This is a genomic window from Acinetobacter sp. P1(2023), assembly GCF_028367635.1.
GTDB lineage: Bacteria > Pseudomonadota > Gammaproteobacteria > Pseudomonadales > Moraxellaceae > Acinetobacter > Acinetobacter pittii_E.
Map to the genome: position 1 here is coordinate 1 of NZ_JAQNDD010000013.1, position 57,671 is coordinate 57,671.

The 57,671-nt window shown below is 40.5% G+C and carries 56 protein-coding genes, 4 tRNA genes and 1 riboswitch (1 of these 61 running past the window's edge); of the genes, 21 read left to right on the forward strand and 39 right to left on the reverse strand.

Annotated features, from left to right (window positions below):
- The 19 genes from POD11_RS16075 to POD11_RS16165 all read right to left on the reverse strand — a co-directional run.
- The coding region (locus tag POD11_RS16075) for a GTP-binding protein (RefSeq protein WP_072292276.1) at positions 1-89 on the reverse strand (89 nt) is incomplete at its 3' end.
- Between the two features lie 147 nt (positions 90-236).
- Positions 237-311: transfer RNA gene (locus POD11_RS16080), tRNA-Thr, on the reverse strand.
- 13 nt (positions 312-324) lie between these two features.
- Positions 325-400 (reverse strand) — tRNA-Gly (locus tag POD11_RS16085).
- A 37-nt stretch (positions 401-437) separates the two neighbouring features.
- Positions 438-521: transfer RNA gene (locus POD11_RS16090), tRNA-Tyr, on the reverse strand.
- 54 nt (positions 522-575) lie between these two features.
- A tRNA-Thr gene (locus tag POD11_RS16095) sits at positions 576-651 on the reverse strand.
- Positions 652-749: 98 nt separating this feature from the next.
- Positions 750-2,243: an anthranilate synthase component I gene (gene trpE / locus POD11_RS16100; protein WP_262457909.1), complete on the reverse strand. Its 1,494-nt coding sequence runs from the start codon at positions 2,241-2,243 to the stop codon at positions 750-752.
- A gap of 109 nt (positions 2,244-2,352) precedes the next feature.
- The gene (locus POD11_RS16105; protein WP_239968161.1) at positions 2,353-3,021 is read right to left on the reverse strand and encodes a phosphoglycolate phosphatase; all 669 of its coding nucleotides are present in this window, start codon (positions 3,019-3,021) and stop codon (positions 2,353-2,355) included.
- A gap of 65 nt (positions 3,022-3,086) precedes the next feature.
- Positions 3,087-3,713, reverse strand: coding sequence for an FHA domain-containing protein (locus POD11_RS16110; protein WP_239968159.1), 627 nt, complete (start codon positions 3,711-3,713; stop codon positions 3,087-3,089).
- A gap of 40 nt (positions 3,714-3,753) precedes the next feature.
- Positions 3,754-6,030 (reverse strand): type II secretion system secretin GspD, encoded by a 2,277-nt coding sequence (gspD, locus tag POD11_RS16115; protein ID WP_262457910.1) that lies wholly within the window; start codon positions 6,028-6,030, stop codon positions 3,754-3,756.
- Positions 6,031-6,071: 41 nt separating this feature from the next.
- Positions 6,072-6,908, reverse strand: coding sequence for a type II secretion system protein N (locus tag POD11_RS16120; protein ID WP_239975929.1), 837 nt, complete (start codon positions 6,906-6,908; stop codon positions 6,072-6,074).
- Positions 6,908-7,651, reverse strand: coding sequence for a type II secretion system protein N (gene gspN, locus POD11_RS16125; protein WP_239968156.1), 744 nt, complete (start codon positions 7,649-7,651; stop codon positions 6,908-6,910). The genes POD11_RS16120 and gspN overlap by 1 nt, the downstream gene beginning before the upstream one ends.
- 332 nt (positions 7,652-7,983) lie before the next feature.
- Positions 7,984-8,310 carry an H-NS histone family protein gene (locus tag POD11_RS16130; RefSeq protein ID WP_000801427.1) on the reverse strand — a complete coding sequence of 109 codons (327 nt, stop codon included), beginning with the start codon at positions 8,308-8,310 and terminating at the stop codon, positions 7,984-7,986.
- Positions 8,311-8,504: 194 nt separating this feature from the next.
- Positions 8,505-8,945, reverse strand: a complete 441-nt coding sequence (locus tag POD11_RS16135; protein ID WP_016142425.1) for an acyl-CoA thioesterase — start codon at positions 8,943-8,945, stop codon at positions 8,505-8,507.
- 7 nt (positions 8,946-8,952) lie between these two features.
- Positions 8,953-10,146, reverse strand: a complete 1,194-nt coding sequence (locus POD11_RS16140; protein ID WP_262457913.1) for a heme biosynthesis protein HemY — start codon at positions 10,144-10,146, stop codon at positions 8,953-8,955.
- Positions 10,147-10,155: 9 nt separating this feature from the next.
- The gene (locus POD11_RS16145; RefSeq protein ID WP_239968154.1) at positions 10,156-10,998 is read right to left on the reverse strand and encodes a hypothetical protein; all 843 of its coding nucleotides are present in this window, start codon (positions 10,996-10,998) and stop codon (positions 10,156-10,158) included.
- 8 nt (positions 10,999-11,006) lie between these two features.
- Positions 11,007-11,774 carry a uroporphyrinogen-III synthase gene (locus POD11_RS16150; protein ID WP_262457915.1) on the reverse strand — a complete coding sequence of 256 codons (768 nt, stop codon included), beginning with the start codon at positions 11,772-11,774 and terminating at the stop codon, positions 11,007-11,009.
- Positions 11,775-11,777: 3 nt separating this feature from the next.
- Positions 11,778-12,695: a hydroxymethylbilane synthase gene (gene hemC / locus POD11_RS16155; protein WP_239975926.1), complete on the reverse strand. Its 918-nt coding sequence runs from the start codon at positions 12,693-12,695 to the stop codon at positions 11,778-11,780.
- 100 nt (positions 12,696-12,795) lie between these two features.
- Positions 12,796-13,536, reverse strand: coding sequence for a LytR/AlgR family response regulator transcription factor (locus POD11_RS16160; protein ID WP_262457916.1), 741 nt, complete (start codon positions 13,534-13,536; stop codon positions 12,796-12,798).
- Between the two features lie 60 nt (positions 13,537-13,596).
- On the reverse strand, positions 13,597-14,736 hold the full coding sequence (locus tag POD11_RS16165) for a sensor histidine kinase (RefSeq protein WP_224993529.1): 1,140 nt from the start codon (positions 14,734-14,736) through the stop codon (positions 13,597-13,599).
- On the opposite strand from POD11_RS16165, the gene argH reads away from it, so the two are divergent.
- Together argH and POD11_RS16175 are read left to right on the forward strand one after the other, a co-directional pair.
- Positions 14,727-16,160 (forward strand): argininosuccinate lyase, encoded by a 1,434-nt coding sequence (gene argH / locus POD11_RS16170; RefSeq protein WP_002121138.1) that lies wholly within the window; start codon positions 14,727-14,729, stop codon positions 16,158-16,160. The two genes, POD11_RS16165 and argH, sit on opposite strands and share 10 nt — an antisense overlap.
- 9 nt (positions 16,161-16,169) lie before the next feature.
- Positions 16,170-16,439 carry an oxidative damage protection protein gene (locus tag POD11_RS16175; protein WP_000089995.1) on the forward strand — a complete coding sequence of 90 codons (270 nt, stop codon included), beginning with the start codon at positions 16,170-16,172 and terminating at the stop codon, positions 16,437-16,439.
- 305 nt (positions 16,440-16,744) lie between these two features.
- On the opposite strand, the gene phoU is transcribed toward POD11_RS16175, so the two are convergent.
- The 4 genes from phoU to POD11_RS16200 form a co-directional block, all read right to left on the reverse strand.
- Positions 16,745-17,467 (reverse strand): phosphate signaling complex protein PhoU, encoded by a 723-nt coding sequence (gene phoU, locus POD11_RS16180; protein ID WP_262457917.1) that lies wholly within the window; start codon positions 17,465-17,467, stop codon positions 16,745-16,747.
- Positions 17,468-17,572: 105 nt separating this feature from the next.
- Positions 17,573-18,904: a TolC family outer membrane protein gene (locus POD11_RS16185; RefSeq protein WP_262457918.1), complete on the reverse strand. Its 1,332-nt coding sequence runs from the start codon at positions 18,902-18,904 to the stop codon at positions 17,573-17,575.
- A gap of 95 nt (positions 18,905-18,999) precedes the next feature.
- The gene (locus POD11_RS16195) at positions 19,000-19,905 is read right to left on the reverse strand and encodes a DMT family transporter (protein WP_262457920.1); all 906 of its coding nucleotides are present in this window, start codon (positions 19,903-19,905) and stop codon (positions 19,000-19,002) included.
- A complete protein-coding gene (locus POD11_RS16200) occupies positions 19,898-20,479 on the reverse strand; it encodes a TetR/AcrR family transcriptional regulator (protein WP_262457921.1) in 582 nt (193 codons plus the stop codon). The genes POD11_RS16195 and POD11_RS16200 overlap by 8 nt, the downstream gene beginning before the upstream one ends.
- A gap of 107 nt (positions 20,480-20,586) precedes the next feature.
- Between POD11_RS16200 and POD11_RS16205 the strand changes: the two genes are divergently transcribed.
- From POD11_RS16205 to gluQRS, 6 genes are all read left to right on the forward strand, one after another.
- Positions 20,587-21,672, forward strand: coding sequence for a hypothetical protein (locus POD11_RS16205; protein ID WP_262457923.1), 1,086 nt, complete (start codon positions 20,587-20,589; stop codon positions 21,670-21,672).
- Between the two features lie 34 nt (positions 21,673-21,706).
- Positions 21,707-21,841, forward strand: a riboswitch (TPP riboswitch).
- A gap of 89 nt (positions 21,842-21,930) precedes the next feature.
- Positions 21,931-23,808: a phosphomethylpyrimidine synthase ThiC gene (gene thiC / locus POD11_RS16210; RefSeq protein ID WP_086375835.1), complete on the forward strand. Its 1,878-nt coding sequence runs from the start codon at positions 21,931-21,933 to the stop codon at positions 23,806-23,808.
- Positions 23,809-23,883: 75 nt separating this feature from the next.
- The gene (locus tag POD11_RS16215; RefSeq protein WP_262457926.1) at positions 23,884-24,519 is read left to right on the forward strand and encodes an NUDIX domain-containing protein; all 636 of its coding nucleotides are present in this window, start codon (positions 23,884-23,886) and stop codon (positions 24,517-24,519) included.
- Positions 24,516-25,328: a 3',5'-cyclic-AMP phosphodiesterase gene (gene cpdA / locus POD11_RS16220; protein ID WP_016142439.1), complete on the forward strand. Its 813-nt coding sequence runs from the start codon at positions 24,516-24,518 to the stop codon at positions 25,326-25,328. The genes POD11_RS16215 and cpdA overlap by 4 nt, the downstream gene beginning before the upstream one ends.
- Positions 25,329-25,539: 211 nt before the next feature.
- Positions 25,540-26,076 carry an RNA polymerase-binding protein DksA gene (gene dksA, locus POD11_RS16225; RefSeq protein ID WP_002121205.1) on the forward strand — a complete coding sequence of 179 codons (537 nt, stop codon included), beginning with the start codon at positions 25,540-25,542 and terminating at the stop codon, positions 26,074-26,076.
- Positions 26,077-26,078: 2 nt separating this feature from the next.
- Complete coding sequence (gluQRS, locus tag POD11_RS16230) at positions 26,079-27,062, forward strand: tRNA glutamyl-Q(34) synthetase GluQRS (RefSeq protein ID WP_262457928.1); 984 nt, start codon at positions 26,079-26,081, stop codon at positions 27,060-27,062.
- Positions 27,063-27,117: 55 nt separating this feature from the next.
- Here the strand turns inward: gluQRS and ftsW are convergent, their stop codons facing one another.
- The 5 genes from ftsW to POD11_RS16255 form a co-directional block, all read right to left on the reverse strand.
- Entirely contained in the window at positions 27,118-28,314 is a 1,197-nt protein-coding gene (ftsW, locus tag POD11_RS16235; protein WP_016142441.1) for a putative lipid II flippase FtsW, read from the reverse strand.
- Between the two features lie 24 nt (positions 28,315-28,338).
- Complete coding sequence (gene murD / locus POD11_RS16240; RefSeq protein WP_262457930.1) at positions 28,339-29,685, reverse strand: UDP-N-acetylmuramoyl-L-alanine--D-glutamate ligase; 1,347 nt, start codon at positions 29,683-29,685, stop codon at positions 28,339-28,341.
- Between the two features lie 160 nt (positions 29,686-29,845).
- A complete protein-coding gene (locus POD11_RS16245; protein WP_239968132.1) occupies positions 29,846-30,097 on the reverse strand; it encodes a DUF6587 family protein in 252 nt (83 codons plus the stop codon).
- A 20-nt stretch (positions 30,098-30,117) separates the two neighbouring features.
- On the reverse strand, positions 30,118-31,971 hold the full coding sequence (feoB, locus tag POD11_RS16250) for a ferrous iron transporter B (RefSeq protein WP_239968130.1): 1,854 nt from the start codon (positions 31,969-31,971) through the stop codon (positions 30,118-30,120).
- Positions 31,968-32,231 carry a FeoA family protein gene (locus POD11_RS16255; RefSeq protein ID WP_001991212.1) on the reverse strand — a complete coding sequence of 88 codons (264 nt, stop codon included), beginning with the start codon at positions 32,229-32,231 and terminating at the stop codon, positions 31,968-31,970. The genes feoB and POD11_RS16255 overlap by 4 nt, the downstream gene beginning before the upstream one ends.
- A 143-nt stretch (positions 32,232-32,374) precedes the next feature.
- Here POD11_RS16255 and xerD point away from each other — a divergent pair, with 143 nt between their 5' ends.
- The 4 genes from xerD to thrC all read left to right on the forward strand — a co-directional run bounded on the left by xerD (position 32,375) and on the right by thrC (position 36,994).
- On the forward strand, positions 32,375-33,295 hold the full coding sequence (xerD, locus tag POD11_RS16260) for a site-specific tyrosine recombinase XerD (protein WP_262457933.1): 921 nt from the start codon (positions 32,375-32,377) through the stop codon (positions 33,293-33,295).
- A gap of 146 nt (positions 33,296-33,441) precedes the next feature.
- On the forward strand, positions 33,442-34,254 hold the full coding sequence (locus POD11_RS16265; protein WP_016142447.1) for a DsbC family protein: 813 nt from the start codon (positions 33,442-33,444) through the stop codon (positions 34,252-34,254).
- Positions 34,255-34,498: 244 nt separating this feature from the next.
- Complete coding sequence (locus POD11_RS16270) at positions 34,499-35,800, forward strand: homoserine dehydrogenase (protein WP_016142448.1); 1,302 nt, start codon at positions 34,499-34,501, stop codon at positions 35,798-35,800.
- A gap of 54 nt (positions 35,801-35,854) precedes the next feature.
- Entirely contained in the window at positions 35,855-36,994 is a 1,140-nt protein-coding gene (thrC, locus tag POD11_RS16275; protein WP_016142449.1) for a threonine synthase, read from the forward strand.
- 106 nt (positions 36,995-37,100) lie between these two features.
- Here thrC and pbpG read toward each other — a convergent pair whose 3' ends face one another.
- The gene (pbpG, locus tag POD11_RS16280) at positions 37,101-38,147 is read right to left on the reverse strand and encodes a D-alanyl-D-alanine endopeptidase PBP7/8 (RefSeq protein ID WP_262457935.1); all 1,047 of its coding nucleotides are present in this window, start codon (positions 38,145-38,147) and stop codon (positions 37,101-37,103) included.
- A 212-nt stretch (positions 38,148-38,359) separates the two neighbouring features.
- Between pbpG and gacA the strand changes: the two genes are divergently transcribed.
- The 3 genes from gacA to POD11_RS16295 are packed head-to-tail and all read left to right on the forward strand — an operon-like array spanning position 38,360 to position 42,014.
- Positions 38,360-38,995 carry a response regulator transcription factor GacA gene (gacA, locus tag POD11_RS16285; RefSeq protein WP_002121174.1) on the forward strand — a complete coding sequence of 212 codons (636 nt, stop codon included), beginning with the start codon at positions 38,360-38,362 and terminating at the stop codon, positions 38,993-38,995.
- Between the two features lie 10 nt (positions 38,996-39,005).
- Positions 39,006-40,574, forward strand: coding sequence for a sensor histidine kinase (locus POD11_RS16290; RefSeq protein WP_262457937.1), 1,569 nt, complete (start codon positions 39,006-39,008; stop codon positions 40,572-40,574).
- Positions 40,575-40,598: 24 nt separating this feature from the next.
- Complete coding sequence (locus POD11_RS16295; RefSeq protein WP_262457939.1) at positions 40,599-42,014, forward strand: sigma-54-dependent transcriptional regulator; 1,416 nt, start codon at positions 40,599-40,601, stop codon at positions 42,012-42,014.
- Between the two features lie 3 nt (positions 42,015-42,017).
- Here the strand turns inward: POD11_RS16295 and POD11_RS16300 are convergent, their stop codons facing one another.
- From POD11_RS16300 to lptF, 4 genes are all read right to left on the reverse strand, one after another.
- Positions 42,018-43,202 (reverse strand): S41 family peptidase, encoded by a 1,185-nt coding sequence (locus POD11_RS16300; protein WP_016142453.1) that lies wholly within the window; start codon positions 43,200-43,202, stop codon positions 42,018-42,020.
- 15 nt (positions 43,203-43,217) lie between these two features.
- A complete protein-coding gene (gene gpmI, locus POD11_RS16305) occupies positions 43,218-44,765 on the reverse strand; it encodes a 2,3-bisphosphoglycerate-independent phosphoglycerate mutase (protein ID WP_262457942.1) in 1,548 nt (515 codons plus the stop codon).
- A 126-nt stretch (positions 44,766-44,891) separates the two neighbouring features.
- Complete coding sequence (gene lptG / locus POD11_RS16310) at positions 44,892-45,962, reverse strand: LPS export ABC transporter permease LptG (protein ID WP_239975909.1); 1,071 nt, start codon at positions 45,960-45,962, stop codon at positions 44,892-44,894.
- Entirely contained in the window at positions 45,962-47,062 is a 1,101-nt protein-coding gene (gene lptF / locus POD11_RS16315; RefSeq protein ID WP_002121169.1) for an LPS export ABC transporter permease LptF, read from the reverse strand. Before lptF ends, lptG begins: the two co-directional genes overlap by 1 nt.
- Before the next feature lie 143 nt (positions 47,063-47,205).
- On the opposite strand from lptF, the gene POD11_RS16320 reads away from it, so the two are divergent.
- The 4 genes from POD11_RS16320 to POD11_RS16335 all read left to right on the forward strand — a co-directional run bounded on the left by POD11_RS16320 (position 47,206) and on the right by POD11_RS16335 (position 50,080).
- The gene (locus tag POD11_RS16320; RefSeq protein ID WP_262457944.1) at positions 47,206-48,654 is read left to right on the forward strand and encodes a leucyl aminopeptidase; all 1,449 of its coding nucleotides are present in this window, start codon (positions 47,206-47,208) and stop codon (positions 48,652-48,654) included.
- A complete protein-coding gene (locus tag POD11_RS16325; RefSeq protein ID WP_239968122.1) occupies positions 48,647-49,054 on the forward strand; it encodes a DNA polymerase III subunit chi in 408 nt (135 codons plus the stop codon). Before POD11_RS16320 ends, POD11_RS16325 begins: the two co-directional genes overlap by 8 nt.
- Before the next feature lie 38 nt (positions 49,055-49,092).
- Positions 49,093-49,731: a cell division protein BlhA gene (gene blhA / locus POD11_RS16330; RefSeq protein WP_262457946.1), complete on the forward strand. Its 639-nt coding sequence runs from the start codon at positions 49,093-49,095 to the stop codon at positions 49,729-49,731.
- Positions 49,732-49,861: 130 nt separating this feature from the next.
- Complete coding sequence (locus POD11_RS16335; protein WP_262457947.1) at positions 49,862-50,080, forward strand: hypothetical protein; 219 nt, start codon at positions 49,862-49,864, stop codon at positions 50,078-50,080.
- A 58-nt stretch (positions 50,081-50,138) separates the two neighbouring features.
- Here the strand turns inward: POD11_RS16335 and POD11_RS16340 are convergent, their stop codons facing one another.
- The 6 genes from POD11_RS16340 to glnK form a co-directional block, all read right to left on the reverse strand.
- Positions 50,139-50,798, reverse strand: coding sequence for a riboflavin synthase (locus tag POD11_RS16340; protein WP_262457949.1), 660 nt, complete (start codon positions 50,796-50,798; stop codon positions 50,139-50,141).
- Between the two features lie 43 nt (positions 50,799-50,841).
- Positions 50,842-52,134, reverse strand: a complete 1,293-nt coding sequence (locus POD11_RS16345) for a DNA adenine methylase (protein ID WP_002121221.1) — start codon at positions 52,132-52,134, stop codon at positions 50,842-50,844.
- Positions 52,131-53,216: a bifunctional diaminohydroxyphosphoribosylaminopyrimidine deaminase/5-amino-6-(5-phosphoribosylamino)uracil reductase RibD gene (gene ribD / locus POD11_RS16350; protein ID WP_262457951.1), complete on the reverse strand. Its 1,086-nt coding sequence runs from the start codon at positions 53,214-53,216 to the stop codon at positions 52,131-52,133. The genes POD11_RS16345 and ribD overlap by 4 nt, the downstream gene beginning before the upstream one ends.
- A 15-nt stretch (positions 53,217-53,231) precedes the next feature.
- Complete coding sequence (nrdR, locus tag POD11_RS16355; RefSeq protein ID WP_000543541.1) at positions 53,232-53,690, reverse strand: transcriptional regulator NrdR; 459 nt, start codon at positions 53,688-53,690, stop codon at positions 53,232-53,234.
- A 163-nt stretch (positions 53,691-53,853) separates the two neighbouring features.
- The gene (locus tag POD11_RS16360) at positions 53,854-55,248 is read right to left on the reverse strand and encodes an ammonium transporter (protein WP_224993556.1); all 1,395 of its coding nucleotides are present in this window, start codon (positions 55,246-55,248) and stop codon (positions 53,854-53,856) included.
- Between the two features lie 57 nt (positions 55,249-55,305).
- Positions 55,306-55,644, reverse strand: coding sequence for a P-II family nitrogen regulator (glnK, locus tag POD11_RS16365; RefSeq protein ID WP_000780326.1), 339 nt, complete (start codon positions 55,642-55,644; stop codon positions 55,306-55,308).
- A 278-nt stretch (positions 55,645-55,922) separates the two neighbouring features.
- Between glnK and POD11_RS16370 the strand changes: the two genes are divergently transcribed.
- Together POD11_RS16370 and POD11_RS16375 are read left to right on the forward strand one after the other, a co-directional pair.
- Entirely contained in the window at positions 55,923-56,150 is a 228-nt protein-coding gene (locus tag POD11_RS16370; RefSeq protein WP_239968116.1) for an accessory factor UbiK family protein, read from the forward strand.
- Positions 56,151-56,215: 65 nt separating this feature from the next.
- A protein-coding gene (locus POD11_RS16375) for a YifB family Mg chelatase-like AAA ATPase (protein ID WP_262457956.1) crosses the window boundary here: on the forward strand, positions 56,216-57,671 show its 5' portion. 32 nt of this gene lie beyond the right edge of the window; the window shows 1,456 of its 1,488 coding nt (coding positions 1-1,456); the start codon lies at positions 56,216-56,218; the stop codon falls past the right edge of the window.

Consider the following 57,671-nt stretch of genomic DNA (forward strand, 5'->3'; position numbering starts at 1 on the left):
GCAGTTAAAGTTGTTTTACCATGGTCAACGTGACCGATTGTGCCCACGTTTACGTGTGGCTTATTACGTTCAAACTTAGCCTTAGCCATGTTTATAGTCCTCGTTTACGTCGAACACAATTCTGAGCAAAAACCCAGCATCGACATATCGCCAAAAAAATCAAACACCCAATACTTGAAAAGCAGACTAATAAGCCTGCTTTTTAAATCTTTGTAGAAAATCTACTAAACTGTATCTGGAGCTCTTATCGAGATTTGAACTCGAGACCTCTCCCTTACCAAGGGAGTGCTCTACCACTGAGCTATAAGAGCGATTATCCTTCGATGGAGCGGGAGACGAGGATCGAACTCGCGACATGCAGCTTGGAAGGCTGCCGCTCTACCAACTGAGCTACTCCCGCACTGTGTTGGTATATATACCACTTCAATCGAAGTTAATGGTGGTGAGAGAAGGATTCGAACCTTCGAAACTTTCGTAGCGGAGTTACAGTCCGCCCCCTTTGACCGCTCGGGAATCTCACCATATCACACTTATTTCAGTGTTGTTCTTTACTTCACAACTACACACCTTTAAGATGGTGCCGGCACACGGATTCGAACTGTGGACCTACTGATTACAAGTCAGTTGCTCTACCAACTGAGCTATGCCGGCTCTTCTTAGTGTTTCGTACGTTTCGTATCGGAACGGTGTGCAGTTTAGCAAAACTTCCAAACGATGCAAGCGGTTTTTTTAAAAAAACCGCTAAAAACTCATAAAATCAATCCGTTTGACGATAATTCAACCGCTTTGATCACTGCGCGAGCTTTTATTTGCGTTTCATTCCATTCAGATTCAGGATTTGAGTCCGCAACCAGACCTGCTCCAGCCTGTACATAAACCTTTTTATCTCGAATAACACAAGTACGGATTGCAATGGACATATCCATTTCACCGTGCCATCCTAAATATCCTACCGCCCCACCGAAGACACCTCTTTTTACAGGCTCAACTTCATCAATAATTTCCATTGCACGAATTTTTGGTGCACCTGACAAAGTACCTGCAGGGAAAGTCGCCTTAAATACATCTAGCGCATCAATATCATCACGAACTTCGCCTTGTACATTTGAAACAATGTGCATGACATGCGAATAGCGCTCAATCACCATTTGATCAGTCACTTGGACCTTTCCAATTTTAGAAACTCGCCCGACATCATTTCGACCAAGGTCAATCAGCATTAAATGCTCTGCGATTTCTTTTTCATCAGAAAGTAAATCTTTTTCTAAAGCAATATCTTCTTCTTTAGTTTTTCCACGAGGTCTGGTACCTGCAAGCGGACGTACTGTCGCAATACCATTTTCAAGGCGAGAAAGAATTTCTGGTGATGACCCTACAATATGAAATGGCTTTTTATCTGTAATGGTTTGTCCTTGTACCAAAAATAAATAAGGCGAAGGATTTAAATGACGCAAAGCACGATAGACCTGTAAAGCTTCACCATCAAAATCAGAAACCATACGCTGGCCCGGAACAACCTGCATCACATCCCCCGCACGGATGTATTCTTTAACCTTTTCTATGGTCTCAAGGAATTTTTCTTTGCCGGTAATTGATTCAAAATGTGGAGGTGTATGTGGCTTAGCTTGCAAACTTACTGGTGTAGCCAACAATTGCTCTAACTGATCTAACTTTTCTTGAGCATATTCATAGGCATTTGGCTGGGTAGTGTCGGCATGAACAATTAAGAATAAAGTATCTTTAAGGTTGTCAAAAACAACAACCGTCTTCGATAGCATCAACCATAAATCTGGCAATGTAATTGGATCAGCCGCAGGAACATTTTTTAAACGTGGTTCTATGTAACGAACCGCATCATAGCCCAAATACCCCACTAATCCGCCTGTAAAGCTCGGTAAGTTTGGCAACAGTTCAGCAGAAGGCACTTTAAACTGCTTCTGGAATTCACGAATATATTGAAATGGATCTTGGCAATCTTGTTGTGTGACCGAACCATCAGCGTGCTGTATAGATAGAATACCAGCATTACATGAGAATACCGTCGACTCGCCTAATCCAATCATAGAATAGCGCGCCCAATTTTCACCGCCTTCGACGGACTCAAATAAATAAGCCTGTGTCTGGTCTTTAAAACGAGCAAAAACAGATAAAGGGGTTTCTGTGTCTGCTAAGCGTTGGCGATAGACCGGAATCGTGTTGTAGCCTGAAGCCTTAAGTTGTTCAAATTGCGCTAATGTAGTCATGAATTCTTCTCTAATATGGTTTCGATTTAAAAGGGTGTTTTTCTAGATTCGATTTAGACACGCCATCGAAAAACCATACGCTTATTCATGCTGATCTCCATTTCATTCATTAGATAATTAACTCAGCCAAACTATCAACAACTTGCTGAGGTTGGCAATCATAGATATTTTCTCCATGATTATAGCCATAGCTAACTACAATACAATCAATTCCCGCGCGACGTGCAGCCTCAATATCATTACTTGAATCACCAATCATTAATGATTGTGAAGCCGATATTTTTAAGCTTTGCATACAATGTAATAATGGCAATGGATGGGGCTTTCTCTCAGGTAAGCTATCCCCACCAAGTACGACTTGGAAATATGGAGAGAGCTCCAAAGCATCAAGCAACCCTTGGGCAAGTTGTACAGGCTTATTGGTCACGCATGCCATTTGTATATTTAAAGTTTTACAATGTTTTAAAAACTCGGTTACCCCAGGATAAATTTGAGTATTTACACAAAGCTCTACACTATATATATCAATAAACTTCTGTAATAAAACTTTATGTTGTTCAGGATCTAATTTTCCAAAAATATGAATTAGAACGCTTTCACAGAGTTTTGAAGCTCCTTTGCCTACCCATTCTCGTATTTGGGCTTCTGTTACCTTTGGCCAACTTAGCGCCTCTAAACTTAAATTCATCGCCCGATACAAATCAGCAGCAGAATCAACTAGCGTTCCATCTAGATCAAATAAAATTAAATCGCGCTTACTTAGTTGTGCAACAGACATCTTTTTCTACTCAAAATTAAAAAGGCATGCGTTTAGCATGCCTTGATTGTAAAAGCAGCAATGGATTATTTAAAGAACAACCATGCTAATACAGCTAAAATTACTAAAATAATAATTGTGATTAAACCAACGGATGCATTCTTCTGTTGCTCTTTTTCTTCTGCAACACGAGAAACTGGCTCATCAAAAGCAATAGGCGTTTGCTGTTGTGCATTGATATCCACACCTTCTGGAATAGGTGCAGGCTTTGGAATAGAAATATTCTGCGGCATACCATCGCGACGAACTTCGACTTCTGCAGCGCGCTCTGCAAGGCTTGGCATTCCTTGATCGCTTAAATCTGGAGATGATGTTGTATTTACAGGCTCGGCTTCAATTTCAGGTAATTCCGTGATTGTCTGTGCAGGTGCTAATACAGAAAATTTAAAACTAGCGAACTGAACAATATCACCATCATGTAGCTGCTTTTCTTGCTCAATACGAATATCGTTTACAAATGTGCCATTCGATGAATTAAGGTCTTGCACCCATAGCGCCTGATCTTTTAAAAGCAATGCCGCATGGCGACGTGAAATCTCAGCAGCTTGTAACAACACATCAGCATCTTGATGACGCCCTACCAACATATCACGATCAACACTAATTTCTTGGCCTGTAATTTCACCAGTAATTGCTTGTAGTTTCCAAGTCATACGTATGTCCCATTCATTTTTTATTAATCATAACATGCTACTACTGTGCTGTGCTTGGGCGCAGTGTCGTTGTTGTTACTGTATTTTTAGTACGATTAATTTCAGGGTCAGGCAACTGCAAGGTTTGCTTTTGAACCGCTGGCTCTACTGCCACAGGTGTGGTTACTGTCGAAGTTTTTCCACCCGACGGAACCTGTTGATAGTTTTTCGGTTGAGAAGCAATACTAGGCGGTGTCATTTTTTGATTATAGACATCATCAACCTGTTCAGGCAGTTTTGCAAAATTGCCATTTTTATCCATAGCTAATTGCAAGCTATAAAGTTGACTATAGCGCTGCTGAGACAAGCGGCGCACATCATTTGCATCACCCACAATTGTTGGGTGGATAAAAACAAGAAGGTTACGTTTTACATTGCTTATATTATCTGATCGGAACAATCGCCCCACATAGGGGATACTGCTCAACCCAGGTATGCCTTGTCTTGAAAGTGACGTATCATCTGACACCAAACCACCAAGCACTACTGTCTGGCCATGTTCAGCCAAAACAGCAGTTTTAATAGCACGTTTACTTGTCACCAAGTCAGCTGCTTGTCCACGACTGTCTTGAACAGCAGAGACTTCTTGTTCTACTTCCAGACGAACAGTACCGCCTTCACCGATATGTGGAACAACTTTTAATGTCACACCCACATCTTTTCGCTCAACAGTTGTATAGGGATTAATACCTGTACTATTGGTAGTAACCGATCCCGTTACAAAGGGAACGTTCTGGCCGACAACAATATACGCTTCTTCATTATCCATAGTCACAATGGATGGCGTCGAAAGTAAATTTGATTTGGTATTCGTTTTAAGCGCTTGAATTAATGCACCATAAGCCTTACGGGAATTCTCAAAATTACCCAGCGCCAAAGTTGCCCCATTACCTTTATTAGCACCACCAGCGATAGCAGACGCAGCCCCAGCTGAACCACCCGATAAATAACCAGCAGCAATAGAGGATAAACTAGCACCTACATTACTAAAGCTAAGTAAACCAATCCCGCTAGATAAGTCACCTAGCGCCCATTGAATACCAAGTTGATCTGCATCATCTCCTGATACTTCAATAATCGCAGCTTCAATCAGGACTTGCTGACGGCGAACATCGAGCTGCTGAATAGCAGATTCAATTTCACGCATTAATTGAGGGTCTGCCTTAACCACTAACGAGTTTTGGGCATTATCCGCAATAATGCTCACACCATTTTGGCTAAAGCTAGAGATACTGTTTTGATTACTATTATTTGAATTACCATTTAGATTAATAGATGGCGTAGAAATTGAGCTACCATTTGAACCAGAGGTATTTGAACTGGAATTCTGGTTATTACCCATCAAATTATTGATCGGATTCGATGTATTAGAAGAACTGTTATTACTATTTGATGAAGAAACAGCCTGCCCCGTCACAAGACCTTGTAAAATTTCAGATAAATTTTTTGCACTTGCATATTTCAAGCGAAAAACTTTTAAACCACCTAAACGGTCTGCTGAAGGTACATCCAGCATTTCAATCATATGGCGAATACGCTTACGCGTTTCAGGATCACCCTTAACTAAAATACGATTGGTACGGTTGTCTGCAATAATACGGATACGTGCACCATTAAAATCTTTAGATGCTCCCGTAGCACTCATAGCCTCCAGCTGGGTAATGATTTCTTCAGCTTGGCTCGATTGAAGGCCTATTGCCTCAATATCATTCTGTCCAGTGCCATCCAGATTACGAATAATATTTTCGAGTTGATAAATATTTGCTGCACGGTCCGAAACAATCAGCGCATTAGTCCCTGCAATCGCAGCCATATGCGCAAATTGTGGCATTAAAGGGCGAAGTGCTGGAATTAAGTCGTTCGGATTAGTATTTTCAAGCCAAATAACGCGGGTAACAATCTGATCCCCACGCAATTTATTTCGGGAGTCGTAAGGAATTCCCGAGTTCTTAACATTGCTATCAGGTACTAGTTTAATGGTGTTACCTGAAGGAATTGCCACCACTCCATTTACGTTTAAGACCCCAAGAAACAGATCGTAAACTTCATTTTTATTGAGGGGCTTATTCGATATTACTGTGACGTTGCCACGCACTCGTGGATCTACTGCAAAGTTTTTACCCGTGATGTCCGCTACTTCATTAATAAATGCAGTTAAGTCAGCATCACGTAAATTGATCTTCCATGTTTGGGCATAGACACTGCTGCTCACTGTCGCAATCAATGGGGCTGCTGCAAGTAATGCCCAAAGTGGACGTTGATGATTCAATAAAGCCATAACTTGCGATAATTCCTAACTCTTATGGTGACGTGTTATCACTAAAAATTTTGTTGTATGGTCATCACTTGATCACCACGTTTTATTTCTATTTTCACTTGTCCAGCTCGACGAGCCTGCTCAAGTAACTGCACATCCGTTTGTCCTTGCCCAATCGTTTGACCGTTTAAAGAAACAATCCGATCACCCGGCCTTAAACCTAACTTATTTCGAAGCGCAGTGGGTGTACGTTCTGTAACTTCAAAACCTTCACTAGAGTTCCCACTAACACCCATGTCACGCAGATATTGTTCACGGTTGCCTTGCATTTGCTGAATAGCCTGCCCTAATGCCTCTTGAGCCGTATTAACAGGGGTTGAAGACTGGGGCGCAGTAGCAGCAGGTTGTGAAGCATCTGGTGTCATAGGCTGATACAAACCGTTTGGCAAACCTTTAAATTGGAGTTCACGCGTACTTCCATTACCTTGACGCAATATCACGTGATCCCAATAAACTTCTGCCAACTGATAAGATGTAGAGCCTATTGTTTCTCCCACCCGATATCGATCAGCGGTATTATCCAGCTTAATAACAGCCGAGGAAAAACGGTTCGGATAACCGAGCATCACACCTTGTAATTCTAGGTTGACATTTTCCTGAGCTGCATTGGCTGAAGGTTCATTAAAAAGCGAAAAAGTACTAATGTTAGGAATTTGTGGTTGCTGTGACCCCAACTCCACTCTATCAAACTGCATCATTTGAGGAGGTGCAATCACCCACCAAAATAATGAAGCTAATTTCCAACACAACCATAAAATCAAAAAGGCAAATACAACTACACTTAACCGGTCTAATTTTTGCCATTGTAGTTGCTGTAATTTCTCAATCCATACTTTCATTAGCTGCCCCCTTGTATTAAGGGTTGACGAGAACTAATGACAAATGTATCTAAACCAGCCTTTCCATCATAAGATGGGATATTAAGTAATAATCTTTGCGTGAGTTGCACATCAAGCATCATGTTGGCATCTAATAAAAGATTCGCCATTTTTTGACTGCGTTGATCACGTATATCAACTTGCAACTGTCCATTTTGATCCGTTAATTGCCCATTTAAAGAAGGCATATTCATACGGTCCTGACGATCACCAATATTATAAATTAAAGCACCACCACCCCAATGCAATTGGCCATCAACTGCGGCGAAACCCTGCTCTTTTTTATAATTAAACTCAATATCTTTAAGCTGAATACTGTTCGTAGGCCATTGCCAATTTACAATTTGTTTTAATGTTTCAGGCGCAACCTGACCATTCATAGTCTTTACAATTACTTTTTTCCCCACACCATAACCCATTACCCCAGATAATTGGGTATTTCCACTATGGATATCTACGTCAGCAGCGAACCGTAATAAAAATAGGTCTAGAGGTCTAGTTTTCCAATGAATCGAGCCTCTCAACGTACCACGCCGCCAATCTGCTTGGCCTTGCCAGATATTTCCGCTTACATTGTGTAGAGTTTGATTATTCTTTGAAAATTTAGAAATAAGCCACGTCGCTGGGATCTGTAAAATAATAAAAATTAAAAATGCAATGAGGGCAAAAAACCACCACTTCCATTGCTTAGACTTTTTCTTCATTCAGCCTTACCAACATGCAAATTATCGTCCTTATTTTGAGAGTAGCTCCCTAGTCTGACATTATGCATACTTTTTCAACATCGCCAATTCACTTCATATAAAAAAACCAAGCAATCAGGCTTGGCTTCGATATTAAGACTATAAGTTGAACGTATGACAAAATCATGAAAACTTGACACTCAATGAACTAAATGCACATTTGATCTCAACAATTCATTTAAAGAAGAATTTAAGCACTCATTTTAAAATATTATTTACAGCAAAATTTTGAGATATTTTTATAAATAAAAAAGCCAAGCAAATTTGCTTGGCTTTTTAAATCGGCACTACGATTAGATTAAGAAATCTTCTAGTTTTGCGCCTTTTTCAATTTCAGCAACTAACCAGCGTGGTTGTTTACCGCGACCAGTCCAAGTCTCTTCAGCGTTGTTTTTGTTACGGTAACGAGGCTCAACAGATTTACGAGTTGTTTTCTTACGTTTTTGAGCACCAAACTCAAGAAGTTGTTCAACACTGAAACCTACATTTTCAGCAATCTCGATAATTTGATTATAAGCATCTTCGATTGCTTGATCTTTTTTACTTGCAATTAAAGCTTCTGCTTCTTCTTGTAAGCGTTTTAACTCTTCAACAGATAATTCACTGATATCCGGCTTCATTAATAAATACTCCAGTCTTACAGACAATTCAAAATAATACAGACAAAATTTAAAAACATAAAATCAAGACCAATATTATTTATAATCTATTCAATAAGCAATAGTTTGAAAGCCGTGTTCATCAGAATAACTAAAAAAATTACCTTTTAATTACATTATCAATTATAAATGAAATATATTTTATTAATATTTATTTAAGATAAATGTATTAAGTCATGTCCTACTGATTTTTCTAGTTCAATCATTTTTTGTTTTATCTCCTGAGGTATTTCACATTTTCGTTCTGTTAATTTATCCATACATACCAGAACAGCCTCAGCAGTCGCCACGATTTGTTGTTGGGTTTCACTCCACAATATATAAGCCATACGGAATGCGCTATTACGAATCTCTTCCACGCGAACCCCTACTTTCAATACATCGGGATAAAAAACCGGTCTTAAATATTTACACTGACTTGAAGCTACAACTGGATATATTTGAGGGGTTAATATATTTATTGCTTCCATATATAAAATACGTGAGCTTTCAATATATCGATAATATTGTACATTATTGACATGACCAAAAGCGTCCATATCTCCCCATGCGACTTTCTGTTCATATATTATCGGGTAGACAGACAGTTCTTTCATTTTCACCTCATATTTTAAACTTTAAAAAATTTGCATCATTTTCAAAGATTAGATTTAACTGTTTGATTAACACTTCATCTTCTTTAAGCGTAGACTTAATACGTAAATAGCTCATTAAAATATTATTTGGATATAATGATAATAATGTTTCAGCTTCTGCTTGACGTCCAGTTGCCATATAGACATGCCATTTTGCAAAGGTTAAAACAGGCAAATTCATATATTGATTTTCGAACTGAATGATTTTTTCTTCGACATCAGCATAGTCGGGCACCTGTTTAAGCAACTGTTGCTGAAACCATAAATAAAATACTTCTGGATCAAACTGCTCTTTTAACAAGTGAAGGGTTAAATCCGCATGTTGCATGCTCATATCAGGCATACGTGCTAATAGTTTTAGCCATAACAACTTACTGCTATAAGGTCGAGTTTGAATTTCAGACTCTAAATCTAAATAACGTTGCTGTAAGGCATGTAAGTCATCAACAGAAGCTTGATCGAATTGCTGAAGAAGTTGTTGCAGCCATAAATCACGATGCTCTGCATCTAATAAGCCATATTTCATGGATCGTAAATATACCCATGGATGTTGCAGCGCTAATTGCCCCCATAACGCAGTTAATTTTTGCTGGTAGGCAGTTTCTATTTCTTCAAGCCAAGGCGATAATTGATGTTGATATAAGAATTCAAGATGAGTTAATGCGCGGTCGGCTTCATTTTCGGCTAAAAAGATTTCAATCCGCTGTAACTCAGCCAATTCAAATGCCATAGGTGGTGATTGATCAAGAGCAGCCAAGGCTTTTGGATAGTCGCCATTTAAAACCAGAAACTTGGCATCAATGATATTTTTTAAAAGCCCTGATTGAGTAAAAACACGCTCAATGAATACACGTTGATCTTCGGCAGCCTCTAATAACCAGACAATACCTAATTGTTCATAGGGGTGAAGGTTTTTAAACTGAAAGATGTTTTCACGTTTTCTTTGCTCACGAGATGAGTAACGCTTAATCCACAGCCATATAAGTTGAGCAATAAAGCTCATTACCACAAAAGTAAGGGTTAACCCCCAGACATTTGTTTGCAACTGCAATTGTCGCCAGTAAATATAGACGTATCCCATTCCATAGCCGTAACTCAATAAAGCTAAGGCTGCGAAAAGTATTAAGCTGATGACGAAATAAACCCACAGGAGGTGTTTCATATATCCTCCTTATGAGCCAATGAGCCCAAGTGTAGAGAGTTTAGGAACTGGCACAACAGATAAATGCGCCACTTTAGCAATACGTTTTTTTAACTGCTGACTTGCTGCATCAGGCATCTCATCTAACTTTTGCATCACAGATTGCAACTCATTTTGATACTCAGTCATTTTCCCTTGATTAAGTGCCTGTTCGGCAATTAACAATCTTAATTGCACTTCTTTGAGCACGACACTTCGATTCATTAAATTAATAGAAGGGGTTTCTACTTTTTCTATACGGAACCATTTTTTCCACCAAGACACAGTCTCGGATTGATCCATTTCAAGTTTAGGTTGAGCCAAGGCTTGTTGAATATTTTTATCAATATTTTGCAATAAGTCGTCGATTAGTTGATGACGTTGATTTTGAGCCAAAGTGAATTGTTGAACTGCCTGCTTATCCTGCTCAAGTGATTGATTCAAGCTATGTTGTAATGCAGGGGCAATTTCATAGTGCACAAGAGATTGTTGTAACTGATTTAATTGATCAACTGCATAAATCAATTGCTGCTGATCAATTGCAAATTGAATTAAATCCAACTTTTGTTTAATTAAAACTGTAGGTGCAATACCTGTCGGAGAATCATCTGGTTGAGCCACTGAACTGAGTTTATTTCCTGTATTTACAGGCTGGCTCTGCAACTGCCGCTGTAAAGCAACCAATTGATCATTTAAACTGGCATAGTGCTGTTCTGATTGCAGCAGGCTTTGTTTAAGCTCAGGAACAGTACGAGAAATTTGCCACATATCGTAGCTGAGCTTAGCCAACCAAGCTATGCCCAGCAAAATGATGATAGAAACAAGTTTTCTCATATGAATCCTTATAATGCCTGAATGTGATGAATCATCCCCGAAGGCGATAAATTTTCAAGTTGAATAATGTGAAAATGAGCCAGTTGCTGATCACGATACTCTTTAACAATTTGAAAAAGACGAGGTCCTAAAACTAGATATACACAATCAGGTTGTGCATTATTTTTTGAACAAAGTTCTAACCAATATTTCCAGCTCGCTTCACTGGTAATTAAGACGAGCCATTTATTTAAATTATAATTTGAATTCTGTGTCAGATGTTTGAATGTCGAATATGAAGCTTCTGGGCACTGCCGATGATATAAAACAAAATTTAAGATCTGAATTCCTTGTTGTTGCAAGGTCTCCATCATAAATTGGCGTCCGCCCTCTCCCCGCCAGAAAGCCACACTCCCCGTCTGTTGCATATTATGCAGAATAGGCAGATTGAGCATCCCTTCAGAAGTTTCGACATCGGGAATATGTGCTTCTATTCCATATTCATTTAGACGATTGGCTGTTGCCTGTCCTACCGCAATCCACTGAATATGTTTTAAATCACTGAGCTTTAGACCGCTTTTTTCTAAATACTTCATGCCCACCTCAACAGCAGTGGGGCTGACCACGACAATAGCTTGAGCTTTACTTAATTGCTGGTAAAGCTTAAGTAATTGTTCCGAAAAGGGTTTGGCAACGAGTTCTAAAAGAGGTAAAGACTCAACCTGATATCCCTTATTTTGCAAAGCTTCTGTTAATTCAGCTGCACGCGAATCAGGTCGAGTATTAATAAACAACATAGTTTAATAGAGAGCCTTCAATAGCTCGCCAGCGCCTTGATCAAGTAAGTTTCGAGCAAGGTTTTCACCCAATTGCTGAGCGTTATTGGCTTCGTCTGTAAGCTCAGCACGCAATAATGTTTGCCCATCAGCGCTTCCTACACGACCTTCAATATGGATTTGTCCATTTTGTAGTGTGGCATAACCTGCAATTGGGACCTGACAACCGCCTTCAAGGTAAGCATTAAAAGCACGCTCAGCACGTACACAAACATCTGTTTCTTCGTGTAATAGCGGTTGAATTAAAGCTAGTACATCTTGGTCAGCTGCACGGCATTCCAAACCCAATGCACCTTGACCCACCGCAGGCAAACTAATATCTGGTGTTAAACAATGACGGATACGTTCTGACAACCCTAAACGCTTTAAACCGGCACTGGCTAGAATAATCGCATCATATTGACCTTCATCTAATTTTGCTAAACGTGTCCCCACGTTTCCACGTAAGTCAATAATTTGTAGATCTGGGCGTTGTTTTAAAATTTGAGATTTACGACGTAAACTTGAAGTACCAACTTTTGCACCTTGCGGCAAGTCAGCAAATTTTTCAAATTGATTTGAAACGAAAGCATCGAATGGGTCTTCTCGCTCACAAATCACTGCCAAAGTTAAACCTTCCGGCAAAGCCATTGGAACATCTTTCATTGAATGTACAGCTAAATCTGCACGCCCATCTAAAAGTGCTGCTTCTAACTCTTTAACAAACAGCCCTTTGCCCCCAATTTTTGCTAAAGGCGTATCTAGAATTTTATCGCCCTGCGTGACAAATTTAACCAATTCCACTGTTAAATCAGGATGAAGCTCCTGTAAACGGGCACGAATATGTTCTGCCTGCCAAAGAGCAAGTGGGCTTTGTCGTGTAGCAATTTTCAAGGTTTTCATAAATTCAAGCATGGGCTGGTCAAACAATACACCCTAAACTTAACTTGATCCCTTAAAATTGCAAGTAAAATCTCGCAAGTCCAAGATCACTCTTTTAAATTTAGAGCTGATGAATTCGCTCTCTAAGTGTAGACAAATGTCGACGGCTCACTGAAAGTCTTTCATCAAGACCTCGCAGCCTAACTTGATATTGCCCCGAACTAACCAACTCCAGCCCATCTAAATATGCAACTGCCACCAACGCATTTCGATGAATACGAATAAATTGATCTGCAAATTCGGTTTCAAGTTCTTTTAATGTTTCATCTATTAATACACTGCCATTTTTATGACGCACCGTAACGTATTTCTGATCGGCTAGAAAATAATAGATATTTTCAACTGGAATTAGTTCAACGCCACGGTAGGTTTTTGCGGCAATTTGATGACGCTGTGTTTTTAGATCCTGTAAAAATTCATGTTGCGGCAAAGCATTGAGCTGGGCTTGTGTAAGCTGTGTCAATTGACCTAAAGCTTGTTCAAGCTCTACTGGATCAATCGGCTTAAGAAGATATGCCTGAGCTTGAGATTTAAAAGCTTCTAATGCATGTTGATCGTAGGCGGTACAAAACACAATCGCGGGTCGAGGATTGAACTGGCTTAACTGTTCTGCACAGACAAGACCATTCATACCTGGCATTTGAATATCAAGTAAAATTACATCCGGTTGATGAAGCCGTGCCTGTTCCAAGGCCTCTTGTCCATGATGAGCCGTTGATACAACTTCATGTCCCATCTTTGAAACTAAACGTGACAATCGTTCCACTGCAAGTGGTTCGTCATCACAAATTAGCACCTTCATTCATCCTCCTTGTCACCGTTAACTTGATCCATTTTTTTATGGTTAACTCTGACTGACTTATTATTTTGTTTGATATTGATAGCTCATAATAGTGGTATATAAGGCTTCACCTTTATAAACCTGAAATCTAACGGTGTTCCCATAATATGCTTTCAGGCGTTGTTTTACATTTTCAAGGGCGATTCCATGCCCTTTCCGTGAATTTATTGTATCGTCTGTATATGGGTTGGTAATGACTATACTGACTTGATTTTGCAATATTTCAACCAATACCCCTATGGTTGCTTTACCCATCATTGGTTCTACCCCATGAAAAATACTATTCTCTAACAAAGGCTGTAATGTCAATAAAGGAATAGTGATCTGTTTTAATTGCACAGGTGAAAGCTCAATCTTCCAATCTACTTTTAAACGCTCCCCCAAACGCACCTGCTCAATCATTAAATATTGTTTACTGAGCTCAATTTCTTCATGCAGACTCACCAACTTTAATTCTTGGAAACTCGCTCGAAATAAACGCGATAGGCTAATGAGCATACTTTCTGCTTTATCTGGATCTATCGCAATTAAACTCACCACATTATTTAGACTATTAAATAAAAAATGAGGGTGAATTCTCGCTTGCATGGCCTGAATACGAGCATTTAATTCTGCATATTGTTGATGCAGCCACTGCTCCCTGACATATAAATAACGTAAGCAGAAAGCTCCCAACAATATTCCATAGCTTAGATATAGAGGTACATTGGTAAAATAAATGCTCCAGCCCTGTGTTAGATAAGCATGTTTATTGAAAAGACCAAACTGAAAAAAATTACTTATTAAGGTGGTCAAGACAACAATAACTTGCAGCATGACAAAGCCAATAGCTAAGGCAAACTCTTGACGTAAGCTGCTAAAAAAACCTTGAAAGCGTTCAACTAAAGCAAAAAAGGATAAAATTACCCAATTAATAAAAACGATATATTGTAAAAGTCTCCCCCCGCTCAAGGCTTGCCAAGACTGCGCTTCAGCCAATGCCAAGACCAGTGCCAAAACATTACTTGCGATAATTAATTCGAATAAGTGTTGCCAACGCCCATTTTTCGTAAAAAAATAGGAAGAATTTTGATTTCGGTATGCTGTAGGAAACAACTTTGTTTGTTGAGCTTCGGCAAGTGATATACTCTTTTTTATTTTACTGAGCCACCATGACCACATCTTCAAATCCCCCTAATTCAGTAACCCCAGACCAAACCTCAGGTATGTGGGGTGGTCGTTTTTCTGAAGCGACGGACGCTTTTGTAGCCGAATTTACCGCCTCTGTTCAGTTTGACCAACGTTTTTATAAACAAGACATCGCTGGTTCGATTGCGCATGCTACCATGCTTGCGAAAGTTGGCGTACTCACAGAAGCAGAACGCGATGACATTATTGAAGGTTTAAGCACCATTCGCTCAGAAATTGAGGCTGGAAACTTTGAGTGGCGCATCGATCTTGAAGATGTTCACATGAACATTGAATCACGTTTGACTCAACGTATTGGTATTACAGGTAAAAAATTACACACTGGCCGTAGCCGTAACGATCAGGTTGCAACTGATATTCGTCTTTACCTACGCGACGAAATTGATGATATTTTAAAATTATTAGAACGTTTACAAAAAGGCTTGTTAGGCTTGGCTGCCAAAAATGTAAATACAATTATGCCTGGCTTTACACACCTACAAACTGCTCAGCCTGTGACTTTTGGTCATCACTTGTTAGCATGGTTTGAAATGTTAGTGCGTGATACCGAACGTCTTCAAGATTGTCGTAAGCGCGTTAACCGCATGCCACTTGGTTCAGCTGCTCTTGCTGGTACAACTTATCCGATTGACCGTGCTTATACAGCAGAACTTTTAGGTTTTGAAGCTGTATCTGAAAACTCTCTTGATGCTGTATCTGACCGTGACTTTGCCATCGAATTTAATGCTGCTGCAGCACTGATCATGATGCATTTATCACGTATGTCAGAAGAACTGATTCTCTGGACTTCTGCACAGTTCAAATTTGTGAACATTCCTGACCGTTTCTGTACTGGCTCATCAATCATGCCACAGAAGAAAAACCCGGATGTTCCAGAACTTATTCGTGGTAAATCTGGCCGTGTATTTGGTGACTTAATTAGCTTACTTACGCTCATGAAAGGTCAACCATTGGCATATAACAAAGACAACCAAGAAGACAAAGAACCATTATTTGATGCAATCGATACGGTTCGTGGTTCGCTCATGGCTTTTGCAGACATGATTCCTGCATTGGTTCCAAATATTGAAATTATGCGTGAAGCTGCACTTCGTGGTTTCTCGACTGCAACCGATCTTGCTGACTATTTAGTGAAAAAAGGCGTTGCTTTCCGTGATGCACATGAAATTGTAGGTAAAGCAGTCGCATTAGGTGTGGCTGAAGAAAAAGATTTATCTGAGCTCACACTTGAGCAATTACAACAATTCTCTGACTTAATTACAGCAGATGTGTTTGATAAAGCCTTAACACTAGAAGCTTCTGTAAATGCACGTGATCATATTGGTGGAACTTCACCAAAACAGGTTGAAGCTGCGATTGCGCGTGCCCATACACGTTTAGAACAGTTATACGCTTAAGGATAAAACATGAGTCGCCAAGTATTTTGCCGTAAATATCAAAAGGAAATGGAAGGTTTAGACTTCGCTCCTTTCCCGGGTGCTAAAGGCCAAGATTTTTTTGAAAATGTTTCTAAGCAAGCATGGCAAGAATGGTTACAGCATCAAACTACGCTCATTAATGAAAAGCGTTTAAACGTGTTTGAACCAGAAGCGAAAAAGTTTCTTGAAGAACAACGTGAAAAATTCTTCAATAATGATGAAAGTGTAGAAAAAGCTGAGGGCTGGAAACCAGAGTAATCAGTTTCATTTAGCTTTTACATCATTAAAAAGGCGGGTCTATATACATAGATCCGCCTTTTTTTACGTGAAACTTACACAAACATAAAAAGCCTTACATAGAGAGCACAGGACTCTACATGACATCAAAAAGCGAAGAACTTAATATCACTCTATAGCAAGAAGAACACGATCCCTGTCGTGTTTATGCACTTGATTTTCTGTCCTGAACTTCCCCCCAAAGTTCGGGACATTTTTTTATCCATTATTTTTAAAAATAAAAAAGCCTTGTTTCAAACAAGGCCTTTAAATATTTCAGCTCAAGATTATTTTTCGTGAACTTTGGCTTCAATTTCTTCAATTTTGGTATGACGAGCATCAAAGCCTTTCGCCATATAAATGACTTGCTCAGCAATGTTACGAGCATGATCACCAATACGCTCTAATGAACGTAAAACCCACATGACATTAATCACACGAGCAATATGGCGTGGATCTTCAATCATATAAGTCATTAATGTGCGTGTTGCTGACTGATATTCACGGTCGATGTCAGCATCGGCTAAAAGTACACGTAAAGCTTGATCTGCATCTAAACGCGCAAAAGCATCAAGTGCATCATGAATCATGACACGAACTTGGTTACCAATATGACGTGTTTCCATGTAGCCACGAGGTGAACCTCCCTCTTCACAGAGGTTTTGTGCAATACGGGCAATTTTTGCAGCTTCATCACCAATGCGCTCAAGGTCAGTATTGGCTTTGCTCATGGCAATAACCATACGCAAGTCAATCGCTGCTGGATGACGACGCGCCAAAATCAGCGTCAGGCCTTCATCAATATCACGTTCATATTGATTGACTGCATTATCTTTAAATTGAACATCAATCGCTAAATTTGCGTCTGTATCAAGCAAAGAATGAATTGAATTGGCAACCTGTTGTTCGACCAAGCCACCCATGGTCATAAACTTTGTGTTTACATCTTGCAAATCTTCATTAAATTGAGAAGAAATATGATGGCTTAACACCGGATTACTCGGACTCAAGGGAAGCCTCCAACATGATGGCGCAGGAATAAAATGATTGAGTATTAAAACACAGCTATCATTAAGTTTTTATGACAAAATTAAATTTCAGATAAAAGCATTTTATTACTGATACGTTAACCAGCTATTAAGCTCAACCAGATCTTTTTCACCGAGCTGGCCTACCGCAGCTTTTAAACGAAGCACATTCAATAAATAGTCATACTGAGCATTAAGATAATCCTGTTTTGCAGAAAAAGCATTACGCTGCGCTAATAAAACATCAACCATACTTTTTAGGCCTTCGTTATAACTTGCTTTCGAGGCTTGAGAAACCAAAGAAGATGAATCCATTGCGGCCTTTCTTGCTTCAAGTTTGGCTTGATCGGTATCGACCTGCATAAAGGCACTTTTCACATCGACATTGGCACGGCGAATCGCTGCATCAAGTTGCGCCTGCGCTTTACTGGCTTCTACAGTGGCTTTTTTAATTGATGTTCGGGTCCGTCCGCCATTAAATAAATTCCAGTTCATTTCTACCCCAACCTGATCAAATTTTCCGTCAGTCGAAATGAGCGTCTCTGGGGTCTGTTTGGTATAACCATAGCTTGCCACAGCATCTATTTGGGGATAAAGCGCTGCCTCTTCTACACGGCGCTGGTCCTCACTATATTTTTGCTGTAAGCGGGCTTGCTGAATTTTTAAGTTTTTTTGCTGCGCCAAAGAAAGCCAGTCATTAAGCTCTGCCGGATAAGGCTTTTGAAAATTAAAATCACTTCGCAGTACAGCGAGTTTATCTTGATAAGAACCAATATATTCAGAAAGCTGCTCTTGGGACAAAAGTAATTGAACATTGGTTGAAATACGATTGGCTCTCGCATTTTGATATTGGGCATTTGCTTCACTCACATCACTACGCGCCACCAACCCTTCTTTGAGTTTGGCATTCATCATATTAAGCTGTTCAAGCAAAGCCCTTTCTTCTTGTAAGTATGCAACACTCAACGCCTGCTGACGCAACACATTAAAATAGGCTTCTGCCACATTTAAAACATGATCTTGCTTTTGCAGTCTTAAAGTAATTTCACTTAAGGCAACCGAAGTTTTAACTTGCTTATAACCTTCCCAAGCATCCATTCGAAATAATGGCTGACGGGCAGATAAAGTTGCTTGTTTGGTAGTCGATGTATTACTTACCAAAGCATCGGAAAGTCCTTCCTGATCAACACCCGGAAAGTTTGAACGTTTTACAGTTTGTCGATTACGAGTAATGTTTCCAGACAGTGTGACAGTAGGTAATAATGCCCCCGTTGCCAAGCCTAAATTAAGTTGATCTGCTTCATATTGTTGTTGATTGGCTTGCCATGTCGGGTCATTTTGTTTTGCGCGCTCATAAGCTTCAACCAAATCTAGAGCAAAACTCGAAGATGCAAAACTCCAAAGGCCCAGAGCGACCATTAATTTTATTTTCATTGTTCAAATCAACGATAAAACTTGCTCTTAAGACTAAGAAAAATTCTAATCAAACTCAAGCCATTAAAAGTTTTAGTTTTTTAAGAGTCCTTCGTTTTTGACAAAATTAAAATACAAATAAAAATCAAAAACATGCCTACCCAACCTATCCATGAAACATGCTCGCCAACCAAAACAATCGCAAAAATCGCAGCAACTAAAGGTTCGAATAAAGTTAGGGTGGTCGCTTTGCTAGCATTTACTGTTTTTAGACCAAAACCGAAAAGTAAATAACCCAAAAACATAGGAATTAGCATCATATAGCCAGCCACAAGTAGATTGGTTGAGCTTTGCAGTAACCCTCCACCTGTAATCAATAAAGTAGGCAGTAAAATAACTGCTCCACCACCCATAATCATGCCCATTGCAGCTTTAGCAGCAACGCCCCGATCTATTAATCTTTTTGCAGCCCATGAATAAAGCGAATAAGTTGTAGCAGCGACTAGCCCAAGGAAAATACCGAAGAATTTATTCCATTGATTTGTACTCTCTTGAACCGCATGACTTTCGCCCATCGATAACATACCTACACCAAGCACCCCGCACACAAAACTTAGAAACCAGATAGCCGATAAAGCTTTGCGGTCAAAAAATCGTTCTAAAATTGCTGCGATCAATGGAGCAGTACCAATTGAAACCACGGTACCAATCGTAATGCCCGCATAATGCATTGAGGAATAAAAGGCCAAAGGATAAATACCAACAGCCACTACACCTAAAAGCAGCATTGAAAGATTTTCTCTAACAAATTGTCGGTTTTCCCGAATAGCTCGTGAAGCGACCAAAGCTTGTAAAAGACCTCCTCCGCCCATTGCTACAGCGCCAATAGCAAGTGGGCCTAGTGTCGGTGCAAATGCTGCGGCCGTACCAGTTGTTCCCCACAAAACGGAAGCAAATAAAATCGCAATTGTGCCTCCATAGCTACTATTTTTAATGAGGCTAATCATGTGGGCATTCTCTATTTAAAATGTCTTCTGCCATTTGTTTTGCTAACAGGAGTTGACGACTGTTACCTTCCAACCCTGCTCGGGCCATAGAACCTTCTAAAATAAAAGAAAGCTGTGTAGCCACATAGCTAATACGCTGTGAGTCGGGTATTAATTTCTTTAAATGCTCAGCAACAATAGCCTCGACTTCTTCTTTATGCTGTCTTACCGAGCTTCGCCCTGCACTATTTGCCGGAAACTCAGCTGCAGCATTCAATAATCCACAACCACGAAAGCCTTTTTCATAGGCAAATTCTGCATGGTCTTGATAGGCATCAAACACGGCTAAAATGGCTTGTTTCGCTGTTTCTGTTTTTTCTAAACGTGTTTGATAGAGGTCGAGCCACTCTTGATGCCGTGCAGCAATGTAGGCATCAACAAGATCACCTTTTGAAGAAAAATTATTATAAAGCGACATCTTCGCAACATCTGCTTTAGTCGTAACCGAGTTAATGCCTGTTGCAGTAATGCCATCGTTATAAAACAAGGTTGCTGCTGCATCGAGAATTTTCTGTCTTGCTGTTTTATCATTCATAGCTTTAATTTAAATAGACCGACCTACCTAATAGTAAAGATTTCTAACAATGATGCAATCTTTTTAAGCGTTATAATTTGAGCAATATTAATTTTTATAAAAGTACAATGATGAAAAAAGTTCTATTGATGAGTATGTGCAGTGCACTACTTTTAGCTGGATGTAGTAAAACATCAGAGCAAGATCAGGCCGTATCTAAAGAGCAAAAACCAACTGAACAAAAGGCTTCTCAAAAACAAGACAGCGGTTGCTTACAAATTATGGTAGCCATGCACACGATTAATCAGAACAGTAAAATAGAAGATTTAAATCAAATTAATGAAAAGCTTAAAACCTGTATTCCTTCGTTAAAAAATGAGGAACAGCTTAAGCTAATTGATGCATCAACAACTATGTATCAACGTTTTCTTAAACAAGACTACACTGAAAAAACAGGCCGAGCGTTTGAAGCTTTTGGCTACGCTGTTTTAGAACATAAACAACAAGACCTTAAAAAGGTGATTCAAAGTCAGAAAAAGCTCTTCGCCCAACTGAGCCCGCGTGATCAATATTTACTTCAACATGAAGGCCAAGCCTACATTGAACTGCTTTATCAAGGTGAAGGCATGTTTACCTATCGACGTCAGCCAAACTATTTAGTTGATGTTTTTTCTAAAGCCTTACCAGCAGACCAAAAAGAGTTCTTAACTCGTATGGCGAAAGACAATCAAAACATTTTCTATAACGATGGTGCTTTAGCTATTTCTTGGAAAGAGCTCACTGAACGCGCATTGTTTTGGGAAAAATTTATTCAAGAATATCCAAAGAGCCACTTTATTAGTGACGCCAAATTACTCTTTAACGAATATCGCTATTTTATTTTCTTTGGGCTAGATAACACCCCTGTGTCAGATCAATATGCGCCGAACACATGGTTTGATAAAGATGCGCTTCAGCAAATTCGGTTTCTCTCTACACAAAATGAATCGAGTTTAGCCAAACCTGCTCAACTGTTTCTTAAGTTTATTGCCACTCCTGTAGAGGAACGCAATAAGCAATTTAAAATAGATTTAACTGATAAAAATGGCGATAAAAAATCAAATTATCAGATTACGCATGAACAACTTGAGCAGTTATTGAAATTTGATTCGCCATGGAACACTGAAGTCTATCGTGACTGCCATATGGATGCGATTTGTATAGATACAAATTGACAATGCCAGCCAACCTAAAACATGTTAGTCTTTAAATCGCTTGACGGAGCGCGAGTAATAGCTCGCTGAGATTGTGTAAATTCCGTGTTATCGCAACACAAGTTTGATCACAAGTACCGTTGAACCTGATCAGGTTAAGACCTGCGTAGGAATCAAGCCATCTGAAAACTTAAAGCCTTAAATTTATCTCATAAAGATAAATCCGCCATCGTTTTTGGTCGTGCTTGATTCGTTGATGTTATTCATAAGGATCATGTGATGAACCAGTTAACGAATCTCTCTTCTGCTGAAATTTCAGCACAACATGAACAAGATGCTAAAGATTTAACTCGCATCTTACCCGCTTCTAAAAAAGTTTATATTGAAGGCTCTCGTCCTGATATTCAGGTTCCAATGCGAGAAATTTCTTTAACCGACACCCCCACCGGTCTTGGTGGTGAACATAATCCTCCTATTATGGTTTATGACACTTCAGGTGTTTATACCGACCCAAATGTTCAAATTGATTTAGACAAAGGTTTACCTTCAGTTCGCCAAAACTGGATTGAAGAACGTAACGATACCGATGTACTATCTGGCTTGACCTCAAAATTTGGTCAGGAACGTTTAAAAGACATTCGCACCGCTGACATTCGTTTTGCTCATATTCAAAATCCACGCCGTGCTAAAGCAGGCAAAAACGTCACTCAAATGCACTATGCCAAGCAAGGTATTATCACGCCTGAAATGGAATATATTGCAATTCGTGAAAATCAGCGCCAGCGTGAAGGCGTTGATATGCGTCAGCATGCCGGACAGAACTTTGGTGCAAAAAATTTAAAAGAAATTACACCTGAATTTGTTCGCCAAGAAGTGGCTGAAGGTCGTGCGATCATTCCTGCCAATATTAACCATCCAGAACTTGAGCCAATGATTATTGGCCGTAATTTCTTGGTTAAAATTAATGCCAATATTGGTAACTCAGCGCTTGGTTCTTCAATTGACGAAGAAGTTGCCAAAATGACGTGGGCAACCCGTTGGGGTGCCGACACCATTATGGATTTGTCGACAGGTAAGAATATTCATGAAACACGTGAATGGATTATTCGTAACTCACCTGTTCCAATCGGCACTGTACCAATTTATCAAGCACTTGAAAAAGTTGATGGTGTTGCAGAAGACCTAACATGGGAAATCTTCAAAGACACACTGATTGAACAAGCTGAACAAGGCGTTGACTACTTCACAATTCACGCAGGTGTATTGCTTCGTTATGTTCCACTTACAGCAAACCGTTTAACAGGTATTGTGTCTCGTGGTGGTTCCATCATGGCGCAGTGGTGTCTAGCGCATCATGAAGAAAACTTCTTATACACTCATTTCGATGAAATCTGTGAAATCATGAAAGCTTATGATGTTTCATTTAGCTTAGGTGATGGCTTACGTCCGGGTTGTATTCAAGATGCAAATGACGAAGCACAGTTTAGCGAACTTAAAACACTAGGTGAGCTTACTCATCGTGCATGGGAACATGATGTTCAAGTCATGATTGAAGGCCCTGGTCACGTACCAATGCACATGATTAAAGAAAACATGGACCTTCAACTAGAAGTATGTAAAGAAGCACCATTCTATACACTTGGGCCTTTAACGACTGATATCGCTCCGGGTTATGACCACATTACCTCTGCAATTGGTGCAGCCATGATTGGTTGGTACGGCACAGCGATGCTTTGTTATGTGACACCAAAAGAACACTTGGGTTTGCCAAACAAAAAAGATGTTAAAGACGGGATTATTACCTACAAGCTTGCGGCACATGCTGCTGATCTTGCAAAAGGACATCCAGGTGCTCAAGTTCGCGATAATGCCTTGTCAAAAGCACGATTTGAATTCCGTTGGGATGATCAGTTCAACCTAAGTCTGGACCCTGATACAGCACGTAGCATGCATGATGAAACCTTACCAAAAGAGGCGCATAAATCTGCTCACTTCTGTTCAATGTGTGGACCAAAATTCTGTTCGATGAAAATCACTCAGAATGTCCGTGACTATGCCAACAATCTCACCAATAGTGATTCAGAGGTTGAAGAAGGCCTCAAAGCGATGAAAGAGGTTTATCAAGAACAAGGACAAAAACTGTATCATAAAGTGTAAATATTCAAAAAAAACACTTGCCTAGCCATGATTCTCGGTTAGGATGAAATAAATAGATTTCGTCCTGACCGAATCATGAGTATTGTTGAACGTCCAAGTTATACATCTAAAGATGTCGAATTAACATCACGTGAATCTCTATTCCGTGGTTTTATTCAAGTTGAAAAAGTCAGCCTTCGACATCGTCTATTTAATCAAACTAAATATACTCATGTATTGCAGCGTGAACTCGTTCATCGGCCTGAAGCGGCTGGTGTTCTACTGTACAGCGACCAAAAGCAACAGTTTGCATTGATTGAACAGTTTCGTGTTGGGGCTTTAGACGACTCCCAATCTCCATGGCAGCTGGAAATCATTGCAGGCGTATTAGATGGAGACGAATCTCCCGAAACTTGTATTCGACGAGAGAGTCTCGAAGAATCTGGATGTGAAATTCAGGACTTAAAGCATCTATTTAGTTTTTACCCCTCTGCCGGGGCGTGTTCCGAATTTTTTCATTTGTATGCTGCCGAAACTGAATTACCCACTGAAGGTGGTATATTTGGCGTAGATGATGAGGGTGAAAATATTCAACTCCATTTATTTAATTATAGTGACATCCAGCCCCTACTCGACAGCGGACGTTTAAGAAACGCTCCTGTCATTATGGCGTTACAATGGTTATCTCAACACATCACAACGATAATAAAATCCGACGAGGTAGGACGGTGACTTTTCAAGTCTCAACACTTTCACAAAAAGACCATGTCATTATACAAATTACCGATACCCACCTATTGGAGTATCCACATCTAGAATTTGTGGGTATGAATCCTGAAGAAAGTTTTCATGCCATTATTCAGCAAATACGAAATAAACATCCTGAAATTGATGCTATCGTCCATACGGGTGATCTGGCTCAGGCACCAACACCTATTACCTACAAACGCTATATTCAATATATGCAAACGCTTGGTCTGCCTTTTTTTCAGACCTTAGGTAATCATGACAATGTTGACCATTTTCCATTGCATAAAGAGAACCATCAGGAACCGGTGGTGATTGGCTTAGGAAACTGGCGCGTTATTTTATTAAATAGTGCGGTAAAAGGTCATATTGATGGGCATCTATCAGAAGAACAGCTAGAGAACTTAACGGCTTTACTCAAAGAGTTTGCAGACAACCCGATTTTGTTAGCTTGTCATCACCATCCTTTTGCCATGAAATCGAAATGGATTGATCATCACAAACTACAAAATTCTAATGCTTTGCTTACAGCATTAACGCCGTTTAAAAATGTAAAAGCATTAGTCTGTGGCCATGTCCATCAGGACTCCATAAACATTTGGCAAGGGGTAGAATTTTTCTCGACTCCATCGACAAGCGTTCAGTTTAAACCGTTTAGTAATGATTTTGCTTTAGATCAAAATGCTCCCGGCTACCGTTACATTCGTCTAAAAAACGACGGTAGTTTTGAAACAGAAGTCTTCCGTCTTGAAAATTTTCAAGGGCATATAAACACTGATATTTCAGGATATTAGCCCTATTTCTTATATGCTTATATATAATTATGACTGGGGTAAACACGTTTTGAAAATATTTACGGGTCGGAATGACTATCATCTTGCAGGAAAAATCTATATGATGACGACCCGATGGGAAAATCCCATCGATGGTTTTCTATAAAAACACTTGCATATCACCATATTTTTTGCGTATAGATAATACGTGTATGATGAGGAATGCCCTATTATGGCGAATGACAACCACAACCAAGTTTTGGATGAACATACAGAAGTTGTAGTGGAAGGTGACAAAGCTTCTGCAAAACGTGCACGTAAAGTGAAACCTAAAACTTCTGACATAGGCACAACTGCAAGTTTATTTGGTATTGCACCTTATCAACCTAAGAAAAATGAAGAGTACATGTCTGAAGGACAGCTCGAGCATTTCCGACAAATTCTGCAAGCATGGAAAGCTGAATTAATGTCTGAAGTTGATCGTACTTTAAATACGATGCAAGACGAATCAACTGCACTGCCAGATGTAAACGACCGTGCTACCCAAGAAGAAGAATTTGCAATTGAATTACGTACACGTGACCGTGAACGTAAGTTAATTCGTAAAATCGAACAATCTATGGAAGCAATTAAGAATGAAGACTACGGTTTCTGTGAAACTTGTGGTATTGAAATCGGCTTACGTCGTTTAGAAGCGCGTCCAACTGCAACTTTATGTATTGATTGCAAAACTTTGGCAGAAATTAAAGAGAAGCAAAATAACGGTTAATTGTGACTGTTGAGAATTCTCTAGCCGAGCACAGCTCTGCTCTTGCGCAGCAGTTAAATCGCCTGCCAGAAAAGCATAGCTTTTCTCTTGCGCAGCGGCGGAACAATGTTCCGCTTAATTGCTGCTCATACTCAGGCCGGTTTGCGCCCTCGCCAACCGGCCCTTTGCATTTTGGATCACTCATTACTGCGGTTGCCAGCTATTGCGATGCAAAAGCCCATCAAGGCAAATGGTTGGTTCGTGTCGAAGACACAGATATCCCTCGTATTTATCCCGGTAGTGAAGAGCATATTCTCACCTCACTGGAAGCCTTCCAGTTTGAACCCGATGCCGAGATCATCTTTCAAAAAAACCGTTTAGACATTTATGAAAGCGTATTAGACCAACTTAAGACAGAAGGTCTTATTTATGCATGTCAATGTACGCGTAAAATGTTGGGTTCAAATGCAATCTATGCGGGTACTTGCCGTGATCTCAATCTTGATTTTCAAGGTCAAGCGATACGGGTAAAAGTTCAAGATCAGCAGATCTGTTTCGATGACCGGCTTCAAGGACGTCATTGCTCCAATCTACAACACGATCTCGGGGACTTCGTCCTTAAGCGCCGTGACGGGATTATTAACTATCAACTTGCTGTCGTCGTAGATGATTATCTACAGGGTATCACCCATGTCGTTCGAGGCGCAGATCTACTAGATAACACTGAGCGTCAGATCTGGCTGGGACAGCTTCTAGGTTATCCTAAATTGAGCTATATGCACCTTCCCCTTGCCATGAATGACCAAGGACAAAAGCTCTCTAAACAAAATCTTGCTCAAGCACTCGATTTATCAAAAGCTCCAGAATTACTCCAAAAAGCAATCCAAGCATTAGGACAACCTAAGGTTGATCTGGATCAACCTAGAGTGATGCTAAGGCAGGCTGTAGCGCAGTGGAATGTCGATTTAATTCCCCATGGACAAGAGCTCAGCGGAACATATCTCTAAATAATAAAAAAAGCCCGATATCAAATCGGGCTTTTCTAAAGTTCTAAATACTCAATTAGAAGTTTGACTCTTCTCGTTCTGGGTTTACTTCTTGTGTTGAAGCATCAATCTTTAAGATCAAGCTAATCATCGCAGCACACATCATTAAAGATGTACCACCATAACTAATGAATGGCAAAGTCAAACCTTTGGTCGGCATCAAGCCCATATTCATGCCCGCATTTACCAAAATCTGAAGCAAGAAAATAATGCTAATACCATAAGCTAAATAGCCGGCACGTAGGTAATGATGCTTCAAAGCACGGTGACCGATTTTGATACAGCATGCGAGCATCAAGAAAGACAAGCCAATAACAATCGAAATACCCACGAAGCCAAACTCTTCACCTAGCACAGCCAACATAAAGTCAGTATGCGCTTCAGGTAAATAAGACAGTTTTTGTACACTGTGCCCTAAGCCTGTACCAAACCACTCACCACGACCAAAAGCCATTAATGCGTTTGATAACTGATAGCCCACGCCCAACGGGTCTGCCCATGGGTCGGTAAATGAAATCAAACGTTGGAAACGGTAGGGTTCAAATAAGATCAAAAACACAATACCTGTGACAATCGCACCAAGCATGATTAAGAACTGTGTTGGCGGCGCACCAGCCAAAAAGAACACCCCCACCATCATCATGACAATAACGACCGTTGCCCCTAAGTCAGGCTCAGCAATAATCAAACCGACTGTGATTGCCATTACCCCACTTAAACGTAGCAAGCCTTTCCAATGAGTACGAACCTCTTTGGCACGGCGTACAACGTAGTCTGCGGTAAAAATTGCCATCATGACTTTGGCAACTTCGGTTGGCTGCAAGGTAAAGCCACCAATTTTAATCCAACGTGTAGAACCGTTGACTTCCGAACCCACCACCAAAGCAGCAAGCAACAGAACCATGGTTAATAGCCACAGCGGAAAGGTATTTTTAAACCACGTATTAAGTGATATCCGATAGGTCAAATAAGCTACCACACCCGCAGCGACAATCGAAATACCATGACGAATCACATAGTGAAACGGGTTTTCATGCATATATTCAGCATAGGGCATCGAAGCGGATGCAACCATCACTGAACCGATACATAATAATGCAACGACACAGAAAATCAGGATATTACGTGGCGTCACTTCCGCTGGCCATTTAGGCAATATCCGTTCATACCAATGATTGATTTTCTGGATTGTGGTCTGAGCTAAGCCTGCCATACTACATTCCTAATCATGTTTTCTTTAAACCAACGAATTGACGCAGGCAACAAACTGCTGACCACGATCATTATAACTTTTAAACATATCAAAACTTGCACATGCTGGTGATAACAACACCACATCTTCAGCTTGCGTTTCACGTTGACACAGCTCTACAGCTTCTTTAAGCGTTGCTGCATGTAAAATTTTAGTTGCGCCTTGAATAGCCTGTTCGATGACAGGTGCATCCTCACCAATCAATACCACAACTTTGGCATATTTTTCGATAGAAGAACGTAATGGAGCAAAATCTTGACCTTTACCTTGTCCACCTAAAATCAAGGCAACCTTACCCTTTTTAACCTCAATTGCAGCGCCTAAACCATCAATCGCTGCAAGCGTAGCACCCACGTTGGTGCCTTTAGAGTCATTGTAATAGCGTACATCATGCACAGTCTTTACATATTCACAGCGGTGCTCTAATCCTTTAAATTGTTTTAAAGTCTCAAGCATCGATTCCATAGGCAGACCAATTGCTTCACCTAAAGCTAAACAAGCTAAAGCATTGGCTACGTTGTGCATGCCTTGAATATATAAATCCGAGCTTTTAATTAAACGCTGTAAACCACGCGCAAGCCAAAGGGTGCCATCGCCATCTCTTAAAACACCATATTGATTTAAATCTGGTGCATTTAAACCAAAGCTTTGCATTGGTGTCGTATCTGGAACAAGAGGTCGGCTTAAAACATCATCACGGTTAAATACTACTTTTTTAACACCTTGGAAAATACGGTGTTTTGCTTGATGATAACCCAACATATTACCGTGGCGATCTAAATGGTCTTCACTCATATTTAGAACCACAGCAACTTCAGCATTTAAATGAGATGTGGTTTCCAACTGAAAACTTGATAATTCAAGCACAAGCAGTTCAGGTTGATCTTTTAATAAATCTAGAGCCGGGCGCCCAAGATTGCCACCCACAGCAACTTTCTTACCTGCATCTTTAGCCATTAAGCCAATTAAGGTCGTTACTGTACTTTTCGCATTAGAGCCAGTGATCGCAACAATAGGCACATCAGTTGCACGGCGTAATAATTGAATATCCCCTACTACCGATATCCCCTGAGCAATAGCTGCCTGAATTTCTGGTAATTGTGGTGCAAGGCCTGGGCTTAAAATAATTTCTTCTGCTTGTAATAATAATTCTTGATCAAGTTGACCAAAACTTGTCTTTACTCCTGCCGGAATCTGATCATACCCCGGCGGCGTGGGGCGAGAGTCTGTTACTGCAACTTGGTAGCCTTGTTCATGCAAGAAATTTACAGCCGAAACGCCTGAGATTCCCAAGCCTGCGACAACTTTTAACCCACCACGTTGTATTAACATTTTTGCCCCACAATTTATCAATCGACAGAATGGCAAAAATGTTAGCACTTTGCTGTTTTGAATGCTTTTTCAGTTTGAACTTTATTCATCTTTTTTTGTGTCAGTGCGTAAAAAAGCCATCAATATGATGGCTTTTTAAACGAAACAAGAAATAGTGAATTTACTGCCATTTAATCGGCTTAATTTCTTGAACTGTATTGGTAGGTTTATCTTCACTTGAACAGCCACAGCCACCAGCACAACCAAAGGTCATTTTTGGTTTAAGCCATTTTGCCAAAGTTGTCCAACCCTGCTTTTCGCAAAATATAGAGAGTGAAGAAAATACTGAATTTGCTGTTTTTGGAAATACTTTCTTAAAAACAACGACAGCACTCCAAATCACTAATACCGCAATGATCAGATATTGAACCATATACAAGCTCCTTTCTTGCCTTAACCCCAATAATGGGAAGCAATTTGATAGGTAACAAACGATGCCAAATAAGCTAAACCAAACAGATATGCAGTCATAGCTGCAACATGTTTCCATGAACCTGTTTCACGGCGTACCGTTGCTAATGTTGCCAAACAATGTGGAGCATAAATGAACCACACTAAAAGCGATAAACCTGTTGCCAAAGACCAACCTGATCCATCTGCACTAATCAGGTGTGACAAACCTTGTGCCACTGCATCATCACTTGTTGCAGATAACGCATACACCGTACCTAATGCAGCCACCACAACTTCACGGGCTGCCATCGCAGGAATTAACGCAATACAGATTTGCCAGTTAAAACCAATTGGAGCAAATAAAGGCTGGATAAGATGCCCAAGCATACCCGCAAAACTATAATCTATAGCAGGTAATGTCGCCCCTTCCGGTGGTTGTGGGAAAGTACACAAAAACCATAGCAAAATAGAGAGCGCAAAAATAATTCCACCGACACGCTTCAAGAAGATCTTTGCACGATCCAACAAACCGATTCCCACACTTTTTAAATCAGGGAAACGATAACTTGGCAGCTCTAGCAATAAAGCATGTTGAGACTTATCTTTTTGGAAGAATTTCATTAAAAATGAAACACAAAGCGCACTCACAATACCAGCCATATACAGGCCGAAAAGTACCAGACCTTGGAGGTTAAAAATACCCCAGACCATTTTCTCTGGAATAAATGCAGCAATCAGCAAGGCATATACAGGTAAACGTGCTGAACAGGTCATTAACGGCGCAACCATAATGGTCGTAAAGCGATCACGAGGGTCACTAATACTCCGCGTTGCCATAATTCCCGGTACTGCACAGGCGAAGCTTGAAAGTAAAGGAATGAAGGCACGGCCGCTTAAACCAGCTTGAAACATTAATTTATCAAGCAAAAATGCTGCGCGAGGTAAATAACCTGATTCTTCTAATACTAAAATGAAGAAGAATAAGATCAAAATTTGTGGCAAGAACACCACTACACCACCAGCACCCGCGATAATGCCGTCAACCACCAAACTATGCAGTAGCGGCTGGGTAATCACACTTCCTATGACTTCACCAAGCCAACCAAAGAAGCCTTCAATGCCATCCATGAATGGAGCTGCCCAAGCAAAAACTGCTTGGAACACAATAAACATCATGAGGGCAAGACTAAGTAGGCCTAAAACTGGATGTAAGAAAATGCGATCTAGAAAATCAGTACGCTTATCTTCCTGATCAACATAATGAACCACATCTTTAAAAATCATATCGATTTTTTGATGATGCGTCCCAGTTAAACCACTAAGTTCAGTCTGTGGGACACTGTATTTTTCTTGATCAAGGGCATGTAATAAATTTTCAATACCTGCATTACGGACAGCAACTGTTTCGACAACGGGTACGCCCAAACGCTGGGACAGCTTTTGAGTATTAATTTGGATGCCACGACGACGCGCTTCATCCATCATATTCAGTACTAGTAAAATCGGACGACCTAGCTCGATCATTTCGAGCACGAGGCCTAAATGCAATTTTAAGTTAGTGGCATCAACTACACATAAAAAGGCATCTTGCTGACCTTCTTCGGCAATTTTACCCAAGCAAACGTCACGGGTAATGGCTTCATCAGGACTGGTCGCATTAAGACTATAGGTCCCTGGCAAATCGAGTACACGTACTGCTCGACCTGAAGGCAACTGAAAATGACCAACCTTACGCTCGACTGTTACGCCCGCATAGTTCGCAACTTTTTGTCGAGTTCCAGTTAAATGGTTAAAGAGAGAGGTTTTACCACAGTTTGGGTTTCCCACAAGGGCAATACGTAACGCATCACTCATGCGGGTACTCCTTCTTCTACTTGAATTTCAATTTTTTCCGCTTCTGCTTTACGTAAAGCGAAGCGAGTAAAGCCAATTTGGATCAAGATCGGATCACCACCAAAAACACCCTTGGTAATCACTTCCACTCGTGTGCCCGGTACAAAGCCCAGACTTTCCAAACGAATTGCGACCAAATCTTGCTGCTCGGACTCTACTTCTATCCGATTCACTTTGGTGATGGTCGCCGCTTGCTTCACTTTTAAAGCTGATAAACGCACCGCATCCGATCCTAAACCTTTTTTTCTAGTATACATATAAATGAGAATAATTACCAAATAAGGTTAAATTTCACTTCTTATTCAGTTTAATCGACAAACCTTAAAGTTTCTTTTACAGTACAGAGGTTTAGAGGATCTAGTGTATGTTGAATAAAAAACCGCGTATTCCAAGCCCTGTTCAAATTCCTGAACATTTAAGCTTTTTACAAGGTTTTCGCGACTATCTTGTTGCTCAGACGGTAAGTCCACATACACGTAATGCTTATTTATCCGACCTTATCCAATGCAGCGAACTTCATAAAAAAACAGCTCTTCCAGAGTGGACAAGTGATGATATTGCAGATGTTTTGATTGAGTTGACCAAAGTCGGAAGAAGCCCGCGTTCGATTGCCCGCTGCTTATCTGCCTTACGCCAGTTTTACAAATTTTTACGTGAACAGAAATTAAGAAGTGATAATCCTGTAGCAACCCACCATTCTCCAAAAATTGGCAGAGCTTTACCCAAAGACCTATCAGAAGAAGATGTAGAAGCACTCATTCAGGCTCCTGACATAAATACGGCACTCGGTTTACGTGACCGAGCAATGTTTGAAGTACTTTATGCCTGCGGTTTACGTGTTTCTGAACTACTTAACTTACGCCTAGAACTCATTAATTTAAAACAAGGCTACTTACGAATTACCGGTAAAGGCAATAAAGAACGTTTGGTACCGTTAGGACAGTTTGCGTGTGAATGGGTAGAACGTTATTTGCATAATGCTCGGCCTCAACTCTACAAAAGCTCAACGGATTATCTTTTTTTGACTCAACATGGCGGAATTATGAGCCGTCAGAACTTTTGGTACGCCATTAAACGGTACGCTCTACAAGCCAATATTCAAGCTGAACTTTCGCCTCACACCTTACGTCACGCCTTTGCAACGCACTTGCTCAATCACGGTGCGGACCTACGCGTAGTACAAATGTTACTAGGTCATAGCGACTTATCAACGACTCAAATTTATACCCATGTGGCACAAGTAAGAATGCAACAATTGCATGAAAAACATCACCCTAGAGGTTAAAAAATTTAAAACTTATTATTTGAAATACGCCTAACAATCACTTGATTTCGTTCACAAAGGTTAAGAAAGTTTTAACAATACACGCTAGATTTTTTGTTATGCTTAGCAGCTTCTGACTATAAATACTGATGAAATAAGGGTTATCTATGTCTTTTACCCGATCTCAACTTTTTCTTGCCTGTGCGTTGGCTTCTAGCCTGTTATTCAGTGCTTGTTCTAAAGAAAACAAACCACAAAAAGAAGATGCGCTCACTGCGACCGCACCTGCTACAGGGGAAGCTTCAACCATTATTGAACGCAATGCGAAACAGCGTTTAATTGAGACTTTGCAAAAACAATTTAAGAATGCAAACATCAACGTCAAAATTTTAGATATCAAGCCAACTGAAGTTCCTAATCTATATTGGGTAAATCTCGAAGGCATGACATCGGTTTATACAACGAGTGATGGAAAATATTTAGTTCAAGGTGATGTGATTCGTTTAGGCGGTAAAGAACTTCACAATATTGGTGATAGCCTCCAAGCATCGGAAAATAAAAAGCACCTGGCGGCTTTAAAAAATGAAGATTTGATTGTCTACCCTGCAAAAGGTAAGGCGAAACATGTGATTTATGTGTTTACCGATGCAAGTTGCCCTTATTGCCATAAGCTACATGAGCATATACCTGAAATTAATGAGAAAGGCATTGAGGTTCGGTACATTGCTTGGCCACGTGGCGAACAGTTTATGCCGACCATGGAAGCAGTATGGTGTAGTACAGACCGTAAAGCTGCCTTCAACCAAGCCGTACAAGGCATTGCTATTCCGCCTGCACAATGTAAAAACCCTGTTCGAGAACAATATCAACTTGGTTTAAACATGGGTGTAAATGGAACACCAGCAATTTACAATGTGGATGGTGAGTACCTAGGTGGCTACCTAACACCGGATGAATTAATTAAACGTCTGGATAAATAACACCCTTTAAGTTGATGAATGATTAATCATCTACCCCTTAAGAAAAGCGCTGCCATTATTGCAGCGCTTTGTTTTTTAAATAATTAATGTTTAATCGACCTCTGTTTAAAGACTGATCTACTCTTCTTTTCCAAACATCGCAATCTAATTCATTGAACAAGCACTAAAAGCGCTAGAGTCTGGCGTTTTTTTTAGCTATGATCTAGCTTCAACTAAATGATTAAATGATGATATGGAGTGTGACGTGAAACCAGTTCGCCTGGCAATACTCGGTTTAGGAACCGTAGGTGGAGGAGCCCTTAAACTACTACAAGAAAATGCCGCTGAAATTAAACGTCGCACCGGTCGAGAAATTCAAATTACCCACGTTGGAACACGTCGCCCTCGTCCAGATCTCGAACTGGAAGGGATTAAACAAAGCGCAGATTTACTTGATATCGTTCGTCAACCCGATGTAGATGTCGTTGTAGAAGTCATGGGTGGTATCCATCCTGCTTACGAAATTATCATGGAAGCGATCAAACACGGCAAACAAGTCGTGACTGCCAATAAAGCTTTACTCGCTGAACATGGCAATGAATTATTTAAAGCTGCCGAAGACAATGCTGTACAAATTGCTTATGAAGCAGCGGTTGCTGGCGGTATTCCAATTATTAAAGTGATCCGTGAAGGCCTTGCTGCAAACCATATCGAATGGTTGGCTGGCATTATTAATGGTACAGGTAACTTTATTCTGACTGAAATGCGCGAGAAAGGTCGTGCATTTGATGATGTATTAAAAGAAGCTCAAGAACTCGGGTATGCAGAAGCAGACCCAACTTTTGACGTTGAAGGTATTGATGCTGCGCATAAACTTACAATTTTAGCGTCTTGTGCGTTTGGTATTCCTCTTCAGTTTGATAAGGTTTATACCGAAGGTATCAGCAAAATCACTGCACAAGATGTGAAATATGCCGAAGATCTTGGTTTCCGCATTAAACATCTTGGTATTGCACGTCGTGCTGAAAAAGGTATTGAGTTACGTGTTCACCCAACACTTATTCCGGATGAACAACTTATTGCGAATGTAAACGGCGTTAAAAATGCTGTTTTAGTTCAAGCCAATGCCGTAGGTCCAACACTCTATTACGGCGCGGGTGCAGGTGCAGGTCCAACAGCTTCTGCGGTTGTTGCAGACGTTATTGATATTGTTCGTGACATCTCTTATACCGAAGATGGTGCAGGAACAATTCCTCAGTTGGCTTTTGAAGCATTAACAAACGTGCCAATTTTAAGCCGTGAAGAAATGACTACAGGTTATTACATCCGCTTAAATGCAGAAGACCAAACTGGCGTACTTGCAGATGTGACGACCATCTTAAGTCGCGCTGGAATTAGTATTGATGCGATCATGCAACAATCTCGTTTAAAAGACCTTATTCCAATCGTGATTCTGACCGATCCAATCGTTGAATCTAAAATGGATGATGCTCTTGCACAAATCCAAGCATTACCTGCAATTCGTGGCGAAATCGTAAGAATTCGTTTAGAATCGCTCGATAGTTAATCAGGTTGAGGGAAAGATTCCCTCTCCCGCTTCACCTCTAATTGGAACACCATCATGTCTAATGCCAATCGTTATACTGGTCTTGTAGATCGTTATCGTGACCGTTTGCCAGTTTCGGCAACTACTCGTGCTATCTCTTTGGGTGAAGGCAACACCCCACTCATTAAACTTGAGAATATTCCACGTATTATTGGCAAAGATGTTGAAATTTATGTGAAATATGAGGGTTTAAACCCAACTGGTTCATTTAAAGACCGTGGTATGACCATGGCTGTAACCAAAGCGGTTGAAGAAGGCTCTAAAGCGATTATCTGTGCCTCTACTGGTAACACTTCTGCTGCTGCTGCTGCCTATGCTGCACGTGCAGGTATCAAAGCATTTGTTTTGATTCCAGAAGGCAAAATTGCGATGGGTAAAATGGCACAAGCGATGATGTATGGTGCGATCACTATGCAAATTCGTGGCAACTTCGATGATGGTATGCGTCTTGTAAAAGAAGTCGCTGACCAAGCGCCTGTAACGATTGTAAACTCAATCAACCCTTACCGTTTGCAAGGTCAAAAAACCATTGCTTATGAAATCGTTGAAGCTCTAGGCCGTGCACCTGATTATCACTGCTTACCTGTAGGTAACGCAGGCAACATTACAGCTCATTGGATGGGTTATACCGAAGCAGTAGCAAACCAACCTGCTGATCAGTTTGAACAAGTTGTTTACGATGCTTCTACTGATCAATTCACTGGTCCAAAACCTGAAGGTTTACCAACAATGGTAGGTTATCAAGCTTCTGGTGCTGCTCCATTCTTACGTGGTGCTCCAGTTGAAAGCCCTGAAACTGTTGCAACTGCAATCCGTATTGGTAACCCACAAAGCTGGAACCATGCAAAAGCTGTAGTACGTGACTCTAAGGGCTGGTTTGATGAACTTCAAGACAGCGAAATTTTAGAAGCTCAACGCTTACTTTCTATGTATGAAGGCGTATTTGTTGAGCCTGCATCTGCGGCTTCTATTGGTGGTGCGATTCGCGATATTAAAGCGGGTAAGATCGCCGAAGGTTCTGTCATTGTATGTACAGTAACAGGTAATGGCTTAAAAGACCCTGATACTGCAATCAAACAATGTGCTGATGCAGTTATGTTGTCAATTGATGCAACAATGGATCAAGTAAAAGATTCGATTTTATCTAATATGTAAGATCTGATTTTTCAAAAACGGCTGTTCAACACAGCCGTTTTTTTATGTCTTTTTTATAGCCATAAAAAAACGCTTCTTGATAGAAGCGTTTTCTTGAATATTTAAATTAAATACGTTTTGGTAAATTGCTCAACCAGCCAAGCAAGTTAGTTGCATCGTTATTACGTGCCTGTGTACTTGGTTCACCCAGTAATACAATCACTGCCGGACGTGAGTTTACAGTGGTATGCATCACAACACAGCGACCTGCTTCATTAATATAACCAGTTTTAGACAAGTTAATATTCCAACCACCATTACGCACTAGCGCATTAGTATTGTTAGATTTCAACACGCGATAACCTAAGTTAAAGTCATAAGTCGGTGTTGTTGAGAATTGACGGATCAAACCATATTGAGAAGCTGTACTTGCCAAAATCCCTAAGTCACGCGCAGAAGACACATTACGTGGATCTAAACCAGTTGACTCGTAATAGTGAGTTGCATTCATGCCTAAAGCACGTGCTTTAGAGTTCATTGCAGCTACGAATGCTGGACGACCACCCGGATAGGTACGTGCTAAAGCTGCCGCTGCTGGGTTTTCAGATTTCATTAGAGCAAATAGAAGAACTTCTGCACGGTTCATCTTATCGCCAACACGGAGTGTTGAACTTGAATTCTTACCACCTGCACCAGCAAAATCAATTTGCTCAAGTGTAATTTCTTCAGACATGTTTAAACGAGCATCTGCCGTTACAACTGCTGTCATCAATTTAGTAATAGATGCAATTGGCACTGAAGCGTTGGTATTTTTACTGTAGAGCACTTCACCAGTTTGCGCATCCATCACAAGTGCAGCTCGAGCGCTTACACTTGGCTGGGCATTGTAACCAGTCGTATCACGGATTGGAGCAATCTTCGGTGCAGATGCTACAATTTTCGGTGCACTACCACCACGCAATGTTGTGGTTACCGATGTTGAACCTTGCGGAGTAGGTTCATCATCTTCATCATTTAAAAATTGGCTAGCGTCGGCTGAAGACCAATTTAAGCTTGCAGTACCACTACTCCCTGAGGACGGGTTATTGACGAGTTCTGCAAAGCTTGTTGAACTCAAACCAAGCAAAATAGACATGCTTAGCACATGCATTAAAGACTTTTTAGAATTTTTCACGGCACAATACTCGACTCAGGGTGATACACATTTGCGCTTACTATAATTATGCCTTACATTTGAGGTATAAGGTATAACGCTTTTACCGACACAATTGTGCACAACTATTCGCTCACTATATAAGAATAGGATTGCTAATTTTGTCATTCCATTGCAAGCTAATTTTGCTTTATGTAACAAAAAACTTGTTTTTTGAAAGAAAGGAGGTCTTCTTGATTACAGTTTTAGTTGTGGATGACCATGAACTTGTACGTACGGGCATTTGCCGTATGTTAGAAGATCATGCCGATGTAGAGGTCATTGGACAAGCCGAATCGGGTGAAGAAGCAATTGCTATTGTTCGTCAGAAACATCCTCAAGTTGTGCTACTTGATGTCAATATGCCTGGCATCGGGGGCGTAGAAACAACTCGCCGTTTACTGCAAACTGCACCAGATACAAAAGTGATTGCAGTCAGTGGTTTAGCAGAAGAACCTTACCCTTCTCTTTTGCTTAAAGCAGGAGCTAAAGGCTACATCACCAAAGGTGCTCCAATTACAGAAATGGTTCGAGCAATTAATAAAGTGATGCAAGGTGGCAAATACTTCAGTGCCGATATTGCTGAGCAATTAGCGAGCTCATATTTATCCGATACTCAGCAATCACCTTTTGATTCTCTTTCTGAACGTGAAATGCAAGTCGCAATGATGGTTGTAAATTGTATTAGCGCTCAAGAAATTGCTGACAAACTTTTTGTAAGTGTTAAAACAGTAAATACTTACCGTTACCGTATTTTTGAAAAGCTAGCCATTGATAGTGATGTTAAATTAACTCACCTTGCGATTCGTTACGGTCTGATCAAACCTTAATCAGACTTACATGCAATTTCCCATAAACTCATCCTTGTCCCATACGATTTTTCGTTTGGGCACGTGGTATGGTTTATATCGCCTTATTATTGCGGTTAGCCTGAATATTATTTTGGTTTTAACCGATGCTCAAATCGACACTAGTCTACAACAACCCGCTTTATATTCTTACACACTACTCGGCTATTCAATCTTAAGCCTTCTTCAACTTTTATGCTTTAAGTTTGTTGCTACTCAGGCAACACGCCAGCTTGTTTTATTTTTTATAGTTGATGTTATTTGCCTGAGTTTACTTACATTTTCTTTAGGGGAACCAAATCTACAACTCAGCTTGCTCTATGTTATTGCTATATTTACCTCAGCAATTTTACTTAGCGCAAGAATGTCTTTGCTCATTACATTACTTGCGGTTATTGCTGTTATCTACCAACGCTTTGTTGGCAGTTTATTTGACTACAATAATTTAAATACGATTGGTAATAGCGCTTTATTGGCATTCTTATTTTTTGTAGTACACGGCATCGGGCAAATTGCGGTCCAGCGCTTTAAGTTACTTGAGGCGCTGACTTTCCACCAATCAATAGAACTCTATCAACTACAAAATATTAACCGCTATATTTTGGAACAAATTGAAGAAGGTTATTTAGTTCTAGATGAAAACTACGACATTGTTTTAAGTAACCCAGCAGCATGTTCACTTTTAGGGATTCCACCTCAATTTGCCAGTGAAAAATACCCCCTAGCTAAATGGCATGCTGACTTATTTGAAATTCTTAAGTTTGATAACCTAAAAGAAGGTGATCGGTTTATTTTTGAGTCTCGGCTTTCGGCCTACTCTATTAATATTAAAGTGCAGCATCTTTTAGTACCACAACAAGCATTGACACTACTTATCTTACAAGATGCACAGCAGATTAATCAGCAAGCTCAACAACTCAAACTTGCCGCTTTAGGGCAACTCTCAGCAAGTATTGCACATGAAATCCGCAATCCTCTTGCAGCAATTGTGCAAGCAAATGAACTGCTTAAAGATAGTGATATTGAACAGCAAAATACTTTAAGCAATATGATTGGCAAGCAAACCAAACGCATCGATAGTATTGTTCAAGATACATTAGGACTTGCCCGTGGTGAAGGAACCTACCCTATCCAGATTGAATTAAACGACTTCATAAAAACGTTATTAGATGAAGATCTATCTGATGTTAAACATACCATCCAGCTTAAAATTTCTGACTCATCCTTAAAACTCTTATTTGATGAAAAACAGCTCAGACAAGTGCTGATTAATCTTGTTAGGAATGCTTTACGACATAATGCACCCGACTCACCGCATATCTTGATCAATATTCATTCACAAACAAATAAAATTTATATTGATGTGATCGATTACGGTGAAGGGGTTTCAAAACGTGATATATCTCAATTATTTAAACCATTTTTTAGTACCGAAATTAATGGAACTGGTTTAGGATTATATTTGTCTCATAGTTTTTGTGAGGCAAACCATGCAAAGCTCACTTATGTAGAGCAAAAACAAGGGGCATGCTTCCGAATAGCGTGCCCAATAATATATTGATTTTTTTATTAGGTTTTTGGGGAAATGGCAGAACAGCAACCACTCGTTTTGCTTGTAGACGATGAGGAAGATTTGTGCCTTTTAATGCAAATGACTCTTGCACGAATGGGGATTAAGACACATCTTGCTTATCGGGTTGAACAGGCCAAACAACTCTTTACTCAGTTTCATTACGATGCATGCTTGACCGATTTAAATCTACCCGACGGTAGTGGATTAGAATTGGTTAAACATGTTTCTCAAACTTACCCGCACACACCCATCGCAGTTTTAACCGCATACGGCAATATGGATATTGCAATTGCTGCATTAAAAGCGGGAGCTTTTGATTTTGTTAGTAAACCGATTAACCAAATTCATTTAGATCAGCTATTAAAAAAAGCGCTTAACCAGCCAAAACCAGAGCATGAATTTAGTGAAACAACTTTAGAAAATGACCTACTAATCGGGCGTTCACCCCCTATACAAAACTTACGGACAGCTATTAAAAAAATAGCTCGCTCTCAAGCTCCTGTGTTTGTTACAGGTGAGTCCGGTACAGGTAAAGAAGTTGTTGCTAATTTGATTCACCGTTTAAGCAACCGTAGCGAAGGGCCATTTATTGCAATTAACTGCGGAGCAATCCCAACTGAGCTCATGGAAAGTGAACTTTTCGGGCATAAAAAAGGTAGTTTTACTGGTGCGACGCAAGACAAACAAGGACTGATTTTATCGGCACACGGCGGCAGTTTATTTTTAGATGAAATTGCCGAATTGCCGTTAACTATGCAGGTTAAATTGCTGCGGGCTGTGCAAGAGAAAAAGATACGCCCTGTAGGTTCCGATCAGGAAATTGATGTTGATTTTCGAGTAATTAGTGCCAGCCATCAAGACTTGGATTTATTGGTTCAACAAGGTAAATTCCGGCAGGACTTATTCTTCCGTATCCATGTTATGGATATTATGTTGCCACCATTACGTGAACGTGGTGAAGACATTCTGCTCTTGGCCACTCATTTTATTCAAAAGGTTTGTTCGGAATGGGGAATTCCAGGCAAACAATTAACGGCGAGTGCTGAAACCTACTTATTGCAGCAAGACTTCCCGGGTAATGTTCGTGAATTAAGAAATATGATTGAACGAGCTATTACTTTAAGTGATGATGAGTGCATTGATTTGACACACTTAGCACCTCCTCTTAGAGGCAGTAGTGTGAGCCCGCCAATCGTAATGCAACAACTAGATCAAACACCAACTGTTCAGACGACTCATCCAAAATTTCCAATGGAAGGTTTAGAACGTTATTTAGAAAATATCGAAAAAGATATTTTATTGAATGCGCTAAACATGACGCATTGGAATCGGACTTTAGCAGCTAAAAAGTTAGGAATGACATTCCGTTCTTTGCGCTATCGACTCAAAAAGTTTGGCTTAGATACCGAAATGGGAGAGGAAGTATAAAAGTTACTTCCTCTTTAAGAATAAATCTGCAACGCGCTCTAAATATACGTCTTCTTTCATTTCTGCGGGTAATGGATAGGTCTGGTTAGGCTGAATACCCTGCCCTTCAATCATATTGCCATTGGGCGTGTAGTAGTGTGAAACGGTCATCTGTAGAGCTGCTCCACTTGGTAAAGGAAATAGCTTTTGCACTACACCTTTTCCATAACTTTTTTCACCCATCACCCAAGCACGCTGGTGTTCTTTCATGGCCGCAGTAAAAACTTCTGCTGCCGATGCAGAGCGGTGATTAATTAATATACCTAGTTTTATATTCTGAAATTCATTGCCAGGTAGTGCCTGAAATTGCTGGTTACCTTCCGAACGACTTTTGGTTGAAACAATAATTCCGTTATTTAAAAATAAATCTGCCGACTCAACTGCTGCCGATAACAACCCACCCGGATTGTTTCGCAAATCGATTAAAACAGCCTTTAAACGTGGAGAGTTATTTTCTTCAATTAATCTTTTAATTTCATTAGCAGTGTCTTGCTGAAATACTCTAATTTTGAGTACGAGCACCTGATTATGTAACATTACAGGTTCTATATCGGTTTCTATTTTTTTATTACGGACTAAGTTAATGTTTCCATTTAACTCTTCTGCTTGTACTTGAAGTGTACTTCCAATAGAGCCATAAAGTAGACCGAGCACCTGATCTTGGTTTAAATTTTTTAAATCTTGGTTATCAATCTTGAGAATCGTCTGACCATTTCTCAAACCTAATTTATAGGAGTCTGAGCCTGTTTTAAGATCACGAATTATCCATTTACGAACATGAGATTCAGGACTTAATGCAAAATCAACTGACGCAAGATCACCTTCAGTGTATTGAATCAATTGACGATATTCTTCTGCCGACAAATAACGCGAATAACGATCTAACCCACTCACTAACCCTTTTATGGCTTGCTGAAATAAGGCGTCATCGGACTTCACGTCAACATAGTTATCTCGAACAATTCCATAGATTTGCACAAACTGTTGAATCGACTCAATCGGCACCTCTGCATAGCTATGCTCTGGCTCTTCCGAATCAGAGTGCAAAGGTGACAATTTTTCTTTTACAACTGGCGCTGCAAAAGCAAATTGGCTGCAACACAGCAACATACTTACAATAAGTTTTTTATATTTAATGTGTTGCAGCATCCAACCACCTATAACTTATGCAGATAGTGTAATCAGATTACGCCCTTGCATTTCAGCAGGAACAGGAATCTGCATTAAATTGAGAATTGTTGGTGCTACGTCTGCAAGCACACCACCTTCTGCAATTGTTGCTTGTGTTGGGCCAACATAGATAAACGGCACAAGCTCGGTTGTATGTTGAGTATGCACTTGCCCACTTTCGTAATCTTGCATTTGTTCAACGTTACCATGGTCAGCAGTAATGAGCATATGGCCTTTTTTCGCCATAACTGCTTCATAGACACGACCTAAACAAGTATCTACCGCTTCAACTGCTTTAACTGCAGCATCGAACACACCTGTATGACCGACCATGTCACCATTTGCATAGTTCACAACCAATAAGTCGTATTCACCCGAATTAATCGCTTTAACCAACTCATCAGTGACTTCATAAGCACTCATTTCAGGCTTAAGGTCATATGTCGCAACGTTTGGAGATGGAATTAAAATCCGTTTTTCACCCGGATATTCATCTTCACGGCCACCACTAAAGAAGAATGTTACATGCGCATACTTTTCAGTTTCGGCAATACGTAACTGGGTTTTACCTAAAGAAGATAAATACTCACCCAATGAATTTTTGAGGGCTTCTGGCATATATGCAACTGGTGCATCAATGCTTGCCTGATAACGCGTTAACATCACAAATTTAGAAAGGTTTGGTACAACTTTACGTTCAAAACCAGCAAAGTCTTTTTCTACAAATGCGCGAGTAATTTCACGAGCTCGGTCAGCACGGAAATTCATAAATACAACGCTATCACCGTCTTGAACTTTAGCGATATCACCAATACGAGTCGCTTTTACAAACTCATCATTTTCATTGGCTGCATAAGCTAGCTCTAACCCTTCAACTGCGGTTTGTGCAGTACGAAGTGCTTCACCTTCGGTTAATAAGCGATAAGCTTGCTCAACGCGATCCCAACGGTTGTCACGGTCCATTGCAAAGTAGCGACCAATCATAGTTGCAATACGGCCTTGGCCTGAATATTGAGCAAATAACGCATCTAATTTTTCTAAAGATGGTTGAGCACTGCGTGGAGGTGTATCACGACCATCAAGGAAAGCGTGTAAGTAAACTTTTGCACCGCGTTTTAATGCAAGTTCACACATCGCCACAATATGATCTTCATGGGAATGGACGCCACCTTCTGAAAGTAGTCCCATAATATGGACAGCGCCACCAGCAGCTTTGGCTTTTTCAACAGCATCGATCAAAACTTCATGTTTAAAGAAATCACCAGTACGGATATCTTTAGTAATACGGGTAAAGTCTTGATATAACACGCGGCCAGCGCCAAGATTCATATGGCCGACTTCAGAATTCCCCATTTGACCATCAGGTAATCCAACATCTTCACCTGAACCAGAAATTAGACTATTCGGATGCTTGGCTTTCATTGCCGCCAAATTTGGTGTTTTTGCTGCAAGAAAAGCATTATCTTCAATCGCTTCACGGTGTCCAACACCATCCATAATGACCAGAACGTGAGGGATCTTGCCAGCAGTTGCATCCGTCATAATCAATTTCTCTTTTGTCTAGAATTTCGTCACAATATCTTACCGAATTTTCGGTCAAGACTCTATTTATTCCTATGGCTTTCACCAATACCCGTGATTGATGAAAACCATAAATCTCAATTATTACTAGCGAGCGCGGTAAAGCAAATAACTTCCGGCACCAAACATTAATAAGATAGGTACAAGTACGAACCATGCTGGAGATGGAGAATAAACCAAGCTCGCATAGCCCAAGAAGTCCTGCAAATAATAGAAACTCAAACCAATAAACAATGCGATCACCAAACGGAAACCCATCGATTGTTGGCGTAATGGTCCAAAAATAAAAGAACACGCTACGAGTACTAATGCGATGAGTGAAAATGGCGAAGCAACTTTTTGCCAGAAAGCCAATTGATAAGTCTTTGGTACCTGACTATATTCATCCATATAACGCATAAAGCTAATCAGTTGGCTTGGTGATAGATCTTCAGGATCTAAAGTCACCATATGCACATATTTAGGCTGTAATGCTAAAGCAAGCGATTGTTCTTCATGGTCAGTTTTGATGGCATTTCCTGCCGCCAAAATGTCCATTTGTTCAGCTTTTTTCAAAGCCCATTGACCATTTTTAATAAACTGTCCTTGCTGAGCATTAATTAATGATTGCAAGTAATAGTTCTGGTCAAAGTCGACCACTTGAATATCTCTTAAATTACCCTGAGAGTTAGCATAGTCGATATAGATAAATCGCTGCCCTTCACGTGACCAATAACCTTTAACTTCACCTAAAGCAGCTACAGAGCGATGGCTTTTAACACTTTGTGCTTTTTCATTGGTATAAGGAATAACCCATTCACTCAAAGCAAATGACAAAATAATAAGCAGTAAAGCTGAGCGCATCACCCAACCGACAATACGCCACAAACTAATGCCCACTGAACGCATGACGATGAGTTCACTACTCGTTGCTAATGAACCCAGACCAATCACAGCACCAATTAAGGCAGAAATAGGTAAAATTTCATATAGATAACGAGGAGCTCCCCACAAAACATAGACGAGAGCTTGCCATGCGTTATAGCCTGGTTTGAGCTCACCCAGCTCGCCAAGATACGTAAATAAGACCTGTAGAATGGACAAAACAACTGTGGTGCCAAACATCGCAAGCGCAGTGGTTTTCGTCACATATTTGGCGACTATTCGACGTGCTAACATTATAATTTCACTCGCTTGATCTGTTTCTTGATTTTTGGTCCCAACTTCTGCTTACGTGAGAATAAGGCAGCTGCAACGCCGTAAACAACTAACACGGCAGGATAAGCCCAAATATCGAGTTCTTCTTTACTGATACGAGTCTTGATTGCAATCATTAATACGATCAGACTGGAAAAAATAAAAATCGCCGGAATAAGACGGTAATAACGGCCTTGTCGTGGGCTCACCTCAGACAATGCCACTGATAGCATTAACGCAATAACAATGGTGAATGGCCCAAATAAACGCCATCCCAACTCACTTCTAATGACTGGATCATTCGTTTTTGAAAACAGTTTTGTTGTTGATAGTGCTTCTACATCGCCACTCTCAAACTTAACATCTTTGTCATTTTCTAAACGTAGACGATAAGACTGAAACTCTGCTTGTGTATATTTTGGTTGTCCCGGGAATATTTCATAGCGACGACCTTGTACCAGATCGACGACATTGGCAGTGTCATTGGCAACTTCTACACGAGTCGCTTCTTTTGCCAAAATCATGACATCTGGCTTATCTTCTTTAGCAGCGCGCTGATAAAAGAAAATGTCCTTCAAATTCTTTCGATCTTCTGACAATGAACCTGCATAGATCGTATATGGCCCAGAAGAAATAAACTCTCTTGGTCGAACCAAATCGAAACCTGTCCGAACAGCTTGTGTGGTGGTCAGCTTTTCAAACTCACGTAGTCCCCATGGCGTCATCCAGAGCATAAGCACAGACTGAAACACCATATAAACAAGTGTCATTGGAATGAGTAATCGCGCTAATTGATGACGACTTACACCACTACCATTTAATACAGCCATTTCATGGTCAACATATAAACGACCAAACACCAACATTAAACCAATGAAAAAACCCAGTGGTAAAATGAGTGTAAGAAACTCAGGTAATCGATATCCAATGATGCTAAACAAGATACTGGCATCTAAACGCCCCTGCGCCGCCACACCAAAGTATTTGATCAGACGACCACCCATCATGATTAAGGTCAATAAGGAAATGACCACCAATGAGGTAGAGACAACTTGCTTGACGAGATAACGCCGAATAATCAAAGTAATACTTCCAAAAGGCTAATCGGGACGAGTGCTAGTTTACCCGAATGTTAAAAATATAAAACCGCACATTGCAACGCTATGCTTGAAAGTGTTTCAATGTTTTAATCCATCATAACTTTCTATAGGCAATCACGGCAGCCATGAAATTTACAACTTATACAACTTTTCCCGAACAGACATCTAATGAATCTTTGTGGGTTTTAGTTGATTCAGAACAGCTACAAAGCAATATCAACACATATCAAATCAATAACCTAGAAAGCGTTCTTACTGCCACCCAATTTAAAGGCAACTTCAACGAAACTCTGCCTTTATTTGGTCAGATTTCAAATCAACCTCATAGCCAATTACTTGGCTTAGGAAAAACAGCTGAACTTCAGGCCGTTAAGCTTGCTAAACTTGCCCAAACCATTATCAAATCGACACAAAATAAATTTAAGCATATCGCGATTGATATTGCTGCGTTACCTGTCGAATACCATTATTTATTTGCTTTAAGCTTAACTCAAGCAGCTTATGGTTATGATGAGTTTAAATCGAAAAAAAATGAATTTGTGTTACAACAGGTTGATTTAATTAGTTCAACGACTAGCCTTGATGAAAAGCAACTGGCTTTAGTGCATGCGGTACAGTCTGGTCAGTCTTATGCACGTGACCTTGGAAACCGTCCAGGTAACATTTGTTTCCCTGAATATTTGGCAGAACAAGCGTTAGCTTTAGCTGCAGAATTCCCTGATTTACTCAAAGTAACTGTCTTAAATGAGCAACAAATGGCTGATTTAGGCATGTATGCTTTTCTTGCAGTCAGCAAAGGTTCTGAACGTCCGGGCCGTATTGTAACTCTCGAATACCAAGCTGGAATCGACCAAGCTCCTGTTGTACTTGTTGGTAAAGGCGTTACTTTTGATACAGGCGGCATTTCATTAAAACCGGGCCTCGGCATGGATGAAATGAAGTTCGATATGTGTGGTGCAGCCTCTGTACTAGGTACTATTCGTGCCCTATGCGAAGCAAAACTTCCGATTCATGTCGTTGGCGCGATTGCAGCCGCAGAAAACATGCCTTCTGGCAAGGCAACTCGTCCGGGCGATATCGTGACAACCATGAGCGGCCAAACTGTTGAAATCTTAAATACCGATGCCGAAGGCCGTTTGGTACTGTGTGACACATTGACCTATATCAAACGCTTCAATCCAGCAGTGGTGGTCGATATTGCAACCTTAACAGGTGCATGTGTAGTCGCTTTAGGTAAAGTGCTCAGTGGTTTGTTCTCACCAGATGATGCTTTAGCAGATGAACTCCAACAAGCGGGTGAGCAATCATTTGACCGTGTATGGCGTATGCCAGTCATTGAAGATTATCAAGAATTACTTGATTCACCATTTGCGGATATTGCAAACATTGGCGGTCCATACGGCGGTGCGATTACGGCAGCATGTTTCCTTGAACGCTTTACACGTGAGTATCGTTGGGCTCATTTAGATGTAGCAGGAACAGCATGGTTATCTGGCCCAGCTAAGGGCGCAACAGGGCGTCCAGTACCATTACTCATGCAATTTTTAGCGAATCGTGTAAATACGAATGGCTAAAGTTAGTTTTTATCTGTTTGAAACCAGTGAAGAACGGCAAGTCGATAGTGCTTGCCGTTTATGCCGAAAGATTTTACAGAAGCATTCTAAAATCTGGTGGTATTGCCCAGATGTGCAGCTACAACAGACTCTTGATGAAAGATTATGGGATTTCGACCCTGTCAGTTTTATTACGCATGGGGTTGATCAAGCTGAGGCTGCTGTATGTATTTCGGCTAAACAACCACTTGAACAAGGCTGGTTAGTATTTAATTTTAACAATCATGCACTTGAACAAGTTGAGCATTTTAGCCACATTATAGAAATTGTTGAAAATAATGAAACAGCCAAGCAAATTGGGCGAGAAAAATTTAAAATGTATCGTCGTTTAGGTATAGAACCGCGGACCTTTAAATTATAACGCGCTAAAATGTAAATACTGTTGAACAAAGGAGAAGCATGGTGGCATTAAATGTCGGGCAAGATTTTAAAAAAAGATGGTTAAATGCGCCTGAAGCTGTCCGTCATGCCTATCAACAAGATCTGGCACGTATTTGCGACTTATTAGAACCTCAAACTCCGATTCAGCTTTGGGTTTTAAATGACGAAAAAGCGCAGTTAGAATCACAGCAAAAAATTGAAAAAGCTTACGCGGACCTTAAGGCAGAGCTGATTGAGCAAGCACGTATTCGTCGTCAGCTTGCTTTAGAGAAAGCACTTGCTGATAAACGAGCGTTAGAAGCGGCCTATGCGGCTGAATTGCAAGCCGATGAAGTTCGTAAATTTAGTGAACAGACTGAAGCACTTCAAGCCATCCGCAGTCAGTTAGAACAAGAAGTTGCAGAGCAAACTGCTCGTTATCAGAAAAACCCTGAAACGCCAGCAGTCAATTACTCTTCTGGCGTAAAACTTAGTATTACCGATGATCAAATCTTATCTGAGCTTGAAAGTTTACGCATTCGTTTAGAACTTGAAGCTGAGAACTTAATTGAAGAGTCTGTAACGGCTTTCCGAGCAAAACTACATTCGGCAGCTCAAGAAGAAATTGAATATATCTTAAAAAATTCTAAGTTTTCTGATGAAAAAATAGAGAAATAAAGTTTTTAAAACTTCTTCTGTCATAAAACTGACACTTATTTGTCACAAAATAGACACAAATATTATTCTTATAGATCAAATGATTATAAGAATAAAAAGTAGTATTTTAAGATAATTAATGAGGGTAAAAATGGACATTCCGCATCAGATTTCAAAGCAACTTGAGCAGCTTAATCAAGGCGAGCAATGGACATTTTCAGCACAAGAATTTTATATGAGTCATAACGACTTTAATTCTTTATCTATCTTACTTACACGAGAGTCTGAAAAAGGTAAGTTTACGATTACTCGTACCCAACATCATAAAACTTGGGTGGGTACAGATTCGGTCACGCTAACCAAGCATTAATGTTTCAAAAATAAAAAACCGGAACATATGTCCGGTTTTTATTTTAATGAGCTAGCTTTTATTTTAAAAAGCCATTCTCAGCTAAAAAAGCCATACTAATATTTGACTCGGTTTTTTGCTCAGCAGCTTTATCGCCCAGCAATAAACGCTCGATATAACGTGCTAAAACATCAACTTCAAGGTTGACCTTACTGCCCACTTGCCACGTTCCAATATTAGTACGCTCCGCAGTGTGTGGAATTAAATTCAAGCTTAAAATATTTCCACGTAAGTGGTTAATCGTTAGGCTAATTCCGTCAACGGTTACAGAACCTTTTTCCGCTAAATATTTAGCAAGTTCTGTCGGCGCTGTCACTTCATAATAAATGGAACGAGCGTCTTCACGTACTACAATAATTTCACCTACGCCATCAACGTGACCACTTACAATATGTCCGCCAAAGCGCGTTGTCGGTAACATTGCCTTTTCAACATTGACACGTTGCCCAACTTTCCAGTTACCCAAAGTCGTACGGTTTAAACTTTCACGAGAAACATCAGCTGCGTACCAGTTGTCACCCCACTCAATCACTGTGAGACAAATACCGTTGGTTGCAATTGAGTCACCCAAATGTACATCTGACATATCCAGATCAGTCTGAATACGTAAACGTACATCGCCACCTACACTTTGCAGGCTTTCAACTTTTCCTAAACTTTCAATGATGCCTGTAAACATGGCTCAATCTCCAAATCTTTTTACACTGCTTAAGTTGCAGCGCTTACCAAAGTGCGAGCTGTGTACTATTACCTGAGGTATCTACACCACCTAGCTCGGCGAAGTGGTAAAGCTGGCCTAATAACTGACGTAATGGTGGTCCTGACTTGGCATGAGTATCAGTAATCACAATAAACTCAAGCACGCGTGCACGTTCAGACTGTCGTTGTTTACTCACTCGATAACGCGGAACATCTTGTGTTAACAAGGTGACTTTGCCCCGCTCTAGATTAGCCATAAGCAAATCTTTCGGCTCGATATTACCATCAGTTGAATAGCTGGTCAGAATATAGCGCGCATTGATGGTTGAAAGTAATTTCTCATATGCATCTTTTGCATGTTTAGACGAGTTATATGGACTTGGACGCTCTTTACGCCAAGCTCTATCAATACCACTCTTATAACCTTTGGTATCCGGTGAAGGTAAATCGACCTGATCCCATAAAGTTAATGCATTTAAAACGTGATAATTACTACTATATGCATGTTGGTTATAGGGTGGATCAAGATAAGCAACATCGACTTCAAAACCACTCATTTGATTTGCTAGATGTTGTGAATCTACACACCACATTTCAGCAGCCGGACGTTTACGATCACCAATCTCACAAAAACGGCTCGGTGTTAACCAAAGTAATGACTCAATTCGTTCTAGTGCAGTTTGAGTACGTCCGCCCCACCCTTGGTGGAAACTTTTAAATACGCCACTCGTATTACTGACAAAACTGGCTGAATAGAGCAATGGTGCAAGCAAAGCACTCATCTCTACATCATTAATTGCACCTTGTGCCTGCCACGTTGCAATCTGCTGACGAATTGCATCGATACGCATACCATTACGACGTTTAAAGAATAAACGGTCACGAGTTGGATCGTATACATCATCGTTCCGTGGACAAAGGTTATGCGTTACCCAACCTTTAACTTCTGGTAAGCGATTTAAATAGTCGATTGCCTTTTGATAGCCGCCTAACTCTTTAAAAGCAGGCGCATCTACACAGGCTAAAATCGCATGATTTAAAGCATGGCTATAAGGTTCCCAGTCATTCGCAATCACACGGTAACCATTTTGACGGGCTAAACGAGATACAACGCCACTGCCGGCAAAGAAATCGGCAAAAATCGGTGGATTCTTTTTCTTACTATTCAGCGTCCCTGTAATTTCAAGGGCTTCTAAAATTAGATGGAGCAATCGGCGCTTGTTACCCAAGTACGGCACAAGCTGATGGAAAAGATATTCGTCTGTCGTACGGGCTGCATGACGACGTTTGTGATAAACCGAAGGCTCTGAATTCATACTTTCTCTTGCGTAGGGATTAACCTTAAGCGTATATCTTGATCAATTTGTGTCACATCAAGAAGTGTAAAACGAAGTTGCTCTGCCATATATTCAAACTCTGCATTGAACATGGCCCTTGCACTTTTCCCCAATAATGTCGGGGCAATATAACTAATCAATTCGTCCACCAAACCTTCTTGCAAAAAGGCAGTAGACAATGTTGCGCCAGCTTCAACCAACACATCATAAATTTGATGTTGCTTAGATAGGGTCTGTAACAGCATTTTTAAAGGCTGAATTTCTAATTGTATCACGCCTAAATCAGCAAGTTCTTGACGATACGGCCCCATCACCATCACAGTTTCAGGATTCTCTAAGATTTTAGCGTTAAGTGACAAACGTCCTTGGCGATCTAAAACAACACGTTTTGGCTGAGCAACCGTCTCGATATCACAATTACGGAGTGAACGCACGTTAAGCTGACAATCATCTGCAATCACAGTTTCAATACCTGTAATCACTGCTCCAGAAATCGCACGCCAATGTTGTACATCTTGGCGGGCAGCAGTGCCAGTAATCCACTTCGACTCACCTGACGCCATTGCAGTACGGCCATCTAGACTTGAAGCGACTTTTAAACGTACATAAGGCATGCCTGTAGACATTGCTTTTAAAAAGCCTTGATTAAGTTTTGATGCTAAATCTTCACAAATGCCAACTTCAACTTCAATTCCGGCATTTTTTAAAATCTGAACGCCCTTCCCTGCAACCAGTGGATTTGGATCAGGACAAGCGACCACTACTTTTTTAACTTGGGCTTTCACCAATGCTTCGGCACAAGGAGGAGTTCTGCCATAGTGCGCACACGGTTCAAGCGTAACGTAAGCCGTTGCGCCTTGCGCATGTTCACCCGCCTCGCGTAAGGCAAAAACCTCAGCGTGTGGTTGACCTGCTTTAGGATGAAAACCTTCACCAATTAACTGATCATCTTTGACAATGACACACCCAACATTTGGATTAGGCTTGGTCGAATATAGTCCTCGTTTGGCAAGTTCAATGGCTTGCTGCATCCAATACTGATCTTGTTTCAACTCAGACATAAAAATCTCAAATGATTAGTGTTCACGTTGCTGCATTTGCTCTATTTGACGGCGAAATGCTTCAACATCCTGAAAATCTTGATAGACAGAGGCAAATCGGACATAAGCAACATGGTCAAGGGCAAATAAAGATTGCATGACGATTTCGCCAATTGTTCTAGATTTCACATCGCGCTCACCTAAACGACGAATCTGCAACTGAATATCACTTAAAACTGTTTCGATCTGCTCTTGTGTGACTGGACGTTTTTGCAACGCATGCATTAACGAACGACGCAATTTGGCCTCATCGAAAGGTTCATTTTTTCCATTCGATTTGATCACACGGGGCATTACCACTTCATAGCTTTCAAAAGTGGTAAAACGTTCACCGCAACTTACACACTCACGACGTCGACGAATCTGACAGCCTTCGGCGGCTAAACGTGAATCGATGACTTTACTATCTGCGGCGTTGCAAAATGGACAATGCATAGCGGACTTATAGGGTCGATTACTTTGACCTAGTGTAGCAAAATTTCCACACTTACAGAACCAGCATTCTTCGAGACAAAAAAACAGTCCTGAGCAAGATCAAAGCATCACTTTGATCACAGCGCAAGACCGTTCTTTTAAGACAGCAGATTATTAATGATGATTATTCAATACGTTCGCCATGTTGGCTTAAATCCAGACCCATACGCTCATCATCAGCATTCACACGGATACCGATCACAAGATCAATCACTTTAAGAATAATGAAAGTTGCGATCCCGCTGTAAACCATAGTTGCCAATACGCCTTCAACTTGTACCCATAATTGGCCAGCGAATGTTGGCGCTAATGTAACGTTGGCAGCTTTAATAATTTCGTCACTGTAGAATACGCCAGTTAAAATCGCACCGACAATACCACCTACCGCATGCAAACCAAACGCATCTAAAGCATCATCGGCTTTAAGTAAGCGTTTAAGTGCAGTAATACCCCAGAAGCACACGACGCCACCGATAAGGCCCATCACTAAAGCACCGCCTACACCGACAAAACCTGCAGCAGGGGTAATCACTACCAACCCGGCTACCGCACCAGAAGCACCACCTAATACAGATGCTTTACCACGGATCATACGTTCAACAACTAACCAAGAGAATGCAGCAGCGGCAGCAGCAACTTGAGTCACTAAAATTGCCATACTTGCACGAGCACCAGCGCCTAACGCACTACCACCGTTGAAACCAAACCAACCCACCCAAAGTAAACTTGCACCGATAACAGTTAAAGTTAAGTTATGAGGAGCCATAGATTCACGGCCAAGGCCAATACGTTTGCCAAGCATATAAGCAGCAACTAAACCTGCAACCCCTGAGTTGATATGTACAACCGTACCACCAGCAAAATCTAATGCGCCTGCTTTGAATAACCAGCCATCTGCTGCCCAAACCCAGTGAGTAATTGGCGCATAAACAACAAGTACCCAAATTGCAATAAATGCCATGAAAGCTGAATACTTCATACGGTCTGCAATAGAACCGCTAAGAATTGCAACTGTAATAATGGCAAAAGTCATTTGGAAAATAACAAAGAGACTTTCAGGAATTGTCCCACTCAATGCATCAAACGCCACTCCGTTGAGCATCGCTTTAGACAAATCACCAAAAAAAGCACCTGTGCCAGAGAACGCGATTGAATACCCAGCAATCACCCACAGCAAACTTACTAAGATTGCAGCTGAAAGGCTGAACATCATTGTACTTAAGACATTTTTTTTACGTACCATACCGCCGTAGAATAATGCTAATCCCGGAATGGTCATTAATAAAACTAATGCGGTTGAAACTAAAATCCAAGAGGTGTCACCCGTATCAAGAGTGGGTGTCGGTGCTGGAGCTGCCGGAGTTTCAGCAACTGGTGCTTCTGCCGCGGTTGTAGTAGCTTGTGATGTTGATGCCGCCGTAACTTCCGATGTTGGCGTTGTTACAGCTTCTTCTGCCCAAGAGGCAGTACCACCCAAAAGAGCGCCTGATAGACTGAGCGCCATAAGTATTTTTTTCATTCGTGTCCCCCAACCTCATTTGCGAGTTATTTTCTACTCAGCAAGCTTTGTGCCAATTTAGACAGCATCCGGTCCAGTCTCACCCGTACGAATACGAATTACTTGTTCCAGGTTAGTAACAAAAATCTTACCATCGCCGATTTTTCCAGTGCTCGCTACACGAGTAATTGATTCAATTACCGCGTCAACCATTTCATCACTGATCGCAATCTCGATTTTTACTTTAGGTAAGAAATCAACCACATACTCTGCACCACGGTAGAGTTCTGTATGTCCTTTTTGACGACCAAAACCTTTAACTTCAGTTACGGTAATCCCTTGTACACCAATGTCAGAGAGCGCTTCACGCACATCATCTAATTTAAACGGTTTTACAATTGCAGTTACAAGCTTCATGTTTGTTTCCTTCGGCTTCTTTTCACCAGTAAGGTTTTATGTTCAATTTTCATGCCAATATTTCAAAGGTTGAGGGAAATGAATCTATTGCATGAACTTTCTTTATAACCTATTTAGTGATCAAGATGTAGATGAGCTATTAAAAATAAAATGAATTTTCAGTATTGTTGAGTGCTGTTTTAATGTTCTATTTGCACTAAAAGAATTGAAACCTATATCCCGACTTCAAGCAGTGATAAACTGTAAACTATAAGGTAATACAACGCTTTGGATATTTTATGTTAGAAACATTACTACAGGCCATTTTGGAACAAATTGATGAGCCTAAAAAAGATTTGGAAAAAAATTTACGTGCATTATTAAATGAAGCGGTCGAGAAGTTAGACCTTGTTTCTAAACAAGAGATTGACCGTCAAAAGACTGCACTTCAATCGGCTAATCAACGTTTAGAAGAGCTACAAAAACAAGTCAGTCTATTAGAAGAAGCCTTAAAGAATAAAAAATAAGCACCAACGTAGCGCACTTATACTTTACAACGATTAAAAATGAAGCACCATAATGGAACAATAAGATGTCTTTTTCTAAAATTTATACACGGGGACTTTTGGGTTTACATGCACCTCTAATTGAAGTTGAGGTACATGTGAGTCAAGGCTTACCTTCTCTTACTATTGTCGGGCTAGCAGAGGCGGCAGTAAGAGAAAGTAAAGACCGCGTTCGCTCAGCCATTATTAATAGTGGATTCCAATTTCCGACTAAACGACTGACCATTAATCTTGCGCCAGCAGATTTGCCCAAAGATGGTTCACGTCTAGATTTACCAATTGCCGTAGGCATTTTAATTGCGTCTGGTCAGCTCCCAGAAAACTGTGCCGAAGATTTTGAATTAATTGGTGAATTAGCGCTGGATGGTCATGTAAGACCAGTGTCAGGCACGTTAACTTTGGCCATGGCATGCCAACAGGCCAAGCATAAAATGCTTTTACCCCTCGATAATAGTCAGGATATTAATCATTTACCGAACCTTGAATGTTATCCAGTGAGCCACTTAAAAGAAGTTTGTGAACATTTTCTGGGCACAAAATCTCTATCTTCGGTTGAACCTGCAACTGCCTCAAACCAAATGCCTTATAAATTTGATCTGGCAGATGTAAAAGGTCAGTTGCGCCCACGTCGTGCACTAGAAATAGCCGCCGCAGGAGGACATTCGCTGCTCTTTAAAGGACCACCAGGCACTGGTAAGACTTTACTCGCTTCAAGGCTCCCTTCGATTTTGCCACCTCTTTCTAATCAAGAAACACTTGAAGTTGCGAGTATTTATTCTATTTCCAATACACCGCATACGTTTGGCCAACGGCCATTTCGAGCGCCCCATCATACAGCATCAGCGATTGCACTTGTTGGGGGCGGATCTCATCCTAAACCAGGTGAAATTACCTTATCTCACTTAGGAGTTTTGTTTTTAGATGAACTTCCTGAGTTTGACAGAAAAGTGCTAGAAGTCTTACGCCAACCACTTGAGTCAAAAGAAATCATTATTTCACGAGCAGCTCGGCAAATTACCTACCCTGCAAACTTTCAGCTCATTGCAGCGATGAACCCCTGCCCATGTGGTTATGCATTTAATCAAGACAGTCGTTGTCAATGTTCTCCTGAGAGTATTAAACGTTATCAAAACCGTATATCAGGACCATTACTCGACCGTATCGATTTACATATTGATGTACCGCCATTAAAAGCTCAAGAACTGCAAGACCCAACACCTGCTGAAGACTCCAGCAGTGTTCGCCAACGTGTGATTTATGCTTATGAACAACAAATGCAAAGACAGGATTGTTTGAATCAGGCGCTCTCACCAAAACAACTTGAGCAATACGCGACTCTCGATAGTACTTCACAGCGAATGATTGAAATGGCTCAGCAACGTTTAAATCTATCAGCTCGTGCTTATCATCGTGTTTTACGAGTAGCGCGGACCATTGCAGATTTAGCTCAAAGTGAGGTTATTCAAAGTCCGCACCTTACAG

Excerpts from the sequence above, each read along its gene's own strand:
- trpE (WP_262457909.1), bottom strand. The coding sequence starts at position 2,243 with ATGACTACATTAGCGCAATTTGAACAACTTAAGGCTTCAGGCTACAAC.
- POD11_RS16105 (WP_239968161.1), bottom strand. The coding sequence starts at position 3,021 with ATGTCTGTTGCACAACTAAGTAAGCGCGATTTAATTTTATTTGATCTA.
- POD11_RS16110 (WP_239968159.1), bottom strand. The coding sequence starts at position 3,713 with ATGACTTGGAAACTACAAGCAATTACTGGTGAAATTACAGGCCAAGAA.
- gspD (WP_262457910.1), bottom strand. The coding sequence starts at position 6,030 with ATGGCTTTATTGAATCATCAACGTCCACTTTGGGCATTACTTGCAGCA.
- POD11_RS16120 (WP_239975929.1), bottom strand. The coding sequence starts at position 6,908 with ATGAAAGTATGGATTGAGAAATTACAGCAACTACAATGGCAAAAATTA.
- gspN (WP_239968156.1), bottom strand. The coding sequence starts at position 7,651 with ATGAAGAAAAAGTCTAAGCAATGGAAGTGGTGGTTTTTTGCCCTCATT.
- POD11_RS16130 (WP_000801427.1), bottom strand. The coding sequence starts at position 8,310 with ATGAAGCCGGATATCAGTGAATTATCTGTTGAAGAGTTAAAACGCTTA.
- POD11_RS16135 (WP_016142425.1), bottom strand. The coding sequence starts at position 8,945 with ATGAAAGAACTGTCTGTCTACCCGATAATATATGAACAGAAAGTCGCA.
- POD11_RS16140 (WP_262457913.1), bottom strand. The coding sequence starts at position 10,146 with ATGAAACACCTCCTGTGGGTTTATTTCGTCATCAGCTTAATACTTTTC.
- POD11_RS16145 (WP_239968154.1), bottom strand. The coding sequence starts at position 10,998 with ATGAGAAAACTTGTTTCTATCATCATTTTGCTGGGCATAGCTTGGTTG.
- POD11_RS16150 (WP_262457915.1), bottom strand. The coding sequence starts at position 11,774 with ATGTTGTTTATTAATACTCGACCTGATTCGCGTGCAGCTGAATTAACA.
- hemC (WP_239975926.1), bottom strand. The coding sequence starts at position 12,695 with ATGAAAACCTTGAAAATTGCTACACGACAAAGCCCACTTGCTCTTTGG.
- POD11_RS16160 (WP_262457916.1), bottom strand. The coding sequence starts at position 13,536 with ATGAAGGTGCTAATTTGTGATGACGAACCACTTGCAGTGGAACGATTG.
- argH (WP_002121138.1), top strand. The coding sequence starts at position 14,727 with ATGACCACATCTTCAAATCCCCCTAATTCAGTAACCCCAGACCAAACC.
- POD11_RS16165 (WP_224993529.1), bottom strand. The coding sequence starts at position 14,736 with ATGTGGTCATGGTGGCTCAGTAAAATAAAAAAGAGTATATCACTTGCC.
- POD11_RS16175 (WP_000089995.1), top strand. The coding sequence starts at position 16,170 with ATGAGTCGCCAAGTATTTTGCCGTAAATATCAAAAGGAAATGGAAGGT.
- POD11_RS16185 (WP_262457918.1), bottom strand. The coding sequence starts at position 18,904 with ATGGTCGCTCTGGGCCTTTGGAGTTTTGCATCTTCGAGTTTTGCTCTA.
- POD11_RS16195 (WP_262457920.1), bottom strand. The coding sequence starts at position 19,905 with ATGATTAGCCTCATTAAAAATAGTAGCTATGGAGGCACAATTGCGATT.
- POD11_RS16200 (WP_262457921.1), bottom strand. The coding sequence starts at position 20,479 with ATGAATGATAAAACAGCAAGACAGAAAATTCTCGATGCAGCAGCAACC.
- POD11_RS16205 (WP_262457923.1), top strand. The coding sequence starts at position 20,587 with ATGATGAAAAAAGTTCTATTGATGAGTATGTGCAGTGCACTACTTTTA.
- thiC (WP_086375835.1), top strand. The coding sequence starts at position 21,931 with ATGAACCAGTTAACGAATCTCTCTTCTGCTGAAATTTCAGCACAACAT.
- POD11_RS16215 (WP_262457926.1), top strand. The coding sequence starts at position 23,884 with ATGAGTATTGTTGAACGTCCAAGTTATACATCTAAAGATGTCGAATTA.
- dksA (WP_002121205.1), top strand. The coding sequence starts at position 25,540 with ATGGCGAATGACAACCACAACCAAGTTTTGGATGAACATACAGAAGTT.
- ftsW (WP_016142441.1), bottom strand. The coding sequence starts at position 28,314 with ATGGCAGGCTTAGCTCAGACCACAATCCAGAAAATCAATCATTGGTAT.
- murD (WP_262457930.1), bottom strand. The coding sequence starts at position 29,685 with ATGTTAATACAACGTGGTGGGTTAAAAGTTGTCGCAGGCTTGGGAATC.
- POD11_RS16245 (WP_239968132.1), bottom strand. The coding sequence starts at position 30,097 with ATGGTTCAATATCTGATCATTGCGGTATTAGTGATTTGGAGTGCTGTC.
- feoB (WP_239968130.1), bottom strand. The coding sequence starts at position 31,971 with ATGAGTGATGCGTTACGTATTGCCCTTGTGGGAAACCCAAACTGTGGT.
- xerD (WP_262457933.1), top strand. The coding sequence starts at position 32,375 with ATGTTGAATAAAAAACCGCGTATTCCAAGCCCTGTTCAAATTCCTGAA.
- POD11_RS16265 (WP_016142447.1), top strand. The coding sequence starts at position 33,442 with ATGTCTTTTACCCGATCTCAACTTTTTCTTGCCTGTGCGTTGGCTTCT.
- thrC (WP_016142449.1), top strand. The coding sequence starts at position 35,855 with ATGTCTAATGCCAATCGTTATACTGGTCTTGTAGATCGTTATCGTGAC.
- POD11_RS16290 (WP_262457937.1), top strand. The coding sequence starts at position 39,006 with ATGCAATTTCCCATAAACTCATCCTTGTCCCATACGATTTTTCGTTTG.
- POD11_RS16295 (WP_262457939.1), top strand. The coding sequence starts at position 40,599 with ATGGCAGAACAGCAACCACTCGTTTTGCTTGTAGACGATGAGGAAGAT.
- POD11_RS16300 (WP_016142453.1), bottom strand. The coding sequence starts at position 43,202 with ATGCTGCAACACATTAAATATAAAAAACTTATTGTAAGTATGTTGCTG.
- gpmI (WP_262457942.1), bottom strand. The coding sequence starts at position 44,765 with ATGACGGATGCAACTGCTGGCAAGATCCCTCACGTTCTGGTCATTATG.
- lptG (WP_239975909.1), bottom strand. The coding sequence starts at position 45,962 with ATGTTAGCACGTCGAATAGTCGCCAAATATGTGACGAAAACCACTGCG.
- POD11_RS16320 (WP_262457944.1), top strand. The coding sequence starts at position 47,206 with ATGAAATTTACAACTTATACAACTTTTCCCGAACAGACATCTAATGAA.
- POD11_RS16325 (WP_239968122.1), top strand. The coding sequence starts at position 48,647 with ATGGCTAAAGTTAGTTTTTATCTGTTTGAAACCAGTGAAGAACGGCAA.
- blhA (WP_262457946.1), top strand. The coding sequence starts at position 49,093 with ATGGTGGCATTAAATGTCGGGCAAGATTTTAAAAAAAGATGGTTAAAT.
- POD11_RS16335 (WP_262457947.1), top strand. The coding sequence starts at position 49,862 with ATGGACATTCCGCATCAGATTTCAAAGCAACTTGAGCAGCTTAATCAA.
- POD11_RS16340 (WP_262457949.1), bottom strand. The coding sequence starts at position 50,798 with ATGTTTACAGGCATCATTGAAAGTTTAGGAAAAGTTGAAAGCCTGCAA.
- POD11_RS16345 (WP_002121221.1), bottom strand. The coding sequence starts at position 52,134 with ATGAATTCAGAGCCTTCGGTTTATCACAAACGTCGTCATGCAGCCCGT.
- ribD (WP_262457951.1), bottom strand. The coding sequence starts at position 53,216 with ATGTCTGAGTTGAAACAAGATCAGTATTGGATGCAGCAAGCCATTGAA.
- nrdR (WP_000543541.1), bottom strand. The coding sequence starts at position 53,690 with ATGCATTGTCCATTTTGCAACGCCGCAGATAGTAAAGTCATCGATTCA.
- POD11_RS16360 (WP_224993556.1), bottom strand. The coding sequence starts at position 55,248 with ATGAAAAAAATACTTATGGCGCTCAGTCTATCAGGCGCTCTTTTGGGT.
- glnK (WP_000780326.1), bottom strand. The coding sequence starts at position 55,644 with ATGAAGCTTGTAACTGCAATTGTAAAACCGTTTAAATTAGATGATGTG.
- POD11_RS16370 (WP_239968116.1), top strand. The coding sequence starts at position 55,923 with ATGTTAGAAACATTACTACAGGCCATTTTGGAACAAATTGATGAGCCT.